At 33.6% G+C, this 57,671-nt stretch carries 58 protein-coding genes and 1 tRNA gene (1 of these 59 running past the window's edge); 32 read left to right on the top strand and 27 right to left on the bottom strand.

Annotated features, from left to right (window positions below; all coding sequences use genetic code 11):
• Positions 1-238, top strand: the 3' end of a protein-coding gene (gene meaB / locus ACFFLS_RS22930; protein WP_379683080.1) for a methylmalonyl Co-A mutase-associated GTPase MeaB. 857 nt of this gene lie to the left of the window's left edge; the window shows 238 of its 1,095 coding nt (coding positions 858-1,095); the start codon falls outside the window, past its left edge; the stop codon is at positions 236-238.
• Positions 239-388: 150 nt separating this feature from the next.
• On the opposite strand, the gene ACFFLS_RS22925 is transcribed toward meaB, so the two are convergent.
• The 3 genes from ACFFLS_RS22925 to ACFFLS_RS22915 all read right to left on the bottom strand — a co-directional run bounded on the left by ACFFLS_RS22925 (position 389) and on the right by ACFFLS_RS22915 (position 4,057).
• Entirely contained in the window at positions 389-2,320 is a 1,932-nt protein-coding gene (locus ACFFLS_RS22925; protein WP_379683081.1) for an LTA synthase family protein, read from the bottom strand.
• A 37-nt stretch (positions 2,321-2,357) separates the two neighbouring features.
• The gene (locus ACFFLS_RS22920; protein ID WP_379683082.1) at positions 2,358-2,585 is read right to left on the bottom strand and encodes a DUF8828 family protein; all 228 of its coding nucleotides are present in this window, start codon (positions 2,583-2,585) and stop codon (positions 2,358-2,360) included.
• Between the two features lie 86 nt (positions 2,586-2,671).
• Positions 2,672-4,057 (bottom strand): MATE family efflux transporter, encoded by a 1,386-nt coding sequence (locus ACFFLS_RS22915; RefSeq protein WP_379683083.1) that lies wholly within the window; start codon positions 4,055-4,057, stop codon positions 2,672-2,674.
• Between the two features lie 191 nt (positions 4,058-4,248).
• On the opposite strand from ACFFLS_RS22915, the gene ACFFLS_RS22910 reads away from it, so the two are divergent.
• Positions 4,249-4,767: a hypothetical protein gene (locus ACFFLS_RS22910; protein WP_379683084.1), complete on the top strand. Its 519-nt coding sequence runs from the start codon at positions 4,249-4,251 to the stop codon at positions 4,765-4,767.
• A gap of 137 nt (positions 4,768-4,904) precedes the next feature.
• Here the strand turns inward: ACFFLS_RS22910 and ACFFLS_RS22905 are convergent, their stop codons facing one another.
• Positions 4,905-5,783 carry a PPK2 family polyphosphate kinase gene (locus ACFFLS_RS22905; protein ID WP_379683085.1) on the bottom strand — a complete coding sequence of 293 codons (879 nt, stop codon included), beginning with the start codon at positions 5,781-5,783 and terminating at the stop codon, positions 4,905-4,907.
• A gap of 227 nt (positions 5,784-6,010) precedes the next feature.
• Between ACFFLS_RS22905 and ACFFLS_RS22900 the strand changes: the two genes are divergently transcribed.
• The 11 genes from ACFFLS_RS22900 (at position 6,011) to ACFFLS_RS22850 (ending at position 15,595) form a co-directional block, all read left to right on the top strand.
• On the top strand, positions 6,011-6,691 hold the full coding sequence (locus ACFFLS_RS22900; RefSeq protein ID WP_379683086.1) for a hypothetical protein: 681 nt from the start codon (positions 6,011-6,013) through the stop codon (positions 6,689-6,691).
• A 20-nt stretch (positions 6,692-6,711) separates the two neighbouring features.
• The gene (locus tag ACFFLS_RS22895) at positions 6,712-7,548 is read left to right on the top strand and encodes a DUF6929 family protein (protein ID WP_379683087.1); all 837 of its coding nucleotides are present in this window, start codon (positions 6,712-6,714) and stop codon (positions 7,546-7,548) included.
• 137 nt (positions 7,549-7,685) lie between these two features.
• Positions 7,686-8,363, top strand: a complete 678-nt coding sequence (locus ACFFLS_RS22890; protein ID WP_379683088.1) for a CPBP family intramembrane glutamic endopeptidase — start codon at positions 7,686-7,688, stop codon at positions 8,361-8,363.
• A gap of 153 nt (positions 8,364-8,516) precedes the next feature.
• Complete coding sequence (locus ACFFLS_RS22885; RefSeq protein WP_379683089.1) at positions 8,517-9,017, top strand: RNA polymerase sigma factor; 501 nt, start codon at positions 8,517-8,519, stop codon at positions 9,015-9,017.
• A gap of 2 nt (positions 9,018-9,019) precedes the next feature.
• Positions 9,020-9,955 (top strand): hypothetical protein, encoded by a 936-nt coding sequence (locus ACFFLS_RS22880; RefSeq protein WP_379683090.1) that lies wholly within the window; start codon positions 9,020-9,022, stop codon positions 9,953-9,955.
• 71 nt (positions 9,956-10,026) lie between these two features.
• Positions 10,027-12,156, top strand: a complete 2,130-nt coding sequence (locus tag ACFFLS_RS22875) for a vWA domain-containing protein (RefSeq protein ID WP_379683091.1) — start codon at positions 10,027-10,029, stop codon at positions 12,154-12,156.
• 40 nt (positions 12,157-12,196) lie between these two features.
• Positions 12,197-12,907 carry an SIMPL domain-containing protein gene (locus tag ACFFLS_RS22870; RefSeq protein WP_379683092.1) on the top strand — a complete coding sequence of 237 codons (711 nt, stop codon included), beginning with the start codon at positions 12,197-12,199 and terminating at the stop codon, positions 12,905-12,907.
• A 39-nt stretch (positions 12,908-12,946) separates the two neighbouring features.
• Entirely contained in the window at positions 12,947-13,534 is a 588-nt protein-coding gene (locus ACFFLS_RS22865) for an LURP-one-related/scramblase family protein (protein ID WP_379683093.1), read from the top strand.
• Between the two features lie 115 nt (positions 13,535-13,649).
• Positions 13,650-14,366, top strand: coding sequence for a 3-ketoacyl-ACP reductase (locus ACFFLS_RS22860; RefSeq protein ID WP_379683094.1), 717 nt, complete (start codon positions 13,650-13,652; stop codon positions 14,364-14,366).
• A gap of 97 nt (positions 14,367-14,463) precedes the next feature.
• Positions 14,464-14,976 carry a hypothetical protein gene (locus tag ACFFLS_RS22855; RefSeq protein WP_379683095.1) on the top strand — a complete coding sequence of 171 codons (513 nt, stop codon included), beginning with the start codon at positions 14,464-14,466 and terminating at the stop codon, positions 14,974-14,976.
• Positions 14,966-15,595, top strand: a complete 630-nt coding sequence (locus ACFFLS_RS22850; RefSeq protein WP_379683096.1) for a hypothetical protein — start codon at positions 14,966-14,968, stop codon at positions 15,593-15,595. The genes ACFFLS_RS22855 and ACFFLS_RS22850 overlap by 11 nt, the downstream gene beginning before the upstream one ends.
• A gap of 129 nt (positions 15,596-15,724) precedes the next feature.
• Here the strand turns inward: ACFFLS_RS22850 and mtaB are convergent, their stop codons facing one another.
• Positions 15,725-17,059 (bottom strand): tRNA (N(6)-L-threonylcarbamoyladenosine(37)-C(2))-methylthiotransferase MtaB, encoded by a 1,335-nt coding sequence (mtaB, locus tag ACFFLS_RS22845; protein ID WP_379683097.1) that lies wholly within the window; start codon positions 17,057-17,059, stop codon positions 15,725-15,727.
• A 480-nt stretch (positions 17,060-17,539) separates the two neighbouring features.
• On the opposite strand from mtaB, the gene ACFFLS_RS22840 reads away from it, so the two are divergent.
• Positions 17,540-18,058, top strand: a complete 519-nt coding sequence (locus tag ACFFLS_RS22840) for a hypothetical protein (RefSeq protein ID WP_379683098.1) — start codon at positions 17,540-17,542, stop codon at positions 18,056-18,058.
• 71 nt (positions 18,059-18,129) lie between these two features.
• Here the strand turns inward: ACFFLS_RS22840 and ACFFLS_RS22835 are convergent, their stop codons facing one another.
• The 13 genes from ACFFLS_RS22835 to hisS form a co-directional block, all read right to left on the bottom strand.
• Positions 18,130-18,660 (bottom strand): GNAT family N-acetyltransferase, encoded by a 531-nt coding sequence (locus ACFFLS_RS22835; RefSeq protein ID WP_379683099.1) that lies wholly within the window; start codon positions 18,658-18,660, stop codon positions 18,130-18,132.
• Positions 18,661-18,666: 6 nt separating this feature from the next.
• Positions 18,667-19,470, bottom strand: coding sequence for a Cof-type HAD-IIB family hydrolase (locus tag ACFFLS_RS22830; protein WP_379683100.1), 804 nt, complete (start codon positions 19,468-19,470; stop codon positions 18,667-18,669).
• Between the two features lie 87 nt (positions 19,471-19,557).
• Positions 19,558-19,776 carry a putative signal transducing protein gene (locus tag ACFFLS_RS22825; RefSeq protein ID WP_379683101.1) on the bottom strand — a complete coding sequence of 73 codons (219 nt, stop codon included), beginning with the start codon at positions 19,774-19,776 and terminating at the stop codon, positions 19,558-19,560.
• Between the two features lie 11 nt (positions 19,777-19,787).
• Positions 19,788-20,609, bottom strand: a complete 822-nt coding sequence (locus tag ACFFLS_RS22820) for an alpha/beta hydrolase (protein WP_379683102.1) — start codon at positions 20,607-20,609, stop codon at positions 19,788-19,790.
• Between the two features lie 67 nt (positions 20,610-20,676).
• Positions 20,677-22,113 (bottom strand): ligand-binding sensor domain-containing protein, encoded by a 1,437-nt coding sequence (locus ACFFLS_RS22815; protein ID WP_379683103.1) that lies wholly within the window; start codon positions 22,111-22,113, stop codon positions 20,677-20,679.
• A gap of 23 nt (positions 22,114-22,136) precedes the next feature.
• On the bottom strand, positions 22,137-22,802 hold the full coding sequence (locus tag ACFFLS_RS22810; protein ID WP_379683104.1) for a DEAD/DEAH box helicase: 666 nt from the start codon (positions 22,800-22,802) through the stop codon (positions 22,137-22,139).
• Between the two features lie 44 nt (positions 22,803-22,846).
• Positions 22,847-24,010: a sigma-54-dependent transcriptional regulator gene (locus tag ACFFLS_RS22805; RefSeq protein WP_379683105.1), complete on the bottom strand. Its 1,164-nt coding sequence runs from the start codon at positions 24,008-24,010 to the stop codon at positions 22,847-22,849.
• A gap of 98 nt (positions 24,011-24,108) precedes the next feature.
• Positions 24,109-25,425 carry an ABC transporter permease gene (locus ACFFLS_RS22800; RefSeq protein WP_379683106.1) on the bottom strand — a complete coding sequence of 439 codons (1,317 nt, stop codon included), beginning with the start codon at positions 25,423-25,425 and terminating at the stop codon, positions 24,109-24,111.
• A gap of 77 nt (positions 25,426-25,502) precedes the next feature.
• On the bottom strand, positions 25,503-26,432 hold the full coding sequence (locus ACFFLS_RS22795) for an ABC transporter ATP-binding protein (RefSeq protein WP_379683107.1): 930 nt from the start codon (positions 26,430-26,432) through the stop codon (positions 25,503-25,505).
• Positions 26,433-26,591: 159 nt separating this feature from the next.
• Complete coding sequence (gene dnaJ / locus ACFFLS_RS22790; RefSeq protein WP_379683108.1) at positions 26,592-27,701, bottom strand: molecular chaperone DnaJ; 1,110 nt, start codon at positions 27,699-27,701, stop codon at positions 26,592-26,594.
• A gap of 78 nt (positions 27,702-27,779) precedes the next feature.
• Complete coding sequence (locus tag ACFFLS_RS22785; protein ID WP_379683109.1) at positions 27,780-28,358, bottom strand: nucleotide exchange factor GrpE; 579 nt, start codon at positions 28,356-28,358, stop codon at positions 27,780-27,782.
• A gap of 330 nt (positions 28,359-28,688) precedes the next feature.
• A tRNA-Trp gene (locus ACFFLS_RS22780) sits at positions 28,689-28,759 on the bottom strand.
• Positions 28,760-29,017: 258 nt separating this feature from the next.
• The gene (gene hisS, locus ACFFLS_RS22775) at positions 29,018-30,445 is read right to left on the bottom strand and encodes a histidine--tRNA ligase (protein ID WP_379683110.1); all 1,428 of its coding nucleotides are present in this window, start codon (positions 30,443-30,445) and stop codon (positions 29,018-29,020) included.
• Positions 30,446-30,625: 180 nt separating this feature from the next.
• On the opposite strand from hisS, the gene ACFFLS_RS22770 reads away from it, so the two are divergent.
• Complete coding sequence (locus tag ACFFLS_RS22770; RefSeq protein ID WP_379683111.1) at positions 30,626-31,870, top strand: ABC transporter permease; 1,245 nt, start codon at positions 30,626-30,628, stop codon at positions 31,868-31,870.
• A gap of 76 nt (positions 31,871-31,946) precedes the next feature.
• Here ACFFLS_RS22770 and prmC read toward each other — a convergent pair whose 3' ends face one another.
• On the bottom strand, positions 31,947-32,804 hold the full coding sequence (prmC, locus tag ACFFLS_RS22765) for a peptide chain release factor N(5)-glutamine methyltransferase (protein WP_379683112.1): 858 nt from the start codon (positions 32,802-32,804) through the stop codon (positions 31,947-31,949).
• An 88-nt stretch (positions 32,805-32,892) separates the two neighbouring features.
• Entirely contained in the window at positions 32,893-33,378 is a 486-nt protein-coding gene (locus ACFFLS_RS22760) for a GNAT family N-acetyltransferase (RefSeq protein WP_379683113.1), read from the bottom strand.
• 131 nt (positions 33,379-33,509) lie between these two features.
• On the opposite strand from ACFFLS_RS22760, the gene ribD reads away from it, so the two are divergent.
• The 3 genes from ribD (at position 33,510) to ACFFLS_RS22745 (ending at position 35,926) form a co-directional block, all read left to right on the top strand.
• Entirely contained in the window at positions 33,510-34,559 is a 1,050-nt protein-coding gene (ribD, locus tag ACFFLS_RS22755; RefSeq protein ID WP_379683114.1) for a bifunctional diaminohydroxyphosphoribosylaminopyrimidine deaminase/5-amino-6-(5-phosphoribosylamino)uracil reductase RibD, read from the top strand.
• A complete protein-coding gene (locus tag ACFFLS_RS22750) occupies positions 34,552-35,154 on the top strand; it encodes an HAD family hydrolase (protein ID WP_379683115.1) in 603 nt (200 codons plus the stop codon). The genes ribD and ACFFLS_RS22750 overlap by 8 nt, the downstream gene beginning before the upstream one ends.
• Before the next feature lie 139 nt (positions 35,155-35,293).
• On the top strand, positions 35,294-35,926 hold the full coding sequence (locus ACFFLS_RS22745; protein WP_379683116.1) for an IMPACT family protein: 633 nt from the start codon (positions 35,294-35,296) through the stop codon (positions 35,924-35,926).
• 23 nt (positions 35,927-35,949) lie between these two features.
• Here ACFFLS_RS22745 and ACFFLS_RS22740 read toward each other — a convergent pair whose 3' ends face one another.
• Complete coding sequence (locus ACFFLS_RS22740; protein ID WP_379683117.1) at positions 35,950-36,363, bottom strand: acyl-CoA thioesterase; 414 nt, start codon at positions 36,361-36,363, stop codon at positions 35,950-35,952.
• Positions 36,364-36,550: 187 nt separating this feature from the next.
• Here ACFFLS_RS22740 and dnaA point away from each other — a divergent pair, with 187 nt between their 5' ends.
• The 11 genes from dnaA (at position 36,551) to scpA (ending at position 46,971) form a co-directional block, all read left to right on the top strand.
• Positions 36,551-37,978: a chromosomal replication initiator protein DnaA gene (dnaA, locus tag ACFFLS_RS22735; protein ID WP_091492283.1), complete on the top strand. Its 1,428-nt coding sequence runs from the start codon at positions 36,551-36,553 to the stop codon at positions 37,976-37,978.
• Between the two features lie 8 nt (positions 37,979-37,986).
• The gene (locus ACFFLS_RS22730) at positions 37,987-38,454 is read left to right on the top strand and encodes a low molecular weight protein-tyrosine-phosphatase (protein ID WP_379683118.1); all 468 of its coding nucleotides are present in this window, start codon (positions 37,987-37,989) and stop codon (positions 38,452-38,454) included.
• Between the two features lie 55 nt (positions 38,455-38,509).
• The gene (locus ACFFLS_RS22725; RefSeq protein WP_379683119.1) at positions 38,510-39,223 is read left to right on the top strand and encodes an SAM-dependent methyltransferase; all 714 of its coding nucleotides are present in this window, start codon (positions 38,510-38,512) and stop codon (positions 39,221-39,223) included.
• 21 nt (positions 39,224-39,244) lie between these two features.
• The gene (locus ACFFLS_RS22720; RefSeq protein WP_379683120.1) at positions 39,245-39,679 is read left to right on the top strand and encodes an energy transducer TonB; all 435 of its coding nucleotides are present in this window, start codon (positions 39,245-39,247) and stop codon (positions 39,677-39,679) included.
• Positions 39,680-39,714: 35 nt separating this feature from the next.
• Positions 39,715-40,842, top strand: a complete 1,128-nt coding sequence (locus ACFFLS_RS22715) for a methionine aminotransferase (RefSeq protein WP_379683121.1) — start codon at positions 39,715-39,717, stop codon at positions 40,840-40,842.
• A gap of 75 nt (positions 40,843-40,917) precedes the next feature.
• Positions 40,918-41,799 carry an SDR family oxidoreductase gene (locus ACFFLS_RS22710; protein WP_379683122.1) on the top strand — a complete coding sequence of 294 codons (882 nt, stop codon included), beginning with the start codon at positions 40,918-40,920 and terminating at the stop codon, positions 41,797-41,799.
• Between the two features lie 254 nt (positions 41,800-42,053).
• Complete coding sequence (gene udk / locus ACFFLS_RS22705) at positions 42,054-42,662, top strand: uridine kinase (RefSeq protein WP_379683123.1); 609 nt, start codon at positions 42,054-42,056, stop codon at positions 42,660-42,662.
• Between the two features lie 194 nt (positions 42,663-42,856).
• Complete coding sequence (locus ACFFLS_RS22700) at positions 42,857-43,186, top strand: FtsB family cell division protein (protein ID WP_379683124.1); 330 nt, start codon at positions 42,857-42,859, stop codon at positions 43,184-43,186.
• An 18-nt stretch (positions 43,187-43,204) separates the two neighbouring features.
• Complete coding sequence (locus ACFFLS_RS22695) at positions 43,205-44,578, top strand: methylmalonyl-CoA mutase subunit beta (protein WP_379683125.1); 1,374 nt, start codon at positions 43,205-43,207, stop codon at positions 44,576-44,578.
• Between the two features lie 7 nt (positions 44,579-44,585).
• Positions 44,586-44,777 carry a hypothetical protein gene (locus ACFFLS_RS22690; RefSeq protein ID WP_379683126.1) on the top strand — a complete coding sequence of 64 codons (192 nt, stop codon included), beginning with the start codon at positions 44,586-44,588 and terminating at the stop codon, positions 44,775-44,777.
• A gap of 55 nt (positions 44,778-44,832) precedes the next feature.
• Positions 44,833-46,971 carry a methylmalonyl-CoA mutase gene (scpA, locus tag ACFFLS_RS22685; RefSeq protein ID WP_379683127.1) on the top strand — a complete coding sequence of 713 codons (2,139 nt, stop codon included), beginning with the start codon at positions 44,833-44,835 and terminating at the stop codon, positions 46,969-46,971.
• A gap of 40 nt (positions 46,972-47,011) precedes the next feature.
• On the opposite strand, the gene ACFFLS_RS22680 is transcribed toward scpA, so the two are convergent.
• The 4 genes from ACFFLS_RS22680 to dapF all read right to left on the bottom strand — a co-directional run bounded on the left by ACFFLS_RS22680 (position 47,012) and on the right by dapF (position 50,532).
• Positions 47,012-47,650: a peptidoglycan-binding protein LysM gene (locus ACFFLS_RS22680; protein ID WP_379683128.1), complete on the bottom strand. Its 639-nt coding sequence runs from the start codon at positions 47,648-47,650 to the stop codon at positions 47,012-47,014.
• 486 nt (positions 47,651-48,136) lie between these two features.
• Positions 48,137-49,177 (bottom strand): endolytic transglycosylase MltG, encoded by a 1,041-nt coding sequence (gene mltG / locus ACFFLS_RS22675; protein ID WP_379683129.1) that lies wholly within the window; start codon positions 49,175-49,177, stop codon positions 48,137-48,139.
• Between the two features lie 10 nt (positions 49,178-49,187).
• Complete coding sequence (locus ACFFLS_RS22670) at positions 49,188-49,721, bottom strand: GNAT family N-acetyltransferase (RefSeq protein WP_379683130.1); 534 nt, start codon at positions 49,719-49,721, stop codon at positions 49,188-49,190.
• A gap of 28 nt (positions 49,722-49,749) precedes the next feature.
• A complete protein-coding gene (gene dapF / locus ACFFLS_RS22665; protein ID WP_379683131.1) occupies positions 49,750-50,532 on the bottom strand; it encodes a diaminopimelate epimerase in 783 nt (260 codons plus the stop codon).
• Positions 50,533-50,693: 161 nt separating this feature from the next.
• On the opposite strand from dapF, the gene ACFFLS_RS22660 reads away from it, so the two are divergent.
• Together ACFFLS_RS22660 and ACFFLS_RS22655 are read left to right on the top strand one after the other, a co-directional pair.
• On the top strand, positions 50,694-52,091 hold the full coding sequence (locus ACFFLS_RS22660; RefSeq protein WP_379683132.1) for a trypsin-like peptidase domain-containing protein: 1,398 nt from the start codon (positions 50,694-50,696) through the stop codon (positions 52,089-52,091).
• Between the two features lie 182 nt (positions 52,092-52,273).
• The gene (locus ACFFLS_RS22655) at positions 52,274-53,722 is read left to right on the top strand and encodes a glyceraldehyde-3-phosphate dehydrogenase (protein WP_379683133.1); all 1,449 of its coding nucleotides are present in this window, start codon (positions 52,274-52,276) and stop codon (positions 53,720-53,722) included.
• A gap of 56 nt (positions 53,723-53,778) precedes the next feature.
• Here the strand turns inward: ACFFLS_RS22655 and ACFFLS_RS22650 are convergent, their stop codons facing one another.
• Complete coding sequence (locus tag ACFFLS_RS22650; protein WP_379683134.1) at positions 53,779-54,237, bottom strand: Lrp/AsnC family transcriptional regulator; 459 nt, start codon at positions 54,235-54,237, stop codon at positions 53,779-53,781.
• 201 nt (positions 54,238-54,438) lie between these two features.
• Here ACFFLS_RS22650 and ald point away from each other — a divergent pair, with 201 nt between their 5' ends.
• A complete protein-coding gene (ald, locus tag ACFFLS_RS22645; protein ID WP_379683135.1) occupies positions 54,439-55,557 on the top strand; it encodes an alanine dehydrogenase in 1,119 nt (372 codons plus the stop codon).
• A gap of 123 nt (positions 55,558-55,680) precedes the next feature.
• On the opposite strand, the gene pafA is transcribed toward ald, so the two are convergent.
• Positions 55,681-57,297, bottom strand: coding sequence for an alkaline phosphatase PafA (pafA, locus tag ACFFLS_RS22640; protein ID WP_379683136.1), 1,617 nt, complete (start codon positions 57,295-57,297; stop codon positions 55,681-55,683).
• Positions 57,298-57,671 lie beyond the last annotated feature (374 nt).

The following is a 57,671-nucleotide window of genomic DNA, read 5'->3' as shown; positions in this document are numbered from 1 at the left end:
CATTTTAGATTATTTTGAAACAACCCAAGAAACCGGGTTTTTCCAAGAAAAAAGAAACGAACAAAATCAATTCTGGATGATGGAAACCATTAACGAGCAGTTGAAACAAAATTTCTACAGTCAGCCAGAAATCATTGCGCTTTTGGAACAAAATAAAAAAGCAGTGCAAAACAATGAGACCTCACCTTTTGCAGCTGCTTCTGAATTATTAAAATTGTATTTTAAACAAAGTCGCTAAGTTGCTAAGATACTAAGATTCTAAGATTTTTTCTCGACATTGTCAGTCCGAGCGAATTCGAGAACCTCCAATGCATTTCGACTTCCCTCAATGTGACAACCTTTTAAAAGCTCTCTAAATAAAAACTTAGAATCTTAGTATCTTAGCAACTTAGCGTCTTAATTTATATTTGCTCTGTTTATACAAATTTCCAGCCGTAACAACATGCGCCAAAGCGTCTTTTGCTAAATCTTCATTTAACTTAACTGGAATTAAGGTTGTATCATTTTTAATTTCGAATTGAAGTGGTTTCAAATTTGGTTGCATAATGACAACCTGATTTTCGACTCTAAAAGCATTGATATCGTTAAACTGCATGATGGATCTTCCTGGTACTTTTGAATCTAATTTCGCTAAATTTCTTCCTACCATCGGGGTTTCAAAAGAAACTCCTAAATAGCCTAACAAAGTCGGCGGAATATCGATCTGGCTTGCTAATCTATCGTAAACCGCTCCTTTTGGAACACCTGGCCCCATAATAAAAGCTGGAATATGGAATTTGTTTATCGGAACTAAGTTTTTCCCGTAAGTCCTTGTATTATGATCCGCGATTACGATGAAAATCGTGTTTTTGAAATAGGCTTCTTTCTTTGCCATTTCGAAGAATTTTCCAATTGAAAAATCGGCATATTTCATGGCATTATTTACAGTTGCCGCTTTTTTATCATAAGACTTAATTCGCCCTGCAGGATATTCAAAAGGTTCGTGATTAGAAGTGGAAAACATTAAAGAAAAAAATGGCTTATTACCTTTCGATTTAAAATACTCATTGGCTTTAGTAACCAAATCTTCATCAGAATAACCCCAAGTTCCTTTAAATGCATATTTCTTTCCATCCGATTCAAAATCACTTTGATCTACAATATCGCTGAAACCGTTTCCGTTAAAAAACGAAGCCATATTATCAAAGTTGGCCATTCCGCCATAAATAAAACTGGTATCATATCCTTTTTGTTTTAAGGCATCAGCCAATGTAAAAAATCCTTGTTGTGAGTTTCCTAATTTCACCACACTTTCTGAAGGCGATGGTAAAAATCCGGTAACGACAGCTTCAATACCGCGGACGCTTCGGGTTCCCGTGCAATACAAATTGGTAAATAAAGTTCCTTCTTTCGATAACTTGTCAAATTCGGGTGTCAAAGGTTTTCCGCCTAAAATTCCAACATATTCTGCACCCAAACTTTCCTGAAGAAAAATCACCAGATTATACGGTTTTTGTAAAACCGAATCTGGCTGTTGCGTATGAAGAAACGGAATATCAGAATCTGTAAAATCTTTTGGTCCAGCCATCATGTATTTTTTTACACGAGCAATCGCTTCTGCCTCATCCATCTTACCGTACATTTTTGTGTTTCCTTCATTCTTAATCGAATAAGCTGCAAAAGCAACCGTATAAAAGGAATTCAGTCCTAATGTATTGGTCAATTGATCTGTAGAAAAAACGGCGTTACTTGCATTAATCGGACGCTTTGAAGTCAAACTTGAACGAGCTCCAAAAAACAGCAAAAATGCGACAAATGGGAATAAAATCAACTTATTCTTGTAACCTGCATTTTCTGTATGAAAAAACTTTTTGCCTTTTTTGAAAGCAAAATAAATTGTAATCGCTAGAATTAGAAAAGTCACAATTATAGAAGTCAGATAACTTTTTAAAAGCATGCCAACAACTTCTTTTGGATAAATCAAATAATCTAAAAATATCTTATTCGGACGTGTGTCGTACTGTTTTACAAAATCAGGCGACGCCAATTCTACAAACAGAATTAGAAAGAGAAATAAAAAGCTGTAAATTACTAAAAACCGATTGGTAAACTTCATCCATTTTTCTGGAAGAAACGTAATGAGCAATGCTGGAAGAAACGACAAATAACACAGTAAAATCAAGTCCATTCGAAGGCCGATTGGAAAAATATACCAGAAATTTGGTGTTTCTGTTACTCTTTCTTTAAAAAGAAAAAACAAAAATAAACGGCTTAAAGTTGTAATCAATAATCCGATTATTATAAAATTGAAAATAGGTTTTAGAAAGCGTAAGTTTTTCATCAGAAGTAAATAAGAACGTAAAGAATAAATACTAAAATTACTCTTCGTAACGATTGATTTCACGATCATAGAATTCATTTGCCTGCTCAATCAGACCTTCCATTTCAGCATTTAATTCTGCTTCATCAAGATCTTCGGCCTCTTCTAAAAATTCTACCTCATCGTCTTTTAAATTGATTATAAAACGAGGATAATCAAGGTGAATGATAAAGATATCGTCTGGAAAATCGGTATTGTCTCCAAGTAAAAATTTAGGTAATTCCATAGTAATAATTTTTAGTTTTTATTTTTGATAAAAGTATTCTTTGGTTTTTCAAATCTTAAAAACCAATAGCCAATTATTTGTCAAATTTAGTTATTTGAAAGTGAATTTTTGATTAATTTATTGGTTAGGTAATTAAAGCGTAGATACAACAGAATCGCTGCAACTGTTAGTCCCGCCAAAAGTCCGACCCAAACGCCTTGAGCCTTAAGTTCGGTATGTTCACCTAAATAATAGGAAATAGGAAAACCAATCACCCAATAAGCAAAAAAAGCAATGTACATCGGAATTTTTACATCTTGTAAACCTCTAAGCGCACCAAGAACTACAACTTGAATTCCATCTGAAATTTGAAAAACGGCCGCAATCAAAAGCAATTTAGAGGCAATGGCGATAACTTCTGTATTGTCTAAAATCTGTCCGCTATTTTCCATGTTCAGAAAAATATGAGGAAGGTAGTCATGAAAAACAACAAACAAAATAGCAAAAAAAGTTTCGACTATAATAGCAAGAAGAAAAATCGAACGAGCTACAACAATCAGTTTCTTAAAATCGGTCAAACCTCTCTGATTGCTTACCCTGATCATTGAAGTAACGCTTAATCCCATTGCGAACATAAAAGTCATCGATGCCAAGCTCAACGCAATTTGGTTAGCCGCTTGACTGGTCTTTCCGATATTGCCGCATAACCAGATTGAAGCAGTAAATAAAACAACTTCAAAAAGCATTTGCATTGCCGATGGAAACCCGATACTGATTATTTTTTTTATAGTGGCGCTTTTTATTTCATCAAAACTGAAATTTTGAAAAAAATGCTGAAGATCTTTTCTTCTCGAAAGCATGATATGCATAAACATTACCAGAAATATTCTCGAAATTACGGTGCCCAATGCCGCGCCTATAATTCCCATTTTTGGAAAAAACCAGACTCCATAAATAAGCACATAATTTAACCCAACATGAAGTACGTTTGCCATTACCATGGCATACATCGAATATTTGGTCAACGACAAACCGTCTGCAAACTGTTTATAGCCTTGATACATTATTAATGGAATAAGCGAAAAAGCAACCCATCCTAAATATGGTTTTGCCAGTACTATAACCTCAGCCGGCTGATGCAGCATTTCCATTATCGGCTTTGCCATCATGATCACGCCAAAAAGAATCAGTCCTAAAATTGTGCATAAAAACAACCCGTGATGAAAGGCAGAACGGATTTTGCCATCATTTTTCTCAGCATCACCTTCGGCTACAATAGGCGTGATGGCCGTAGAAAAACCAATTCCTAAAGACATTGCAATAAAAATCATGCTGTTGCCAAGCGAAACAGCTGCCAATTCTGTGCTTCCTAATTTTCCGACCATTATATTATCGACAATTCCGATTAAGGTATGGCCGACCATTCCTAAAATTACAGGATAAGCAAGTCTTAAATTATATGAAAACTCTTTGGTGTACTGCTTTAAATTCACTTTTAATCTTATTTAGGCAGCAAAGATAATCAGAAGCTTTCAATTCTTTCAAATTATTAAAAACATAAGCAAATCTTAAGGCTATTTTGACTGAAGTCTAATATTATATAACAATTTTTAAAAATTGTATAACAAGTTCAGAAGACTGTAAATCTACTTTTACATTATTAATAATTCAAAATTTAATTGTCATGAGAAAATTACAAATTTTATGCCTAGCTGCTTTTACTTTTTTATCCGCCAACTCAACTTTCGCTCAAGACAGTGAAACAAAAAATTACGATCAAGGTTTTAGATTAGGATTCGGAATAAACGGAGGATTACCGACGGACAATGCATACGATTGGTCTCTTGGTGGAGATGTGCGTCTGCAATACGATTTATCTAAAAAAACATCTTTGACATTAACAACTGGCTTTACCAATTTATTTACTGGAAAAGATGAAAACGGAGTTGAAGTTAAAGATCTTGGATTTATTCCTGCAAAAGCTGGTTTTAAAGCTTTTATCTGGGAAGACCAATTTTACGTTTTAGGAGAAGTAGGTGCTGGTTTTGCCGTAACAAACGGATATAATGACACTACTTTTTTATGGGCGCCAGGAATTGGGTACGCCAACAAATACATTGATATCAGTGTCCGTTATGAGGACTACAACAAATTCAAAACCAATCAGGTTGCATTGCGTCTAGCGTATGGTTTTGATTTATAAAATATAGAGGTTTAATTTATTTTTTTGTTTTTGGTAAAAACCCGGCAGTCTCCACAATCTGCCGGGTTTTGTATTTTATAAATTTACTCAATTCAAAAATTATCAAATTGGCAGATTTTCTAGTTATCTAATTAAGATCACTTCTCGCCTAATTCTTTTTTGTACAACTCAATATTGACTTTGGTTTTTTCATCGAGTTCTGGCTCTTTGATATCCGTGTATTTTTTCATTTCTTCCCAAATAATTTTTGCTACAATGTATCGCGACATTTCTTTGTCATCGGCCGGAATTATGTACCAAGGCGCGTGAGGAGCCGAAGTTTTATTAATAGCTTCCTCATAATATTTCATATACTCATTCCAATAACCACGCTCTTTTAAATCTCCTGGCGAAAATTTCCAATTGTGTTTTTCCTCTTCCAGACGGCGAAGCAATCTTTCGCGCTGTTCTTCTTTGCTCAGGTGCATAAAAAACTTCAATACAATCGTACCGTTTTGCGCAATATGCTTTTCAAAATTATTGATTTGCTCAATTCTGTTTTCCCAAAATTCGGGCGTAATATCATGAACAGAATTAATTCCTGGCAGATTTTCTCCTAAAATATATTCTGGATGCACACGTGTTACCAAGACATTTTCGTAATGCGTACGGTTAAAAATCGCAAACTTTCCTTTTTCGGGCAATGCAATATAATGACGCCATAAATAATCGTGTTCAAGCTCTGCCGAACTAGGCGTTTTAAAACTGTGTACAATCACTCCACGCGGATTAAATTCTTTAAAGACTTCTCGAATCAAACTGTCTTTTCCCGAAGTATCCATTCCCTGAAGACAAATCAAAACAGCATATTTGTTATGCGCGTACATGACATCCTGCAAATCGCTCAATTTGGCCTGAACCTTATCGAGTTTTTCTTCTTTTTCATCATCATCGGCTTTTACATCTAATAAAGTTGGAATTTCTTTTAGCTTTATCTTCTCAGTAACTTTAAAATCATTCGGATCTATCGATTTCATATTTCGCATTTTTATTTATCATAAATATACTATTTTTACGTAGCATAATCCTGCTATTCATTGCAATACTTTTCAATAAACTGCTTTTTTCCAAAGCCATAACAAGAGCTTCCGTTGGTCGCTTTGTTCTGTCAGGAAAAAATGCCATTTCTTTTCAAAGCATTTTCATTGCTATCAGGGCTAGGTTTTCGTTTCACAAGAACAATTCTATGGTTTTAAAATTCATAATGACAAAAAGAATTCTAATTGTACTCATACTATTTTTAACCTTTTTAGGAAATGCACAAACTAATAATGAAATCAATATAGACGATTTAGTCATCAATTATATTAAAGAACTCCAATCTAGAAAAATAGACACAATTTGCGTGTATGAAGATTATTGCATTGGATGTGAGTTAACCTATGAATCTTCTAAATTATATGACGAAGAAACTTGCAAAGACGAATTAAAGCAACAACCTGCTTATATATTTTGGAAAGAAAAAGGCAAAACCTATCTAACTAAGATCAATACTTGTTTTGAATATCCAGGAATTATTATTTCTAAAGATAATTTTTGGGAAATTTATTTCTCAAAAATCACGACCATAAAAAAAGAGGTTGTTAAATCATTTTCTTATGAGACATTTGAAAACAATAAAAAATCAATTTCAATATTGAGGGCAACACATTCAAGCTATCAAGTATTTAAAATGATAAATAAGGGCAAATCTACTATCAAAGTATTTGATCACTTTAAATTACGGCAAACATGCGATATTTTTCCGGATAAGCTTTTGTATAATATAAGCTATCAACATAACATCAACTTAAAAAGTAAATTAATTATTGATTTACTTGAAAAAATAACTTCAGAAGCTGAAAAAAACAATAATTTTAAAAAAGTAAAGTCAAGAAAAATCTAAGACTATAAAAACAACATTTCATGGAAAAATTCACTTTAGAAATATTATTTCAAATCATCGGAATCGGTTCGGCATCAGGATTATTTTACAACAACGATGCTCTTTACGTAATTGGCGACAACAGCGGTTTTTTGTACGAATACAATATGCAGAATCAACAATTAAATCAACATGCTTTAATTGATAATCCAACACAAAATATTCCGAAAAACCTAAAACCCGATTTTGAATCCATGACTGCACATAACGATACGCTTTATGTTTTTGGATCCGGCTCAACAGAAAACCGAAATAAAATGATTGCGTTTGACCTTAAAAACAAAACGGTTTTACAAAAGAACAATCTTGTCGATTTGTATGCTTTGATGCAGAGTTTTGGAGAAATAAAACCAGAAGATTTCAATTTGGAAGGCGCCATTTTTGAGGGCGAAAACTGGTATTTGTTCAATCGAGGAAATGGCGTTTCTAATAAAAATACCATTTTTACTATTCATGCCAAAAATCTAGGTGAAGAATTTGCTTTGATTTCGGTGAATTACAAACTGCCAAAAATAAAAGGTGTTCGTTCTAGTTTTACTGATGCTATTTTAGTCGAAGATAAAATTTATTTTCTTTCGACTGCCGAAGACACAAAATCAACTTACGACGATGGTGAAATTTTAGGCAGTTTCATCGGAAGAATCGATGTTAAAACCATGAAAATTGATTTCACACAAAAAATCACTTCAACTAATAAATTCGAAGGTTTGACTTTTTATAAAAAAGAAAACAACAAAATCGAGTTTTTACTTTGCGAGGATAATGATACCGAAGTTTTGGAAACGAAGATTTATAAATTGACGTTGCCAATTAAATAAAACTTTGAGAAGCTTTGAGTTTTTTCTTTGTGAATCTTTGCTGTAAAATTATGACACAAAGATTCACAAAGATTTATTGTAGAGACGTATTGCGTCTTCTAAACGAAAAGGAAATCTGCCAAAACCTACCCAACTAAATGCTATACAATACAAACGCCACCAAAAAACCAGTTTTAATTATTGGCATAATACTTTCAATTCTTCTGCCATTCTTGGCAATGGCTTTTTCGATACTAATCAAAAAGCTTGGTATTGACAATGAAACTCAATTCTACATTTCGAGATTTGCACTTTGGATTTCGCTATTGTTACTATTTTTATATTCCATAAAAATTGAGAGACAACCTTTTTTAATTTGGGCAGAAACTAAATATTCTATTTCAGCTTACCTAAAAGCAGTATTCATTACTTTCTTAAAATTATTTATAGCTGTTTATATCACTTCTCTTCTTATCGTTTTATTGAAAATAACAGGAGAAAGCGCTGCGTTAAATAAAGCTTTGGTGCTTTTTAAAAAAAGTTACTTTTTGCTTTTCTTTACTTGCGTAACCGCAGGAATTACAGAAGAGTTAATTTTTAGAGGTTATTTGTTGCCAAGACTAGAATCTGTTTTGAAAAGCAAAAATATGGCGATTGTACTTTCTAGTATTTTGTTTGGGTTTCTTCATATTGGTTACGGAACGCTTTTAAATATTATTGGCCCAACAGTTATCGGACTTGTATTTGCAGTTCAGTACCAAAAATATAGAAACATCAAAATCCTTATTATTTGCCATTTTTTATGGGATTTATTACTGTTGACTGCAAAAACATAAAAACCAGATTCCAAATAAGCACTACAAAAGATTTTGCAAAACTTTTTTAAATTATTTTTATACTTCCTCCCAACCTTTTTATCTTTTTAGTTCTCTTTATAAATAAAGACCAAAATTGTGATAAACGAAACTATAATTTCTAACTGCAAAAAGATGAACCGTGAGGCGCAGCGTCAGGTTTATGAGCATATGGCTCCGAAATTGTATCGCGTTTGCAAACGATACCTAAAAAAAGAAGAAGAAATTGAAGAAGCGCTAGCCGACGCCTTTTTTACCATTTTTACAAAACTGGACCAACTAAAAGAAGATAAAGCTTTTGAAGCATGGGCCAGAAAAATTACGGTAAATCACTGTTTGGCTTCTATTCGAAAAAATACCAATTTTAATATGTATCTCGACGATGTAAAAGTGCTTTCACAGCCTTTTACAGACGAAATCAATACTTTAGAAGAGGAGGATTTACTCAATTTATTAAACCACATTCCCGACGGCTGTAAAACTGTTTTCAATCTTTTTGTGATAGAAGGTTTTGGACATAAAGAAATAGCCGAAATGCTGAAAATCTCGGAAGGCACCTCAAAGTCACAATTGAACGCTGCCAAAACCAAACTGAAAGAATTGGTGAACAAATTGTATTATCAAAAAGCAAAGTAGTCATGGACAATCAAGATAAATTATTCGAAAAAATAAAAGAGGCTTCAAAAAATGCCGAATTTAAAGACTTTGAGGCAATGGAAAAAGTCTGGTCGCGTGTTGAGGAAAAACTAGACAAAAAAGAAGATAAAAAAGCGATTTCGCTATGGAAGAAAATTGCCATTGCCGCCTCCTTTCTTCTTTTGATTTCTATCGGATTTCAATTTTTAAACTCTGATAAAAACACAAATTCTGAAACAGAAAAAGTAGTTTTCGACCAAAAAGAAAAAAATAAGAAACCTGCTTTTGAGCAAACAAAAGAAACACAGCCTTCTAACACCGGAATTGTTTCTAATCAAGAAGCCGATAAAATTATTAAGCAAGGAACATTAAGCAATGGTGGCTTTGCAGTTGAAGAAAATGCTCCAGCTGCAGATATGGTTCTCTCTCCTCCTGACCCTATTATAGTGGCAGACAGCATCATTACGCATTCTAATGCAAAAGGTTATTTTGAAGACGAAAACGATAAAAACAGCTCGTCTAAAGACAATGCCGCTCAAGATTATCGCTCTGCAAAAGTTGCTTATGCTGAAAAATCTTCAGCGAAAGCTACAAAAAGTAGTCCGCTAGTTATTTTAAATGGAACCGCAATGGCGCACAGCAATGAAGCAAAAAGAGACAAAATGATGCAACAAGAAATTCCGAATCTGAACCCAGAAAATGTCGAATCCCTTGTAATTCTTGATGAGCCTCTATACATAATCGACGGGATATATTATTCTGAAAATGATTTGTTTGGTGATAATCCTACCAGTCCATATGCACCTTTGAATCAGCAGGAAATTAAAACAATCACTATTTTGCAAGACCTTGAAGCTACCGAGAAATATGGCGAAAAAGGTAAAAAAGGAGTTGTAATCATTACTACAAAAACAGGGAAACCAACTCTGAAAAAATAATACTCTGCTTTGTCAAAGTTTGCAGCTTTGACAAAGCAAAATCCGAATATTAATTCTTAAAAATTATTATCATGAAAAGTCTAAAACTTATTTCATCAGCTATTGCTATGCTTATATGTTTCGTAACCATGGCACAAGAAAGAACAATTACTGGAACTGTTACAGATGAATCTAATTCACCGCTTCCTGATGTTCAGATAGCAATTAAAGGCACCAAAACAGGCACCCAAACTGATTTTGACGGAAAGTATAAAATTAAGACTCAAAAAGGAGATGCTCTTGTTTTTTCCTATGTTGGAATGAAGAGTGAAACAGTTATTGTACAAAATTCAAACGTTATTGATATTGTATTAAAAGGCTATTCTAATCAACTTAGTGAAGTCGTTGTTACAGGTTATCATACTACTAAAAAACAAATGATAACCGGTTCGGTAGCAATGGTTCGAAGTACGGCTTCTGGTGTACAAGTTCAAAATAGTGTTGGCTATCTTGCTAGTCTAGATTATAGTTTTAAAATGCCAAGAGAATCTTCTTCTCTATCTCAAAAAAATGAACCTATGTATATCATTGATGGCGTTCCTGCAAAAGCGAATCAAATGGCAAAAATTAATCCGAATGATATTGATAATGTTTCGGTTTTAAAAGATCAGTCGGCAACTTCGATTTATGGAAGCAAAGCCTCAAATGGAGTTGTTGTTATTTCTACTAAAAGCAACCTTTATAAAAATCTTTCAGAAAAGGAATTAGATCAAAAATTAAATATTCTACCAATTCCAGCTGAACCAACTCAGGAAGATTATGATACTTTTGTAGAAAATGCTTTTGAAAGTCCAAAAACAGCACCACTTTCTACTTTTTCTATCGATGTTGATAATGCTTCATATACAAATATCAGACGCTTTTTAAATAATGGCCAGCAAGTTCCAAAAGATGCCGTTCGTGTAGAAGAAATGGTTAATTTTTTCAAATACACTTATCCGCAGCCTAAAAATGAACATCCATTTTCAATTAATACAGAAGTGAGCGATTCTCCTTGGAATTCAAACAATAAAATACTAAAAATTGGTTTACAAGGAAAAAACATTCCTACTGATGATTTACCAGCTTCAAATCTTGTTTTTCTGATTGATGTTTCGGGTTCAATGAGTGATTTAAACAAACTGCCATTACTGAAACAGTCTTTTAAAATATTGGTAAACGAATTACGTCCAAAAGACAAAGTGGCAATTGTAGTTTATGCTGGCGCAGCAGGAATGGTTTTACCTCCAACTTCTGGAAAAGAAAAGAAAACAATCATTGACGCTTTAGACAAATTAGAATCTGGAGGAAGCACGGCAGGAGGTGCAGGAATTGAACTGGCTTACAAAACAGCAACGGAAAATTTCATTAAAGGTGGCAACAATCGTGTAATTCTAGCAACTGACGGAGATTTTAACGTAGGAAGTTCTTCCAACTCAGATATGGAAAAATTAATTGAAGAAAAAAGAAAAACGGGTGTTTTCCTAACTTGTTTAGGTTATGGAATGGGGAATTACAAAGACAGCAAAATGGAAATCCTTGCTGATAAAGGAAACGGAAACTACGCTTATATCGATAATATTCAGGAAGCCAATCGTTTTTTAGGAAAAGAATTTAAAGGGTCAATGTTTGCTATCGCGAAAGATGTAAAAATTCAGATTGAGTTTAATCCGAAACAAGTCCAGGCGTATCGTTTGATTGGTTACGAAAATAGAAAACTTCGCCCGGAAGATTTCAAAAATGATGCTATTGATGCTGGAGAATTAGGAAGTAATCATACTGTAACGGCTTTGTATGAAATTATTCCAGCTGGCGTAAAAAGTGATTATTTAACAGCACAGACAGATGATTTAAAATACACGAAAACAGAAACCAATTCAAACAATTACAATAATGAATTGGCAACCATAAAATTCCGTTATAAAAAACCTGATGGCGAGAAAAGCATCGAAATGGTTCAGGTAATTGAAAACAAATCAATTGCTTTGAATAAGGCGAGTGATGACATGAAATTTAGTACTGCCGTAGCGTGGTTCGGATTGAAATTAAGAGATTCAAAATTAATTGCTGACAAATCTTCTGAAGGAATTGTAAAACTGGCTAAACAAGGAAATTCAAATGATGATGAAGGTTACAAAGCCGAGTTTATTCGTTTAGTTAAAACTACTAAGCAGTATAATTAATCCAAATTTTATTACATTTGAAAACCATTTTTTTAAAACAATGAAACATCTACTTTTAGCGTTATTAGCATTCGCAGCCATAAATTCTTTTTCTCAAACGAAAAATTCTATTGACAAACCTTTTATTGAAGTTTCAGGTCAAGCCGATACATTAGTAGTGCCGAATAAAATTTGGATTAATGTATTATTGAATGAAAAAGATTCAAAAGGGAAAAAATCAGTTGAAGATTTGGAAAAAGAAATGATTTCGAAATTAACAGAAATCGGAATTGACACAAAAAAAGATCTTAGTTTTAGTGATATGTCCAGTAATTATAAATACTATCTTTTAAAACAAAATGACATTTTCAAATCTAGATCATATTCTATTTTAGTAAAAGATGCAGTGTCTGCCTCAAAAGTTTTTATTGGATTAGAAAAAATTGGAATTTCAAATGTTCGAATTGAAAAAATCGAACATACTGAAGAGAAAAAAATAAGACTTTTAATAAATGGCAAAGCAATATTGAATGCGAAACAAACTGCCGAAAGTTTCACAAAGCCCTTGAATCAAAAAGTTGGCAGTTCTATTCAGATCAGCAATTTTGAAGATATTTCACAACAACTATATGGCAGAGCTGCTGGTATTGTTGTAAATACTGGTTATGGTATAAAAAGATATGAAAGCGAAAGTACGCCCAGTGAACCTGCTATAGAATTTGAAAAAATTAAAATATCCAGTTCAGTACAAGTCCGATTTCTTATAGAATAATTTTAATAAATTCATATAAATTAATTACACGCAAAATTCATGAATCCCATTTTAAGCCAAAATCTATTTTTAGTAAAAGAACACATCGGAATGTTTAAAGCGGCAAATAACTACGACATTTACGATCCACAGACCAATCAAATTATCATGAATTGTCGTGAAAACAATTTGGGATTTTTTACCAAAATGTTCCGTTTCACAGAATATAAAAGAGCTACTCCATTTAATGTTGAAATTACAACTGCTTCGGGCGAAAAATTAATTTCTGTAAGAAGAGGCGTTGCCATATTTCGTTCAACAGTTGAAGTTTTGGACGAAAAAGATCGTTTGGTTGGAACTTTCAAACAAAAATTCTTTTCTATCGGAGGAAAATTCGAAATCTTGGATAAAAATGAAAGACCTGTTGCTACTTTACAAGGAAAGTGGACAGGTTGGGAATTTAAATTCTCCCATGAGAACAAACAATTAGCACAGGTAAGTAAAAAATGGGCGGGATTAGGAAAAGAGTTTTTTACGAGTGCCGACAATTATGTATTGCAAATCGAAGAAAATGTACCTGCTGATAGTCCGTTGAGACAATTAATTTTAGGAGCTGTCATGTGTATTGACATGGTTCTGAAAGAATAACGAAAAGTTGTTAAACTTAGATTAAGAAAATATTTGAAAGCATCATTTTTGTCTGTAAAAGCTTATTTTTGCACAACTCAAAATGATGCTTTCTGCATTTCTAAAAACTACAATCATGACAAACTTAAAAAATAAAAACGCACTGATTACAGGTGCTGGTAAAGGAATTGGTAAAGCTGTGGCAATTGCATTGGCAAAAGAAGGCGTAAACTTAATCTTGGTTTCAAGAACCCAAACTGATATTGAGCAACTGGCTGACGAAGCATCGAATCTTGGCGTAAAAGCACTTGCTCTTGCGGCGGATGTTTCTGATATTAATTCTATAAACAAAGCAGTCGAAAAAGCTTTAGCCGAATTTAAAAGCATTGACATTCTAATCAACAGTGCCGGAATTGCTTCTTTTGGAAAATTCCTTGAATTGGAACCAGAAGCTTGGGAAAGAATTATTCAGGTGAACTTAATGGGAACGTATTATACAACACGCGCTGTTATCCCAAACATGATTGAAAGACAAACTGGAGATATTATCAATATTTCGTCTACTGCTGGATTAAACGGAAATGCGCTTACAAGTGCGTACAGCGCTTCAAAATTTGCTGTTTTAGGATTAACAGATTCTTTGATGCAAGAAATGAGAAAACACAATATTCGTGTTTCAGCCTTGACTCCTAGCACGGTTGCAACTGACATGGCAAAAGACCTAAACCTGACAGACGGAAACCCAGACAAAGTAATGCAGGCTGAAGATATGGCAGAATTAATTGTTTCTCAGCTAAAACTGAACCGAAGAGTGTTCGTTAAAAATAGCAGTATTTGGTCTACTAATCCTTAAAAAATTAAATTCCAATTTTTTTAAATTCCAAATTCCAATTTATTGGACAGTTGGAATTTGGAATTTGGAATTTTGGTATTGAATTTTAATACATATTATGATGGAACAATATTTAAGACAATTAATTGAAATAGAATTTCAGGACAAAAAACAAACTTATACAGGATTTCTAATTGATTATTCTGATGACTGGATTTTACTTCGAAACAATCCTGTAGATTATATTTTGGATGGTTTTGTTATTCTAAGAAATAAAAATATTGAAGCAATCCACCGAGACGAAGGGCACATTTTTACCGAAAAAGTTATTCGTTTAAAAGGCATAAACATAAACTCCGAAGATATTATCCCAATTCAGGATTTGAGCTCAATTCTACAATTTCTCGATCGCAAGTACGATATTTTTCAGCTTGCTAAAAAATCTTCCAAAGCAGTTTATTTAGGAAGATTGATTTCGCTAAGTGAAGATGAACTTCTCATAGATTTCCTTGAAACTAGAGGTAATTTTGGAGGAGAATTAGGTTTTAATCCTGAAAAAATTAGAGTAATTGAGTTTGATACTGACTATATTAATTCTTTGAAACTGGTTATTCCTGAAAATGAAAAATAAAAACATGCTCAAACCTGTTATTTTATCAGCATTGTTGCTTTTGGTTTCCTGCTCCAAAAAAAGTAAAACCGAAGATAATCCAGAGATTTTAAAAAAGGATTCCGCTATTATAGAAACCCAAATTTCGCTTACGCAACCAAAACAAACAAGCAATCTTTTGGTTGGCGAAAGAATTGAAGGTGATTTTGATGGTAATGGTAAAAATGAATTTGCTTTTGTTACAAAAACAAAAGAAGGGACAGGAAACCCAATAGAAGATGGAACTCCTGACGAATATACGATTTCTTTTAGTGATGCATCGTTAAAATCAATCATTATTGGTTGCTGCGAAGTTCAGCTGATTAATGAAGGGGATTTAAACCAAGATGGAAAAGATGAATTTTCAGTTTTTCAGGCGCCAATGAATGGATGCACTTATTCTCTGACAACTTACTCTTTACAAAACTCAGATTGGAAACAAGTTATAGAGCCTTTTTTAATTCCAACAGGTTGTGATGGTTTTTCATTTGAAGACTTGCAAAACAGAATTTTTATAGAAAATAATATTGTTTATAAATTAGAAACCGATATTAACGATGAAAGTTTAAAATTAGTCAAGAAAAAAATTAATTTAAAATAATCCTATAATCAAGAAACAAAAGGACAATTGAGAAATAGTGACAAAAAAAGCCCTTGCTTAAAAGGGCTTTCTTATGCTATTAACTCTGTCCAAATTTTAAACTGTAACAAAGTCTCTTAAATATCTTTTTTAAACTTCTGCAAGCTTATTCAAAAACTCCATACGAACACTTCCGTCTTCGTCGATTTTAGTCAAATTGATTTCCTGCAAAGTATTCACCAATTCTGGATTCCATGGTGTTTTTACCTTTACATAGTTTTCTGTAAATCCGTGAATGTAACCTTCTTTGTTTTCTGCTTCAAACAAAACCGTTCTGTTGGTTCCCAATTGACTTTCGTAGAAAGCACGGCGTTTTTTAACTGATAAACCACGAAGCATTTTACTGCGTTTTGCTCTTACATTTGAAGGAACAACTCCTTCCATGCCAACAGCTTCCGTATTGTCTCTTTCTGAATAAGTAAAAACATGCAGGTAAGAAATATCCAAATCATTTAAAAAATGATACGTTTCTAAAAAGTGCTCATCTGTTTCTCCGGGAAAACCGACAATAACATCAACACCAATACAAGCATGAGGCATTACTTCTCTAATTTTGCTTACACGATCGGTATAAACTTCACGAAGATAACGGCGTTTCATTAATTTCAAAATATCGTTGCTTCCCGACTGTAGCGGAATATGAAAATGCGGTACAAAAGTGCGGCTTTTAGAAACAAACTCTATTGTTTCGTTTTTCAGCAAATTCGGTTCGATTGACGAAATTCTTAAACGCTCGATTCCTTCAACTTTATCAAGAGCCTGAACCAAATCCAAGAAAGTATGTTCGTGTTTTTTGTTTCCGAACTCCCCTTTTCCGTAATCACCGATATTAACACCAGTAAGAACAATTTCGCGAATATTCTGCGCAGAGATTTCTTTGGCATTTTTCAGCACATTCTCAAGAGCATCACTTCGCGAAATTCCACGTGCAAGCGGAATGGTACAGTAAGTACATTTGTAATCGCAACCGTCTTGTACTTTTAAGAAAGCACGCGTACGATCACCGATAGAATAACTGCCGACATAAAAGTCAGCTTCGGCAATCTCGCATGAGTGTACTTCACCCATATCGTTTTTGCTCAAATCATTTATATAATCTGTGATTTTAAATTTTTCTGTAGCTCCCAAAACCAAATCTACACCATCAACAGAGGCCAATTCTTCGGGTTTAAGCTGCGCATAACAGCCAACAGCGGCAACAAAAGCTTTATCATTCAGCTTCATTGCTTTTTTTACAACTTGTTTAAACTGTTTATCGGCATTTTCTGTTACAGAGCAGGTGTTTATCACATAGATATCTGCAACATCTTCAAAATCGACGCGGTCAAAACCTTCGTCGTTAAAGCTTCGGGCGATTGTAGATGTTTCTGAAAAATTCAGCTTACAGCCCAGCGTATAAAAGGCAACTTTTTTTCTATTTTCCATAATTCTCTTAAATTGATGAAATCGTTGTCAAAAAATTTAAGGCTGCAAATTTACAAACAATATTCATCAAAAGAAAGTCAATAATTGACTTCTGATCAATAATTTGATCAATAAAGATTTTAAGGAATCAAAAAAAGAGTGTATTTTTAGGAACAAATTCAGAACTAAATTATTTTCTTAAAAGGATTTCAAGAATTCGATAAGAATAAAATGACAAAATAATCGATTAACAGCAAATTTAATCGATTAAATACATTTTTATTCGATTTAAATTCAAAAAATCTTACATTTACTTTTAAATAATTTTTAGATACAGATAAATCCGAAGATTAAAATTTCAGTAAGTTGATTAATTAAATGATAATTCCGACATAACAATTTTGAATTTTAATCGTTATGTTGTTGTTTTGTGTTACAAAATGAAATGGGAAAGCCGAAAACCAAAGAGAGTAGGCAACAATTATAATACAATACCACTTTATGAAAGCATTTTTACCCACGATCTGCTTGATGTTCTTAACCTATTTTAGTGCGCAAGCGCAAACTAATGTTCCAGCTACAAACCCATTTCCCTCTATCAGTACATTAACTACTTGGGCAAGTTTAAACTCACAGCAGCAATTTGACGTTGCAATTCGTGCTGTTAGATTTAAATTTGAAGTAAAAGAACCAGGTGCAGAATCTACTGCATACACCTACATTCGTAAAGTAACTGTTAATGAAGTAAATTATACGGATAGAATTGTGTACAGAATTATGAACAACAATTCGGCAAGTATCATTTCATTAGTAACAGCTTCTACAGACCTTGTAAGCTTGTACACTCCTCAGTTGGCAACTTTCAAAAACAACAATTGTAAAACTGAAATGTCTAAAGACAAAAATACAACTTGTAGCTGTTACGAAAGCGCAGCTTTTGCTATCGATCTTTGCGACGAACGCGTAAAATTAACAATGGGTGACGGAAATAAATATTTTGTTTCTGTAGCTAAAAAATAATATCATTTACTCTGACTTGTTTCCAAATCTTTACTGACTTATTAAGTATGTAAAGATTTGGAAAACATTTCTTAGTCATTTTCTGGTCTTTTGAGTTCGTACCAGACTTCTAATTCTTCATCATATTCGAAAGAATTTACAAAGCGAAATCCAAGTTTCTCAAGAATTTTTCTTGATTTCTCATTTCCTGCATCTGCGTATGCATATAAAGTTTTTGCTTTTAATTCATTAAAAGCATGCTCTACAAACGCCTTTCCTGCTTCTAAAGCATATCCTTTTCCCCAATGTTTTTCGATAAAACGATATCCTAATTCGTAAAACTCTTTATGGTTATTGATTTCGTAGGTAATATATTTTATTCCCGACCAGCCAATAAACTCGTTTGTTTCTTTTAGAACAACAGCCCATCGGCCAGTTCCAAAATCAACATATTGCTTTTGAATATTCTCAATCATATCAACACTTTCTTGAATATTCTTTACAGGATTGTTTCCAAGAAAAAGATGCACATTCGGATTCGAATCCAATTCGAACATGCCATCTGCATCAGAAAACTCTAATTCTCGTAAAAGCAAACGTTCTGTTTCAATTGGATTTCTCATCTTTCTTTAGTTTAAAATATATTTTTGAACAACTTCTGCAACGCCATCATCATTATTTGAAGATACGATTAAATCTGCTTTATCACGCAATTCAGGTGTCACATTATCTACCCAAACGCCTAAACCCGCATACTCAATCATTGTTAAATCATTTCCTGCATTTCCAACAGCAATAATTTCACTTTGATGAATCCCTAATTTATCTGCCAAAAATTTCAAGCTTGCAGCTTTATCAATTCCTTGCTGAGCCGCTTCTAAGAAAAATGGTTTTGACATTGAAATACTCAAATGAGGCATTGCTGCTAACAAATCACTTTCAACTGTTTTAAGATATTCTGGTTTTTCCAGCAAAATACATTTTACTGCTGGCCTGTCTACATAACTTTTAAAGTCTGAAACTTTATGATGCACCATTCCAGTGATTTCTTTTTCAACTTCTATATATTCAGAATCGGTCTGACTGATAATTTCATCATCTAAATAGGTTATAATATCCGTTTTCATTTTAACACTGTAGTCGTATAACGCATGAATTTGCTCAACTGTAAGCTTTTGTTCAAACAAAACCAAATCGTCTTTTGCACGGCTGATAACAGCTCCGTTAAACGAAATAATATAAGAGTCGTTTTTGTCTAATTCCAATTCTTTTGCATAAGCCGTCATTGCCGAAGTCGGACGACCTGAAGCTAAAACAACGTAAACGCCTTTTTCTTGAGCTTCTAATAATACTTTTTTATTTAAATCAGAAATTTTGTGGTCATCTGTCAACAAGGTATCATCCATGTCGAGCACAATCATTTTGTATTGCATATTTTTTTAGTTCACAGTAATCAGTATCTAGCATTTAGGCGCAGTTTGCATACAGCATGAAACTTGTGACTAAATGCTTAAAACTATTTAAAGACTCATTCTAAACTCTTCAATAACAGCATTTGCTTTTGCAAAATCAGTTTCCTGAATAAAAACTTCAACAGCCAAATCTGTTCCACCAAAACCTCCTAAACGAGCCGATTGAATATTGTCTTTCTTAACCGTTTCTACACCAGCCTTCTCTAATCTTTCCTGTATAGCAATGGCTAATACTTCACTTCCCGAAAATACTTTCATTAATCCCATAATATTCTATTTTATTCTAATATTCTTTTTAATTGTTCTTGAAAATCTTCATTTTCATTTACGCCAATATGTTCTTGATTTTTCAGCGGATAGAAATAGGCGTTTTCATTAGATTTTAATAATTCCTTTAATCTTACCGAATTCTCAATTGGAATTAACTGATCCTTAGTTCCATGAAAAATATAAATTGGACTTTTTACTTTAGGAAGATTTAGGTTGGTCTCTAAACTAAACTTCTTCATAAAGTCAGGAAAAAATGGTACTCTAGAACTCGATAATTCTAGAAAATTATAATATGGAGCTTGAAGAATCAAAGTTTTCGGATCATTTTCTGAAGCCAATTTGGCCGCAAAACCGGAACCAATTGAATATCCCGCAATTATAATTTTATTCTCAGGATATTTCTCCATTACTTTTTTATATACAATCTCAATATCCTTACTTAGCTGTTCTTCATCTTCGATTTCGCCTTCACTTTTTCCAAAACTTCTGTAATCTAAAATGAAAATATCATATCCTAAATCGGTGTAGTTTTTCGCAATACTGCCCCAAGTTTCGAGTGTTCCTGCATTTCCATGAAGGTAAAAAACAAGCCCTTTTGATTTTTCAGCTTTAAACAACAATCCATTCAGAATGGTTCCGTCAAATGATGGAATATTCATTTCTTCAAATGGCTGCTGATAATCAAATTTATAATTTCTTGGCAGTTTTGAATTATGAAAAACCAAACCGACTTGATTAAAATAAACATAAGAAATAATTAAAAGATAAATAATCACGAAAAAGCACAAAAGCACTATAACTAAAAATTTAAACGTTTTTAAAATCTCCATATTCTACTTTTGTTTCTTTTCAAAGCCTTTGTTTTTTTTCTAGTCTAAACAAGAATACGATTATAATTTATTCCGTTTTTATTACTCCAGCATAAGTCGCTATCCAGACTGCACCATCTTTATCCTTTGTTATTCTAGTCGCATGAATACTTGGCAGATTAGAATTTTCATTAGTATAAACTTCCCATTTTTTTGTATTCAAATCGTATTTCAAAACACCAACTGCATTGATAGTCAACCACAAAGAATCATTGTCTTCATCTAAATAAAAATCATTCACAGTATTTTCGCTAAACATTTTGGAATCAGAATGACTAATTCTGGTCCATTTTCCAAAAACATCTAACTTATAAATTCCTGCGTCACTAGATTTCTCTTTTTCTAGATAAAACCATAAGTTCCCTTTTTTGTCTTCATACATTTTTGATATAAATGCCTTTGACAACGGAGAATTCTTTTCGTCTAACAATTTGGTGCTTCCATTCTCAATTACAACATTTCCTTCCAAAGTTCCGATCCAAATTTTATCCTTTCTATCAACATACACTCCAGAAATTTTATCGCTCGGAAGATTCGAATTTTGTTTGTCAATTTTTGTCCAACTTTTTCCATCAAATTTTGCAACTCCTTTCCACGAAGTAAACCAAACATTATTTGAGTGATCAACAAATAATTGTCTTGCCCAACTAATAGGAGAATTTATCGAATCATATTTCGTCCAGTTTTCATTATCATATTTATAAGCATCCCAGCCTATCAAAAACCATTTATTATTGTTTTTATCTACTTCCATATCCCTGACAGACTGCGTTTTGTTTTTGTCATAAGGAGTCGGAGAAATAATTGTGTTTTTTGAATTAAAATGATGCCATTTATTATTCTGAATTTTTACTATTCCATTATCTGTTCCGATCCAGATATTGTTATCCAAATCGTTAGCAACTGCCCTTGTCATGTCCCAAGGCAATTCAGAATTTTGTTGCGTAAAAACAATCCAGTTCTTTGAAAGTTCATTTTTATCACTTCCTTTTATTGCTGGCGTCCCAATAGATTTCATGTTTTTTTGATTTTTGAAATCAAATATTCTTCTTCTCATAGAAAAATCTTCTCCTTCAAATTCAAAAATAAAGCACACCGAACTATTTTGTGGCTTGTTTTTAGAAATAGCAGGTGTCCAGACAGATACATTATTAAATACTTTTGGAAGATTTAATTTTTTTGATGAAATATTCGTTTTATTTATCGAACTCAACAAACAGGATTTACCATTTTCATCAATTAAAAACTGTACTTCGATCGTACCTTTTAATTCGCTTAATTTTTTCTTGTCAAAATTTTCTTTTAATTCATCTAAAAGACTTTTGGGCGGATTTGCTTTAGTATCACCACAATCAACACAAAAATTTGACAAATGACAGCCATCATATTTCTCAGGATACAGATTTTGAGAATGCATTGCACCGCTAAAAAAAATGGCCAAAGCGACCAAAAGTATTTTTCTCATTGCTCTAAATATGGATTCGTTTTTTATTCCTCTTCCTCGATATCATTCTCCTCTTCGTCAAGCTCGTCCTCACCTTCTTCATCCATATCAAATAAATAAGGCTCTACTAGCATTTTGTCGGCAAGAATTTCAATGCGCTCTGTAAGACTTTCAGCAAAAATAATACGCTGTGTTTTGGCAATACTGTTTGAAATTCGCATAATTTTAGGCTCATGACGTAATTTCAGAATTGAGTCTGAATCATCCAAAATAAACATTTTTAAACGATTAACATTATAACCCGCTGTACTGAACATGTCATTCAGTTTCGTCGGTGTTCCGATTAAAACATCAATTCCAGTTGAAACATAATTTTTATCGTAATCCATATCTCCTTTGTCGTGTACGCCATACACTTCGAGATTGGTGTATTTTCCATATTTCTCAAAAAGAGCTTCCATTGCCAAAACTTTTTCTTTGTCTTCAACAACAATTAAAGCTCTTGGCGATTCTTCATTTTTTCCTGCCAATTGCTGAATAACATTCAATACAATAGTCGTTGTTTTCCCACTCCCACTAGGCGAAATAATTACGCAGTCGGCACCACTTTTTATAGTCGAAAAAGTTTCCAACTGTAAGGCATTTGCTTCTGTAAGCCCATTTTCAATTAAGCCGTCTTGTAATTTCTCGTTTATTTTTTTTAGTTTCATCCTCAATTTTAGATTTTTGATTTTAGAATTTAGATTCTAAATCATTATTTGCTTGCGAACAGTTTTACATCAGTTTCAGAAATTTCGCTTCCTCCCAAAATAATAAGTCTTTCGACCACATTTCGAAGTTCACGAATATTCCCTGTCCAGTCGTATTCCTGTAATAATTTTATGGCTGAAGTCGAAAAAGCCTTAACAGCATTTCCTTGCTCTGAAGCAATTTTCTCTGCAAAATGTGTTATTAAAGCCGGAATATCGTCACGTCTTTCGTTTAATGGCGGTACTTTTATCAAAATAACTGCCAACCTGTGATACAAATCTTCTCGGAAACGGCCTTCGGCAATTTCTGTTTTTAAATCTTTATTGGTAGCCGCTACTACGCGAACATCAACTTTTATATCTTTATCTGCACCAACTCTTGTAATCATGCTTTCTTGCAGCGCACGTAACACTTTGGCTTGAGCCGAAAGACTCATGTCTCCAATTTCGTCCAAGAAAATAGTTCCTTTATCTGCTGCTTCAAACTTACCAGCTCGATCTTTTACTGCCGATGTAAAAGCTCCTTTTACATGTCCGAATAATTCGCTTTCGATCAATTCACTTGGAATCGCAGCACAGTTTACTTCAATTAAAGGAAAATTTGCTCTTTCGCTTTTTTCATGTAGTTGATGTGCTACCAATTCTTTTCCAGTTCCGTTTGGTCCAGTAATTAAAACTCTCGCTTCTGTTTGAGCAACTTTATCAATCATCATTTTGATATGATTGATTGATTCGCTCTCGCCAATCATTTCGTAGTTTTTACTGACTTTTTTCTTTAGAATTTTATTTTCAACAACTAATTGTTTTTTATCTAAAGCATTTCGAACCGTATTTAACAATCGATTTAAATCTGGTGGTTTTGAGATATAATCGAAAGCCCCCAAACGCATGGTATGAATAGCCGTTTCCATATCTCCATGCCCAGAAATCATAACCATCGGAATTTCGGGCTTTATTTTTTTAACTTCTTCCAAAACCTCAACTCCGTCCATTTTTGGCATTTTGATATCGCACAAAACCAAATCGTAATCGTTGTTTTTTATTTTTTCAAGTCCGCTCACTCCATCTTCCGCTTCATCTACCTGATACGAATCATTTTCTTCAGATAAAATTTTTACCAAAACTCTTCTGATTGCTGCTTCGTCTTCTACAATTAGTATTTTACTCATTTCTTTTTAAAGATACTAAGATGCTAAGATGCTAAGGTTCTGAGTTTTTTTGCTAAAAATCTTAGCATCTCAGAAACTTAGAATCTTAGAATCTTAAGTTAATATTTTAGCCACTTATACAATTCCTTCCATGTTGGTTTTTTGCCGTACATTAAAATACCGACACGGTAAATTTTTGCGGCGAACCAAACGACAAGAAAAAAGGTTGCAAACAATAATGATACCGAAATTGTAATTTGCCACCACGGCACGCCAAACGGAATACGCATAAGCATAACAATCGGCGAGGTTAACGGAATCATCGAAAATACAACGGCCACAGTTCCGTGTGGATCATTGACAACCGTAAAAAATCCGATGTAGACACTTAAGATCAGTGGTGTTAAAATTGGCAACAAAAACTGTTGCGAATCAGTTTGATTGTCTACTGCCGCACCAATAGAAGCATAAAATGAACTATATAGGAAATAACCTCCGATAAAATAAACTATAAATCCAATTATAATACTTGCAATAGGAAGATTCCATACTTCTGCAATATACATTTGCATAGAACCAGATAACTGATGCTGTGCAGACTCCATCACTTCTGGAGAGATTCTGGCTGAAGGTCCAACATTTACTCCAAAAAATGCCGAAGCAGCAAACATAAGGCCTAAGCCTATAATTGCCCAAATCATAAATTGTAAAATCCCTGCCAAAGTCGTTCCGATAATTTTACCAATCATTAACTGAAATGGTTTTACAGACGAAATAATAATTTCGATAATACGGTTTGTTTTTTCTTCGATAACACTTCGCATTACCATATTTCCGTAAATAATAATAAACATCATGATGAGATAACCGAAAGCTCCACCAATGAAAATTTTTATTTCGTTAAGGCCTTTCAGACTTTCTTCTCCCGAAGCTTTTGCCAAATGAATATTTACTGTAGCCTTTGCTTTTTTAATCGCAACTGTATCTAATTTTGCTTTCTCAAAATTGATTTTGGTTATTTTAGAAGATATAATGTCTTGCGTATTTTCAATAAAAGAAATACTCGGACTATTATTTGAAATAAATTGGATTTTTGACTCTAATTCTTTCTCTGAATTTGTTATCGGAATAACAAGTAATCCAGCAAAATTTTCTTTTACAATACTGTCTTTCAAAGCATTTACGCTTACTTCAGATAAATTCAGATATTTATATTCGCCATGTTTTTTATTCTCTTTTAAAAAATCACTAGCAAACAAACCTGTTTCGTCATGTATTGCGATACGTTTGGTTTCTGCTTTCATCGAACTCAAGTATCCAATAAAAACGGCCACAGCAACAAACAGCAGCGGACTTAAAAAAGTCATTACAACAAAAGACTTGTTGCGGACTTTTGCAATAAATTCTCTTTTTATAATTAACGAGATGATGCTCATATAATAATTTTAGATTTTAGATTGTTGATTCTAGATTCTCATTTTAGATTTTAGTTCTTCACTCTGAAATCTGAAATCTACACTTTATTTTCAGTTACTGTCTGAATAAAAATATCATTTATGCTTGGAATTTTCTCTACAAAATGTGTCACTTGCCCACGTTGCGTCAAAATATTCAATAATTCGTTTGGAGCTGCATTTCCGATTTCGATATTTAGTTTTAACTCATCATTCAGTGATTTAAAATTTGCTGTTGAGACCATAAATCGCTGCGTGATATCGTACATCAAACCTTCGACATTATGAGTCAAGATTCCGACTTCAAAACTATTTGTTCTAAACTGACGCTTTATATCTCCCACTTTTCCCTCCAATAATTTATTAGATTTATGAATTAAAGAAATATGATCGCAAAGTTCTTCTACACTTTCCATTCGGTGTGTAGAGAATATTATTGTAGCCCCCTGTTCTTTCAAGGCCAAAATCTCATCTTTTATTATATTCGCATTCACTGGATCAAAACCTGAAAATGGCTCATCCAAAATCAAAAGTTTTGGTTTATGAAGCACACAAACGACAAACTGGATTTTCTGTGCCATTCCTTTAGAAAGTTCCTGAATTTTCTTGTTCCACCAGCCTTGAATTCCTAGACGGTCAAACCAGTAATCTAACTGTTTCTTGGCTTCGGCTTTAGACAAACCCTTCATCTGTGCAAGATACAAGCATTGTTCGCCCACTTTCATTGAGCTGTACAATCCTCTTTCTTCTGGCAGATAACCGATAGTCTGCACATGTTTTGGCTGTAATTTTTCGCCATTCAGAATTACTTCGCCTCGATCCGGCAATGTAATTTGGTTGATGATTCGTATTAGTGAAGTTTTTCCGGCTCCATTTGGCCCTAAAAGCCCGTAAATACTTCCTTTCGGAACATTTAATGAAACTTCGTTAAGCGCTACATAACTGCCATATTGTTTTACGACTTTATGTACTTCGAGTAAGTTGCTCATGCTGTTTTCTAGATTTTCTATGTCAAAATGACTTTTGCGTTTAGGCGTTGTAAAAATAAAGAATTCGTAGTTATTCTTGCTATGAATAAGCAAAAACCCATTCTAATTTTTTCTTAGAATGGGTTTTGAAATTTATTTAAACATTTTCGAAAAGATTATTTAAGAAAACATATCTTTTACTTTTTCAAAAAATGATTTTTCAGATTTTTCCGGATTTGGAGCAAAATGATCATCATTTAAAGCATTTTCGAAAAATTGTTTTTGCTCTTTATTTAATGTTTTTGGAGTCCATACGTTTACGTGAACAAGCAAATCTCCGTTTCCGTAACCATTTAAACTTGGAATTCCTTTTCCTTTTAATCTTAAGATTTTTCCAGACTGAATTCCTTCTTCCAATTTGATACGAACTTTTCCGTTGATTGCTTCAATATCTTTTGAAGCTCCTAAAACAGCTTCAGGGAAACTGATGTATAAATCGTAATGAACGTTTTCTCCTTCACGTTTCAGTGATTCGTGCTCAACCTCCTCAATAGCAACAATTAAATCACCAGGAATACTATTTCCTGGCGCATCGTTACCTTTGTTAGAAACTTTTAGCTGCATTCCGTCAACAACACCAGCAGGAATTTTGATTGATACTGTTTCATCTTCCTGAACCATTCCTTGAGCATCTGCCTCAGAAGGTTTTTTATCTAAAATCTGACCAGAACCTCCACAAGTAGGACAAGTTGATGCAGACTGCATTCTACCTAAAATAGTATTGGTTACGCGCATAACCTGCCCCTGTCCGTTACAAGTTGTACAGGTTTTATACGTTACGCCTTTGGCTTGAACTTTACGTTTTACTTTTACTTTTTTCTCAACTCCATTTGCAATTTCTTCCAAAGTAAGTTTTACTTTGATACGAAGATTGCTTCCTTTGGCACGGCGAGGGCCTCCGCCTCCGCCCCCGAAACCGCCAAATCCGCCACCAAAAATATCACCAAACTGGCTGAAAATATCATCCATATTCATACCGCCGTGACCACCACCAAATCCACCAGAACCATCAAATGCTTGATGACCGTACTGATCGTATTTTGCTTTTTTCTGCGGATCACTTAAAACTTCGTAAGCTTCTGCCGCTAATTTGAAGTTTTCTTCTGCCTCTTTGTCGCCTGGATTTTTATCAGGGTGGTATTTTAAAGCACTTTTTCTGTATGCTTTTTTAATTTCGGCAGCATCAGCATTTTTTGAAATGCCTAGTATTTCGTAAAAATCTTTTTTCATAATTTAGGTTAAATTCCAATACTTAAAAAATTCCAAATTCCAATTTAAAAAACTGTCCTACAGAATTTTAGCTGCATTTTAGTTTCCAACAACAACTTTAGGGAAACGAATAATTTTGTCTCCTAATTTGTATCCTTTTTCAATAACATCAACAATCTTACCTTTTAGTTTGTCAGATGGAGCTGGTATTTGAGTAATTGCCTCAGCAACATCAGCGTTGAAAGCATCTCCTGCCTGTATTTCAACTTGCTCTAAACCTTTAGAAACTAAAGTGCTTTTCAATTTTTCATGAATTAATTCAACACCTTTTTTCAGATTTTCATCTTCAGACTTGTTGATTTCTACTGTCGCTCTGTCAAAATCATCTAAAACTGGCAACATAGCCAATAAAACTTCTTGATTTGCAGTTTTAAACAAATCGATACGCTCTTTTGAAGTTCTTTTTTTGTAATTTTCAAATTCAGCAAATAATCTCAAAAACTTATCTTTTTCTTTAGCCAAGTCTTGAGTCAGTTGCTCTTCAACACTTAATTCTTCAACAATTAATTGCTCCCCATTAGCGTTAGTCTCTATTGTTGCATCATCTAATTCCTGATCGAATTCTGTATTTTCCGTAGTCATATTGCTTTTATTTTTAAAAATATTTTTAAACTTCATTTTTTTATTCTTTCTGTTGTATCGCAAAAGTGCTGCCAAATGTAATAAAATGTCAAATTGTCACTTTATTAAGAATGAGCAAATTAAAATTTATTTTCAAGACTGAAAAATTTAGTATAATTTTAAGACTATTACGTTTTAGTTTGCTGTAAATTTGAGACGAAAACAACAACTAAATTATTATCATCTAAAATTGAATTTAAGGGTTAGCCTCGGGCTATTACAATAATTATTAATTCAAGTTGACCTTATATTAAAAAAAGCTTCGCCTATAAAGACGAAGCTTTTTTTTATTTGAGCTTTTGATGACAGAGCTGTCATTTATTTTTGCACGGGCGGAGGGATTCGAACCCCCATCAACGGTTTTGGAGACCGCTATTCTACCCTTGAACTACGCCCGTAACTTGAGGTCGGCAAATTAAGAGTTTTTTTTCTTCTCTGGCAACTATTTCAACAAGAGATTTTAAAAGAAATCTCTTTAAACACAAGCTATACGAAGCAAAAACCTTTATTTCAAACAATTAACCTATTTTTTTATTTCACGCAGATTTTAAAAAGGATTTCAGCAGATGCGCACAGATTTTTTAAATTAGAAATCAAATTAAATCTGCTCACATCTGTAAAATCTGCGTGAAATAAAAAAAATTAAAATCTGTTTATTAAAGCAAAGCATTCTTCAATCCGTCAAAATCAACAGAAATCTGCTCTCCTGAAACTAAATTTTTAAGTGCAAATGTATTCGACGCAATTTCTTGATCTCCTGCAATTACTGCAAACGGAATCAAACGTTTGTCTGCGTATTGAAATTGTTTTCCAACTTTTACATTATCAGGGTACAATTCAACTTTTATATTTTCTTGTCTTAATTTCTGAATCGCTTTTGAAGCATACAACGCTTCTTTATCTCCAAAATTTAAGAATATCGCTTTCGAAGTCTCCGCAATTGTTTCGGGAAACAATTGTAGTTTTTCTAAAACTAGATAGATCCTATCTAATCCAAAAGAAATTCCGACACCACTCATGTTTTTCAAACCGAAAATACCCGTCAAATCGTCGTATCTTCCGCCACCGCCAATAGACCCAATTGAAACAGTTTTTGGCGCAGCAACTTCAAAAATAGCTCCTGTATAATAATTTAGACCACGTGCCAAAGTTACATCAAGATCTAAAGTCGCAGTAGATAATCCTAAGTCTGCAACATTGTCACAAATAAATTTCAACTCTTCTACGCCTTTCATTCCTTCTTCAGAAGAAGTCAATAATTCTGAAAGCTGGCTAATTTTATCCGCAAAAGCTCCACTAGAACCAAAAAGTGGCTGTACTTTTACTAACGCTTCTTCAGAAATTCCTTTTTCAATCATTTCTTTTTTAACGCCGTCTTCTCCAATTTTGTCCAATTTATCCAGCGCAACTGTAAAATCGATTAATTTATCTGAAGCGCCAATTACCTCAGCAATTCCAGACAAAATTTTTCTGTTGTTGATTTTTATTGTTACACCTTCTAGGCCTAAAGAAGTGAAAACTGCATCGTAAAGCTGCACCAACTCAACTTCCTGCCATAACGATTTTGAACCTACAACATCGGCATCACATTGATAAAACTCTCTATAACGTCCATTTTGTGGATTGTCTGCTCTCCAAACCGGCTGAATCTGGTATCTTTTAAAAGGAAAAACAATATCATTTTGGTGCTGTACAACGTATCTTGCAAAAGGAACTGTCAAATCGTAACGCAAGGCTTTTTCTGAAATTTTCCCTGTAAATTTATTCAGTTCAATTCTTTGATTGATATCGATAGTTTCTGCAGAATTGACTTGCAGCGCTTCTATAGATTCCGGCAATTCAATTTTTTCTTTTTTATCGTAGAAAAAATTGCCAGAGTTAAGAATTTTAAAAATCAGACGATCTCCTTCTTCTCCATATTTTCCCATCAAAGTATCTGAATTTTCAAACGAAGGGGTTTCTATCGGCTGAAAACCAAATTTTTCAAAATTAGCTTTTATGGTTTGCATGATATATTGACGTTTTGACACGTCAGCTGGTGAAAAATCTCTTGTTCCCTTTGGTACACTTGGTTTTGAAGCCATCTTCTTTATTTTAGATTGTTGATTTTAGATTTTGGATTCTTTGAAACCTTATCTCTAAACTCTTTAATATTATTTTCTTTTAACTTTAAATCGCCTGCAAATATCTTACTTTTTAAAATAAATAATAACACTTCGAAAACAAACTTGTAACAAAAACCGTATTTTCGTGACAAATTGGTCATGATGCTAAAATTATTTAAAGAAAATATCCGAATTGCTTTTGGTTCTATCAAAACACAAATTCTGCGAACCATTCTTACTGTATTAATTATTGCTATCGGAATTACCGCTTTGGTTGGAATTTTGACTGTCGTTACGGCTCTTGAAAACACCGTTTCGACCAATTTTGCATCGATGGGAGCTAACACTTTCAACATCAACCAATACGAAAACACAGTTCGTAACCGAGGTGGAAACGAAAGAGAAGTCATCAATCCAATTATTTCATATCCCGAAGCTGTTGCTTTTAAAAACAAATACAAATATCCATTTACAGAAACTTCACTGTCTTTTACAGCAACTTCAAAAGCTGAAGTGAAATATCTAGACACTAAAACCGACCCAGAAATCAAGATTGTCGGAGTTGATGAGCATTTTATAAACAACTCAGGTTTGGAGACTACGCTGGGAAGATCATTTAATCAATTTGACATAGAAAACAATACCTACTCTTGTGTAGTCGGTTCTGATTTTGAAAAAGGATTGCTAAAAGATGTAAATCCGATTGATAAAATTATTTCAATTCGAGGCGCTCGCTTTAAAGTGATTGGGGTTTTAAAAGAAAAAGGATCAACATTTGGAAACAGTCAAGATTTGCGTGTCTTAATTCCGATTCAGGTGGCGCGATCTTTATTTACAGCTCCAAACATCAATTATACTGTAAGTGTTATGGTTTCTAAAAAAGAACTTTTAGACCAAGCAATTGACAACGCTACAAGTACAATGAGAAAGGTTCGAAAATTAAGCCCTGTTCGTGACAACAATTTTGGCATTGGCCGAAGCGACGATTTAATCAACAGAATTTTAGGAATTACGCAATATTTAGATTGGGCGGCCGCGGTGATTAGTATTATTACCATTTTAGGCTCTTCGATTGCCTTAATGAATATTATGATTGTCTCTGTTACTGAGCGTACACGCGAAATTGGAGTTAGAAAAGCCTTAGGAGCGAAAAGATCAACAGTTGCTTTTCAGTTTTTTATTGAGACATTGTTGATTGGACAAATAGGCGGACTTGTTGGTATTTTCTTGGGAATACTGATAGGTTTCGGAATCGCAACCGCAATGAAATTTACCTTTGTTATTCCTTGGCTTGCTATCTTAATTGCTTTTGGAACCAGTTTTATGGTTGCTATTGTTTCTGGTTTGTATCCAGCAATTAAAGCTTCAAAGCTAGATCCTATTGAAGCCTTGCGATACGAGTAGTGGTAAACAATTAGATTGTGTTTTGTTTTCAAATTTGAACAAACGCACTGAATACTAAAAACCGAGCACTGAATATTTATTTAAAACTTGCAGAAATCATGCGATTGTTGTCGTAAATATCTTTTCGGAGTTCAATATTTTTAAAGTTCATTTTTTCTAGCAACTCAACTGTTTCTTTTCCTAAATATTGATTGATTTCAAAAAACAATTGTCCGTTTTTTAAAAGATTTTTCTGTGCCAGCGAAGCAATTTTTCTATAGAAAATCAATGCGTCGTTATCTTCTACAAAAAGCGCTAAATGTGGCTCATAATCCAAAACATTTTTCCTGATTTCCTCTTTTTCTAAATTGCGGATATAAGGCGGATTTGAAACAATAATGTCATAATCGTATTTCATGATTTCGAGATCCAAAATATTTTTGAACATAAAAGTAACGTCTACTTTATTGTTCAAAGCATTTCTCTTTGCCGTTTCGAGCGCTTTTTTCGAAACATCGATTGCGTAAACATCAGCGTTGGGCAAATTTTTAGCAAGCGAAATCGCAATACAGCCACTTCCTGTACCAATGTCAAGAATTTTTAATTTTTTGGTTTTATCAATTGGAGCATTTTCCGTAATAATCCATTCTACTAATTCCTCAGTTTCTGGACGCGGAATCAAAACGTGTTCATTTACCTCAAAATCGAGACCATAAAAACTCGTTTTGCCAAGTAAGTACTGAATTGGCACTTCGTTCTTTAATTGTTTCAAAAGCGAATTCCAGACTGTAAAATCTTCATCCGAAAAAAACAATTCGTGATTTAAGGCAAGATCTATCTGTCTAAGTCTATGTTTGTTCTCAAGTATTAAATAAAAAAAACTTTCGGCTTCATAAGCATCGTACAAAGGAGCCAGTTCTTTTATAAATTGAGTGCGGTATTGTTTAATTTTCATTTTAAGCTTTTGAACATTAATTATCAATATTCACTGATTTTTTTCATTACTGATAAGTATCCAGAAATAATTTTTGTTACAAATCGTTCTACAATATTTTCAGCATCCAGACAGGGCAAGAACTATGCCCAGTATTTCCCATTGGCGCATCTAAATATTCAAAACCTGACTTTTTATATAATTTCTGAGCTGCATGCATAAAAGGCATCGTTTCGATATAACATTTTTCAAAACCAAATTCTTTGGCCTTATTCAAGCATTTTTCCATCATTTGGGCGCCAATTCCTAATCCGCGAGTTTCGGGCAAAAAGTACATTTTTTGCAATTCACAAATTTCAGAATCACCATTTTCCAAAGGTGCAATTCCGGCACAACCGACAACTTTTCCCTTGTTTTCAACAACAAAATAGGCAGATTTGGATTTGTTGTATTCTTCAAACATTAAATCTAGATAAGGATCTTCATAAGCTGTACCCACTTTCGGAATCTCCATTTCGTCAAAAACTGACCTTATCAATTGGGCAACAGCCTGATTATCTTTCTTTTCTATTTTCCTGATAGTACAGTTTTCCATTTTTCTTTTTTCGTCTCTATCTATACAAAAATAAAAATACTTTTCGGTTAGTTTCATAACATTTAAGAATGTTTTACAACTTATGCTATATCATTAGACAAAAATTTTAAATTATAACTTATTTTTGCATCGTGAATAAAAATGAAAAATACATAAAACGTTGTATAGAGCTGGCCAAAAATGGTTTAGGAACTACTTATCCGAACCCTATGGTTGGCAGCGTTATTGTTTATGAAGACCGAATTATTGGAGAAGGTTGGCACAAAAAAGCCGGAGAACCGCATGCGGAAGTCAATGCCGTAAATTCTGTTAAAGACAAATCACTGCTGAAAAAAGCCACTATCTATGTGAGTTTAGAACCTTGCAGTCATTTTGGCAAAACACCCCCTTGCTGTGATTTGATTATAGCCAATGAAATCCCGAATGTAGTTGTCGGAACGGTTGATCCTAATGAAAAAGTAGCCGGAAAAGGCATTTTAAAATTAATCGAAGTCGGAGCAAACGTTACAGTTGGCGTTTTAGAAGAAGAATGCAACGAACTAAACAAACGTTTTTTTACTTTTCATCAACAAAAGAGACCTTATATTATTTTAAAATGGGCAGAAAGCCAAGATGGATTTTTATCTCCTGAAAAAGCTTCAGATCAAGAACGAAAACCAATTTGGATTACCAACCCGTTTTCAAGACAGTTGGTTCATAAATGGAGAACAGAAGAACAGGCAATTTTAGTCGGAACCCAAACCGTTGTTGATGACAATCCTAAATTGAACGCGAGAGATTGGAGCGGCAACAATCCTGTAAGAGTGGTTATAGACCAAAATAATAGAATTGCCCAAAACAGTTTTGTTTTTGATAATTCCGTTAAAACCATTGTTTTTGTGGGTGAGAATATAAAATCATCAACTGACAACACTCAATTTGAAATAATCGATTTTAGTAAAAACATTATTCCGCAAATTTTGGATGTTTTATATCAAAATCAGATTCAATCGATAATAATTGAAGGCGGAAGACTGGCTTTACAATCATTTATAGATGATAATCTTTGGGATGAAGCACGGATTTTTATCGGAAAAACAAGTTTTGAAAAAGGAACAAAAGCGCCAATTATTTCAAAAAAGAACAGTCTAAAAACCACTATTTTAAGCGACGAACTAATACAAATTAGAAATCATGATTGATACCATAATTTTTGACTTTGGAGATATTTTCATCAATTTAGACAAACAAGCCACCGCTTCTGGTTTGCAAAAATTAGGAATGAAAGAATGGAACGATGCATTTGATCAATTGAATTTTTCGTTTGAGGTTGGAGCTATTTCTCCAGAAGATTTCATTGCTGGATTTCAGAAACAATTGCCAAACGCTTCAAAAGAGGAAATTTTAAAAGCATGGAATGCTGTATTGGCAGACTTTCCTTTTTATCGTCTGGAGTTTCTTCAGGAATTATCAAAAAAATATCGTCTGTTCTTATTAAGTAATACCGACTCTATTCACATCAATATTTTCGAACAAAAAAGCGGTGTTTCTTTCTATAAAGATTTTTATGCTTGTTTTGAGAAAGTATACTTTTCATTTGAAATGGGATTAAGAAAACCTGACCCTAAAATTTATCAAACTCTTTTAGACAATCATAATCTAATTCCAGAAAACACTTTGTTTGTAGACGATAAAAAAGAAAATACAGACAGCGCCGCCACTTTAGGAATTAAAGTTTGGAATCTGCAAGTTGGAAAAGAAGATGTTGTAGATTTATTCGACAAAGGATTATTATAAAGCATTTTAATTCTTTTAAAAAATATTCAGCCACAGATTAAAAGGATTTTTACAGTTTTTTTTATGTTAATAAAAGAAAAATCCTTTTAATCCTTTTAATCCTTTTAATCTGTGGCTAAAAAAAAATAAACCTTTACAATTGGAAATCAACGACACTTATCAAACTATTGCAACCGCATCTGAAGAAATACTTTTTAAGGAAAAAGGTAGTAAGTTCTTTGGCTATGCATTTTCGATAGATCATGAAGACGAAGTCAAACCCATTATAGAAGAGCTAAAAAAACAGCATCCGCATGCAGTACATTATTGCTATGCGTATCAATTGGGAGTCGGGAATAAAATTTCTTATCGCGCCAATGATGATGGAGAGCCAAGCAATACGGCAGGAGCACCAATTTACGGTCAGATACAATCTTTTGGATTAACGAACGTTCTAGTTGTAGTTGTTCGTATTTTTGGAGGCGTAAAATTAGGTGTCGGTGGTTTGATTGCTGCTTATCGCACAACAGCGCAACAGACTTTAGAAGTTTGTGAAATTGTAGAAAAAACCATAGATGTCGAGTTTTTAATTTCTTTTGATTACAAAAACATGAATAAAGTAATGAGAGTAATCAAAGAAAAGAAACTGGAAATTACCTCTCAAGAAATGGAAATGAATGAAGATTCTGGACTGCCAATAGGTAAAATTGTGACAAAAACGCGAAAAAAAAATGCCGAAGCAGTCTTCAGCATTTTTGATTTAATGTTCGAAATCGATATTAAAATTATCTAAATTAACACAAAAACAGTCTTGTTTTAACAGTTTTCATCAAGTGATTTGAATATATCTAAAATGTATTCTGGAGGAGCAGTTGGACGACCTGTTTTTAACGCAACAAATACCAAAATAAATGTCGCAGTTGTTAATAACTCATCAGCTTCATTATAGATTGCGCAGTCAAATTCAATCTTAACAGAAGAGTGACTTTTGAAAGTCGTATGAATTGTTAAAAGTTCATCATATCGAGCTGATTTTTTGTAATTGATATTCATGTTCACAATTGGAAGACCAATACCGCTTTCTTCCATGCTTTTATACGAAACCCCTTTATTTCTAAGCCATTCGACGCGTCCGATTTCAAAATAAGGCACATAATTTCCGTGATAAACGACTCCCATTTGGTCGGTTTCTGAGTAACGAACTCGTACTTGAGTCTGATGATTTTTCATTTATAAAATATTAAAAAAATTCGAATTTAAAAAGCCCTATTACAACTTTTTTTTATAAAATTAGATATCAAAATATTTTTTTTTACAGAAATTTGTTCACATATTTGTTATCCCGAAATAAGGAATAAAATCGCTCCTTTTTTATTAGGAGAATCTTTATCAATAATATAAAAATTTATTTGAATCTATGACTAAAACTGCTCAATCGGTATGGGAAAACTGTTTGTCCTTTATAAAGGATAATATTCAAGACCAAGCATATAAAACTTGGTTCGAACCAATCAAATCAGTTGAGCTAACCGATAACGCATTATACATTCAAGTTCCAAGTAAATTTTTCTATGAATGGCTCGAAGAGCACTATGTAAAATTATTGAAAGTTGCGCTTACCAAAGAACTGGGAAAAAACGCAAAGTTACTCTATAAAATTAAAATGGAGAACACTTATGGAAATAAACAGCCGTTTACCGAGCAGCTGCCAAGTTCCAACAGAGTTCCGATGAAACCACAAGAGGTTGACGCTCCATTTAAAAACTTAAATCCTGAATTAAAAAATCCATTCGTAATTCCTGGAATTAGAAATTTAAAAATTGAGTCTCAGTTAAATCCGAACTACAGTTTTGATAATTTCTTAGAAGGAGATTCAAATCGTTTGGCTCGGTCTGCGGGTATGGCTGTTGCCAACAAACCTGGAGGAACTTCATTTAATCCGTTATTGATTTTTGGAGGAGTTGGTTTAGGAAAAACACACTTAGCACATGCTATAGGTGTAGAAGTAAAAGATAAGTATCCAGAAAAAACGGTTTTATATATTTCTGCTGAGATTTTCACTCAACAATATATTGATTCGGTAAAAAAGAACAATCGTAATGATTTCATTCACTTTTACCAATTAATTGACGTTTTAATTATTGACGACGTTCAATTTTTATCTGGAAAATCTGGAACTCAGGATGTATTTTTCCACATCTTTAATTATTTACATCAAAACGGAAAACAAGTAATCTTGACTTCAGACAAAGCTCCTGTTGACATGCAGGATATCGAACAAAGATTATTGTCTCGTTTTAAATGGGGATTGTCTGCAGAATTGCATCAGCCAGATTACGAAACTCGTATTTCAATCTTAAAAAATATTTTGTATCGTGATGGTGTTGAAATGCCAGAAGATATTTTAGAATATGTAGCTCGTAACATTAAAAGTAATGTTAGAGAACTTGAAGGTGCTATTATTTCGTTAATTGCTCAGTCTTCTTTCAACAAAAAAGAAGTTACGATTGAATTAGCAAAAAGTGTTGTAGAGAAATTTGTTAAAAACGTAAAGAGAGAAATCTCTATCGATTATATCCAAAAAATTGTTTCGGATTACTTCCAATTAGACATCGAAACGCTTCAATCTAAAACCAGAAAGAGGCATGTTGTTCAGGCTAGACAATTAGCTATGTTTTTTGCTAAAAAATTCACCAAAGCTTCTTTAGCCAATATTGGTTCACAAATTGGAGACCGCGATCACGCAACTGTTCTTCATGCTTGCAAAACAGTAGACAATTTAGTTTCTACAGACAAACAATTCAAAAAATTTGTCGAAGACATCAATAAAAAACTAACGCTTTAAGACGCGCCATGCCTGTAAAAATCTTAATGGTTTGTTTGGGAAATATTTGCAGATCTCCTTTAGCAGAAGGGATTTTAGCTTCTAAATTGCCTCAAGATAAATTCTTTGTAGATTCTGCTGGAACAGGTTCTTGGCATGTTGGGCATTGTCCTGACAAAAGATCTATAGATGTTGCTCGAAAAAACGGCATCAATATCAGTGCACAAAAAGGCAGACAAATCCAAACATCCGATTTTGAGGAATTCGATTATATTTATGTAATGGACAATTCGAATTTTCGCGATGTAATTCACCTAGCAAAAACTCCTGAACATAAAAACAAAATTCGTCTGATTCTGAACGATTTATTTCCAGATGAAAATGTCGATGTTCCTGATCCCTATTATGGTTCTACAAATGGCTTTGACAACGTTTACCAAATGCTGGACGAAGTAACTGATTTAATCGCAGATCAGTTGCTAAGAAAACACTCTTAATTCAATTATTTCTGAAACAGAGATAGTTGAATTTTTTAATTTTAAAACAAAACACATGAAACTTCTCGGCAAATTATACCTTATTCCAACCACAATGGGCGAAAGCGACCCGATGGATGTTTTACCGCAAACCGTTAGAAGAACGATAGAAGTTATTGACCATTATATTGTCGAAAATGACAAAACTGCCAGAAAATCAATCAAAGCGGTTTATCCTGAAAAAAAACAGTCTGAATTAGTTCTATTTACTTTAAACAAAAGAACAGAAACTCACGAACATTTAGAATTCATAAAACCTTTATTAGAAGGGAAAAATATGGGGTTAATGAGCGAAGCCGGTTGCCCGGGCGTAGCCGATCCAGGTGCAGTCATTGTAAAACTGGCTCACGAAAAAGGAATTCAGGTTGTGCCATTGGTTGGACCTTCTTCTATTCTATTAGCGATGATGGCTTCTGGAATGAACGGCCAAAGCTTTACTTTTAATGGTTATTTGCCGATTGATAAAGACGAGAAAAAATCGGCATTGAGGCATTTTGAAAGATTATCTCAGGATAAAAACCAATCGCAGATTTTTATCGAAACGCCGTACAGAAATAATAAATTGATCGAAGATCTTGTCCAAATTTTAAATCCGTCAACACATTTGTGTATTGCTGCTGATATTACGTTACCAACAGAATTCATCAAAACAATGAAAATTTCAGATTGGAAGAAATTGAAAATTGATATTGACAAACGTCCTGCGATTTTTATTATTCATAAAATGTAAATTGATCTTAAAATCCTACCTATGAAAAAGGTTTTAATTTTAATTCTATTCTTTGCCATGCAAAAAATATTTTCGCAAAAAGAAAATATGAAAATCTGCAAAAATCCAAAAGATCAAATTGCGGCTATTTCAATTGATGAAAACAAAATTTACAATCCTTTAGATGTAGAATTAAAACCAGAATTCCCTGGAGGCATAGTTAAGTTTCATCAATTTATCGATGACAGCTATAAAAAATCAAATAAGAAGCCAACCATTCAGGGAAAGCTGTTTGCTACTTTTATTATTGAAAAAGATGGATCATTAAGCGACATAAAAGTTCTCCGAGATATTGGTTTTGGTACTGGAGAGGAACTAGTAAGAGTTCTGAAATTATCTCCTAAATGGAAACCTGGAAAACTAAACCATAAAGAAGTCAGAACTTTATATTCATTAGTATTTCCTGTGCAACAATAAGATTACAATTTAGCTTCCTCACTTATCCTATAACTATGAGTAAACTCCCAAACGTAACCACAAGCATATTCACGGTAATGTCCAAAATGGCTGCCGAATACAATGCGATAAATCTTTCACAGGGATTTCCAAATTTTCCTGTTGATAAAAGATTGACAGATATTTTGGCAAGATTGTCTACAGAAAACGTACACCAATATACACCAATGGCAGGATATCCTCCATTGATGAACAAAATTGCAAAGCTGACTCAAGATTCTTATAACAGAACCATCAATCCTGAAACAGAACTTTTAATTACAGCCGGCGCAACGCAGGGAATTTTCACCACTATATTAGCCTTGGTAAAAGAAAATGATGACGTGATTATTCTCGATCCAAGTTATGATTCGTATGAATCTCCTGTTCTACTTTGCCGAGCAAAACCCGTTCGAGTAGCTTTAAACGATGATTATACACCAAATTGGGAAAGAATTGAAAAAGCATGCTCTGCAAATACCAGAATGATGATTATCAATAATCCTCATAATCCGACGGGAAAAATTTTAACCGAAAATGATTTTATTCAGTTAAAAAATCTTCTTGAAAAATATCCTGACATTATCGTTTTATCCGATGAAGTTTATGAATACATCACTTTTGAAGAAAAACATATTTCAGCAAATACCAAAGATTTTCTTTTAAACCGTTGCGTCATAGTTTCTTCTTTCGGAAAATCTTTTCATATCACAGGCTGGAAAATTGGTTATACCATTGCTCCGGAATATTTAATGAAAGAAATCAAAAAAGTACATCAGTTTTTAGTTTTCAGTGTAAATAGTATTTCTCAGTTTGCTATCAATGAATATTTGGATGTTGTAGACGTAAATCTGCTTGGGAAATTCTACCAGGAAAAAAGAGATTATTTCCAAAAACTGCTTCAAAACAGTCGATTCGAATTAAAACCTTGCGAAGGAACGTATTTTCAAGTCGCTTCTTATGCAGGAATTTCAGATGAAGACGATGTGACTTTCTGCAAAAACTTAATCATAAATCACGGCGTTGCTGCAATTCCGATTTCAACCTTTTATTCCGACCATAAAGATCAAAAATTAATACGTTTTTGTTTTGCCAAAGATGACTTGACATTAGAGTCGGCAACAAAAAAACTATGCAAATTATAAAATTTATTGAAATTTTATAACATTATTATGCATGCATCCTATTTTATTTGACTAATATTGTAAAAAAGAAAAAGTATGAGCTACACAGACAAAATGTTACGTGACGATGCTTTAAAAGGCAAAGTTATTGTCGTTACAGGCGGCGGAAGTGGTTTAGGAAAAGCCATGACCAAATATTTTCTTGAATTGGGAGCGCAAGTAGCCATCACTTCCCGCGATTTAGATAAGCTGAAAACTACAGCTACTGAATTAGAAAGTGAAACTGGCGGTAAATGTCTTCCGTTACAATGTGATGTACGTCATTACGATGAAGTTGAAAACATGCTTCAAGAAACATTAAAAGTTTTCGGAAAAGTTGATGTTCTTTTGAATAATGCTGCAGGAAATTTCATTTCGCCAACCGAAAGATTGTCTGCAAATGCTTTTGATACTGTAATAGATATCGTTTTAAAAGGTTCTAAAAACTGTACACTAGCTTTTGGAAAACATTGGATTGACACTAAACAAACATCGGCTACGATTTTAAATATAGTAACAACTTATGCTTGGACAGGATCGGCTTATGTGGTTCCTAGTGCAACAGCAAAAGCTGGGGTTCTGGCCATGACCAGAAGTCTTGCAGTTGAATGGGCAAAATACGGGATTCGTTCTAATGCCATTGCTCCGGGACCATTTCCAACAAAAGGTGCTTGGGACAGATTATTGCCTGGAGACTTAGCGGAGAAATTTGACATGGCAAAAAAAGTACCGTTAAAACGTGTTGGAGATCATCAGGAATTGGCCAATTTGGCTGCATATCTGGTTTCAGATTTTTCATCTTACATCAATGGGGACGTAATTACAATTGATGGTGGCGAATGGCTGAAAGGCGCTGGACAATTCAATCTATTAGAAGCAATTCCAGAAGAACTTTGGGATCAGCTTGAAATGATGATAAAAGCAAAAAAGAACAAATAATTACAAGTGCTTACTAAATTCAGAATATTTTTTTTAAAACTATACTGATTGCACGAAATCCCGAAGGTTTACTTTCGGGATTTTTTTATATTTTTCACCATATAAGTAATATAAGTTCAGTTAAGTAACATTTTGTTTAAATATCTTATAACTTAAATTTACTTACATTACTTATATGGTTAAATTTTATTACATGTTTAGCAATTGAGTTAAATTATTATTTTTGCGTAACAAATAATCAAACAAAAAAATTTATGCTCATTATTGGAATTGCAGGAGGAACAGGAAGTGGAAAAACAACAGTAGTACACCAAATCATGAATGAATTACCAGACACAGAAGTGGGCGTAATTTCTCAGGATTCTTATTACAAAGAAACTACCAATTTATCTTTTGACGAAAGAGCATTAATCAATTTTGATCACCCACGTGCAATCGATTTTGAATTGTTAGTAAACCATTTAAAAGCTCTTAAAGCCGGAGAAACAATCGACCAGCCTGTTTATTCGTTTATTCAGCACAACAGAACTGATGATACCGTTTCGACTCATCCAAGAAAAGTAATGATTGTGGAAGGAATTTTAATTTTAACAAATCCGGAATTACGTGATATGTTCGATATTAAAATTTTCGTTCACGCCGATTCTGACGAAAGATTAATTCGTCGTTTGAAAAGAGATATTTCAGAACGCGGTCGTGATATAAATGAAGTTTTAAACCGTTATCAAACGACCTTAAAACCTATGCATGAGCAATTTATAGAGCCATCAAAAGCTTTTGCAGACATCATTATTCCGAATGACAAGTACAACACAGTAGCAATTGATGTAGTTCGTGCCGTAATTAATCAGCGAATTTCATAATTTTTATCGTAAATTTAAACCATAGAAATTAGGAACTATTTCCCGCTATTCGTTTCAAACGAAGTTGACTGAACTCCGCTTGAAATAAAAATTAAGTGAAGTAATCTTTTGTGCCGAACCCCGGCACAAAAGGATTTCCACTACTATAGGGGCTAGAAAAGACCAATCATATTCAAAAGAAATATCCGTTTAAAATGAAATTTAAAAATCCATACAAAGACAAAAAATGGTTCAAATACCTAGGCAACAAATACGTTTGGGTTTTGCTGTTTTTTGTAGTTTGGATGCTATTTTTAGACAATTACTCTTATTTTGATCATCGTTTTTTAGACGAACAGAAAAACGAACTTAACAACAATAAGACCTATTATCAGGAAGAAATAAAAAAAGATCAGGAACAAATCCAACAACTGAAAAATCCTGAACAAATTGAGAAATATGCACGCGAAAAATACTTTATGAAAAAAGACAGCGAAGATATTTATATCATTCAATTTGAAGGAGATACTATTCAAGAAGAATAATTCACGAAAAAACAACTAATGGCCACTAACCTATTCGACGATTTTAATCCAATTTCATCCAAACAATGGAAACAAAAAATTCAGTTTGAATTGGATGGAGCCGACTATAATAAAACCGTAATTTGGAATTCTCCCGAAGATATTCAGGTAAAGCCATTTTATCATATCGATGAATTCACTAAAGAGGCAAATGTAAAAACGCAAGCTTCTGATTTTAAAATCTGCCAGAATATCTTTGTCCATGACATCGAGAAATCGGCTCGAAGAGCAATCAACACACTAGAAAGAGGTGCAGAAAGCTTGCGTTTTACCATTCAAAACGAAAATATAGACATTGCGAAACTATTGGAAAATCTTCCTTTAGAAAACAAAATCGTTTACTTCAATTTAAGCTTTCTCTCAATCGATTTCGTTAAAAAATTAGATAGCATTTCGATTCAGAAAAAAGCTCAATTTTATTGTAATTTTGATTCAATCGGACAATTAGCAAGAGAAGGCAATTGGTTTACAACTTCAGAAAAAAACAATTTCGAAACTTTAGATTTACTCTTTAAAAACAGTACAAATCTAAACCTGTTAAGCGTCGATTTAGGTTTATATCAAAATTCAGGAGCCAATATTACGCAACAAATCGGGTATAGTCTTGCGCACGCAAATGAATATCTGAATCGTTTTTCGGGCCTAACCAAATCTATAGTTTTTCAAATTTCAATTGGAACAAATTATTTCTTTGAAATTGCCAAACTTCGCGCACTTAGAATGCTTTTTGATTTAATTTCTACAGAATACAATTCAGAAATCAAGTGTCATTTTTTAGTCACTCCGACAAAACGCAATAAAACCATTTACGATTACAATGTCAATATGCTTCGAACCACAACCGAATGTATGTCGGCAATATTAGGCGGCGCAGATGCGATTGCCAATCTGCCTTACGATTCGTTATACCATAAAGACAACGAGTTTGGTGATCGAATTGCCCGAAACCAACTTTTAATCTTAAAACACGAAAGTTACTTTGACAAAGTAAATAATCCGGCAGACGGCAGTTACTATATTGAAAGTTTAACCATACAATTAGCCGAAAAAAGTTTGGCTTTGTTTAAAGATATAGAAGCCGATGGAGGTTTCCTGAAACTTTTAAACGATGGTACTATCAAAAAGAAAATTCAGGAAAGTGCCAATAAAGAACAGGAGTTGTTTGATTCGAAAAAAGAGATTTTGGTAGGGACAAATAAATACCCAAACAAAGAAGACCGAATGAAACAAGATTTAGAATTATTTCCTTTTGTAAAAATCAAACCCAGAAAAACATTAATTACACCAATTATAGAAAAAAGATTGGCAGAGAAAATGGAGCAAGAACGTTTAGAATCTGAAGAAAATAATTAAACATATAATGAAAACACTTAAAATTATTGCAAGAATTATTTTGTTGATTTTAATTTTATTATCTCTTTTTATGTGGTTAATCATAGGTGCATCAAGTCATAATATAAAAACAGAGGATAGAGTTCTACCATTATTTTTTGCTCTAGCATTTGCAATTTTTCTTTACTTAACTAAATATTTGAAACGAAAAGAAAATTAAGAAGCAAAAAGAAATTGAAAGCAAATTGAACCTATTTTAAGAAATAATTTTAAAATTGAGAAAAGACCTTAAACATATAAAGTTAAATGTAAAAAGTGAAACGTCAGATAAACTGACGCATAACTCAGAACGTGTAACTCAAAACTTCACGACAGCCGAAGGAATCGAAATCAAAAAAAACTATTCAGAGAAAGATATCGAAGAGTTGGAATTTCTTGATTTTGGAGCTGGTTTTGCGCCAAATTTGCGTGGCCCATACGCCACTATGTATGTAAGACGTCCATGGACGATTCGTCAGTATGCCGGATTTTCGACTGCAGAAGAAAGTAATGCCTTCTATAAAAGAAACTTAGCTGCAGGTCAAAAAGGGCTTTCTATTGCATTTGATCTTCCAACACACCGCGGTTATGATTCAGATCACGAAAGAGTGGTTGGTGATGTCGGAAAAGCCGGTGTTGCAATAGATTCTGTTGAGGACATGAAAATTCTCTTCGATCAGATTCCACTTGATGAAATGTCGGTTTCTATGACCATGAATGGTGCAGTACTGCCCATTATGGCTTTTTATATTGTAGCTGCCGAAGAACAAGGAGTTTCTCCAGAAAAATTGGCGGGAACCATTCAAAACGATATTTTGAAAGAGTTTATGGTTAGAAACACTTATATCTATCCGCCAGCTCCTTCAATGAAAATAATCGCCGACATCTTTGAGTTTTCAAGCAAAAAAATGCCAAAATTCAATTCTATTTCTATTTCCGGCTATCACATGCAGGAAGCTGGAGCAACGGCAGATATTGAATTAGCGTATACTTTAGCAGATGGTTTAGAATATATTAGAACTGGATTGTCAACAGGAATGACAATTGATGAATTTGCTCCTCGCCTTTCATTCTTTTGGGCAATTGGAATGAATCATTTTATGGAGATTGCGAAAATGAGAGCCGCAAGAATGATTTGGGCTAAATTATTACAACAGTTTAATCCAAAAAGTGATAAGTCTCTGGCACTAAGAACGCATTGTCAAACCAGCGGATGGAGTTTGACAGAACAGGATCCTTTTAATAATGTCGCTCGAACTTGTATTGAAGCAACTGCGGCGGCTTTCGGTGGCACACAATCTCTTCATACCAATGCTTTGGACGAGGCTATTGCGCTTCCGACAGATTTTTCGGCACGAATCGCCCGAAATACGCAAATTTTTCTTCAGGAAGAAACCAAAATAACCAAAACTGTCGATCCATGGGCTGGAAGTTATTATGTAGAAAGCTTAACGAATGAAATCGTAGAAAAAACCTGGAAATTAATTGAAGAAGTCGAAGAATTAGGCGGTATGACCAAAGCGATTGAAGCCGGAATTCCGAAACTTAGAATTGAAGAAGCCGCCGCCAGAAAACAAGCACGCATAGACAGCGGACAAGATATTATTGTCGGAGTAAATAAATTTCGATTAGAAAAAGAAGATCCTTTGCATATACTTGATGTCGATAATCAATTGGTTCGCAGACAGCAAATCGAGCGTCTAAACGGCATTAAAAGCAAAAGAAATTCTGAAAAGGTAAGCAGTTCACTAGATAAATTAATTCATTGTGCAAAAACGGGAGAAGGCAACTTACTAGAAATTGCCATCGAAGCAGCGAGAAACAGAGCGACTTTGGGTGAAATAAGCAATGCTCTTGAAAGTGTTTTCGGCCGATTTAAAGCGCAAATTAAATCTTTTAGCGGTGTGTATAGTGCAGCAATAAAAAATGACGAGTATTTTGAAAAAGCAAAGCAATTAGCTGATTTTTTTGCTAAACAAGAAGGAAGACGTCCTAGAATTATGATTGCCAAAATGGGACAAGATGGCCACGATAGAGGCGCCAAAGTTGTTGCAACTGGTTATGCCGATGTTGGTTTTGATGTTGATATAGGACCGCTTTTTCAAACTCCGGCAGAAGCAGCAAAACAAGCCGTAGAAAACGATGTCCATATTCTTGGAGTTTCTTCTTTGGCGGCAGGCCATAAAACATTAGTGCCACAAGTCATCGAAGAATTAAAAAAACATGGCCGTGAAGATATTATGGTAATTGTTGGCGGTGTAATTCCGTCTCAGGACTATCAATTTCTTTTTGATTCTGGAGCCGCGGCAGTTTTTGGGCCTGGAACCAAAATTAGTGAAGCCGCAATTAAAATATTGGAAGCATTAATTGATTAAAAAAAGAAAATCCCGCTCTCGGGATTTTCTTTTTTGCTTTTTAGTCGTTTACCGTTGCGTTATTGTCTGCTTCTATAAAAGACAAATCATAACCTGCAAAATCTCGTAAATAGCTCTTTAATGACGTTCCGAAAGCATCTCGAAAATGCTTGTTTCCTTTGTTTTTAAAGAAGTTCTTGACAGAACCTGCACCTCCTAAATGAGCTGCTGCTAAAATTCCGGATTCGGTGATTTCTACACCGCTGATAATTTTGCCTTCATACCTTTCGATTTCATTGCGTAAAATCCATTTGTTTTTGGCTAATAAAGCCATGAAAGCTTTTTCTTGTAAAGCCGGGTCTTTTAAAAAGGCTTTATCGTCTTTAATTCCGATTGCTCTTAAAGCTTTAGAACCAAATTGATACTTCCCCATGTAACCCAAAGAATTTACTAATCTGTATTTTCCTTGAGATTCTTTAAAAGCCACTGCTTCTTTAAAACCTATAAGATGATTTCCTGTATATGGGACATTGGTGTTAGGATAATCGTCCTTTTCTTTTGATGGAAAAATGTATTCTGATCCATCTGTTTTTTCAGTAAGAAACCATGGTTTGGTTTCGTGATCTGAGGGAATAAATCCCAAACTTAAAAATGTAATAATAACGACTAAACTCGCATAAAAATACCATTTCTTTATCATAAATTGTTTTTCTTCAAGACGCTGTCACCCTATTGAAATTTCTACGCTGCAAAGATAAGACATTTTAAAAATATACTTAAAATCAACGATTTAGCATTTTTAAAGCAAAATCAAAAATCGCTTTCATCCCAGTTATAGTAATGGATTACGAAAGATTTAGAGTACATTTTTTTGGTCTGAAAAATTGGAAATTTCACTCAAAAAAAATCTCATTTTATATAAATTTTAAGGAAATTTTATTAAAAAGAAAGAATTAACCTACATAAAAATATCTCGTTTTAATGCAGATTTTGAAATTTGCTTTTTGAATTCTATAAAATTTACCATTAAAAAATGTTTATTTTTTCATTAAGCTAAATCAAAAATTAGACATAATAATAATTTGATAATTTTTCAATTTTCTGACCATTTTTATATTTTTAGAAAGACAAAAAAAAACCGAAGTAAATTTACTTCGGCTCATATTTCTTTTTTAGACAACTACAATTATCTTGTTACACCTTGTTTTGCAATCCAGTCAGAATATTTTTTAGCATTAATGGTATGTTCTGCATAGGTAGAAGCAAATTCATGGTATCCAAAACGCTCTATACTGGCACAAAAATAAATATAATCATGCTTTTCTGGATTTAAAACCGCTTCAACTGCAGTGATATCAGGCATTGCAACAGGTCCTGGAGGAAGTCCTGTATGCACATAAGTATTATATGGAGATTTTATCAGCAAGTCATTATAAAATACTTTTTTAATAACCTGATCAAAATTATTATCTCTTAATTTTAAAGAATAAATAACTGTAGGGTCTGCTTGTAAAGGCATTTCTAAACGTAGACGATTTAAGTAAACACCTGCAATTCTAGGTCTTTCGTCTTTTTTAACTGATTCTTTATGAACAATAGAAGCCAAAATTGTAGCTTCAACTGGAGTTAACCCTTGCGCCTTAGCCTTTGCAATTCGTTCTTCTGTCCAGAAATTATGGTATTCCTTAATCATTTTATCACGAAACTTTTCTGCTGAAGTGTTCCAATAAACTTCATAAGTATTGGGAATAAACATAGCAAAGACATTCTCTTCATTAAATCCGTTTTCTTTTAAAAAGGCTGGATCTTTAAAGGCTTTTAGTAATGATATACTATCTGCCTCAATTTCACCGCCAACCCTTCCAGCAAAATTCTCCAAACGTTCTTGATTGTTAAAAGAAAGTTTTACAGGAACATTAGAACGCATTGCACGTACCAAATCGATATTATTCATGTCTTTCTTTAAAAGAAAACGTCCAGATTTTACATTTTCAGGATAGCTTCTCTTTTCAGCAACCAACTCAAAATTATCAAAATTCTTTACATACGGTTCTAATATTTTCTTTACATCAGTATAAGTAGCGCCTGTTGGTACATATACATAAAGTTCTTTTTCTTCAAATTTGGTGTTTGCTCCAAATATTCTGCTGATTAAAATAAATCCATAAATCAATAACACAGAAATTATGGCTACGGCACTTATTGTGATAATTTTTTTTAGACTCAAAGCTTAAAGTTTAAATTTGTTTATTAATCAATTGAAAAATTGCCTCATCTTGATAGTGGTTCTCAAGCAAAATCCAATCTTTTTTTATTCCGATATTCTCAAAACCAAATTTAGTAAAAAGAGCTATACTTGCTTCATTATTTGTACTAATATTTGCATAAAGCTGATGAAGATTCAAATTGAAAAAAGAATATTTTATTAAAAGCTCTAATGCCTCAGAACCAATATTTTGGCGCCTATTCTCTTTCTTCTGAATCACAATCCCGATTCCTGCCCTATTATTTTTAGGATCAAAATCAAATAAATCTATCAAACCAACAGCTGGAAAATCTTCATCCTGACAGATTGCCAGACGCAATTGCTTGGCCTCGTAAATATCTTGCTGTGCATTTTCAAGATACTGACGAATCAAATAACGGCTATAAGGTGTATTGGTATTGCTGACTTCCCAAATGCTCTGATCATTTTCCATTTCATATACAAACTCCAAATCCTGAGGTTCGAGTGCACGCAGATAAATATTTTCGCCTTTGAGTGTTATCATATTTATTTTTAGATGTAAAAGGTAGGTTTTAGATTTCTATTGTTCCTTTAAAAACAAATTTTGCTGGTCCAGTTAGAAAAACATTCTTGTATTGATCATCTAGTTTATCAAATGAAACAACAAGTTTTCCGCCTTCAACATTTAAATTAATTGAAGTTTTGTCTGTTTCTCCAATTGCATTCATCGCAATAGCGACAGCTGTAGCTCCAGTTCCGCAAGCGAGAGTCTCATCTTCTACTCCTCTTTCGTAGGTTCTTAGCGAAAAAGTACCATCATCCACTTTTTTTACGAAATTGACATTACTTCCCTTTTCGCCATACAATTCTCCATAACGAATGGTGGCGCCATTTTCTTTCACATTATAATTTTCAAGATCTTCCACAATCTGAACGTGGTGAGGAGAACCTGTGTTTAAAAAAGTATAAGAATCTTTTTTCTGTATTTCATCAACATCAATCATTTGCAGAGAAACAATCGAATCGTTGTCAACAGATGCATGATGCAGACCGTCTGTCGCTATAAATGTCGTTTTGTCATCAATTACTCCCAATTGATTTGCGAAGGCAACCAAACAACGTCCACCATTTCCGCACATCGAACTTTGATTTCCGTCTGAATTGTAATATACCATTCTAAAATCTGTTTCGGTATCATTTTCAAGCAAGATTAATCCATCCGCTCCAATTCCGAAACGTCTGTCACACAAGTGTTCAATAAGTTTAACATCGTCTTTCGGAAAGAAATTTGATCGGTTGTCAATCATTACAAAATCGTTTCCAGTGCCTTGGTATTTATAAAATTCTATTTGCATTTTTTAGTTGTTAGAAGTACAAAAGTACGAACTAATAATTAATGAAATGTTAATCATTGTTAAAGAGCGTTAAACCATTTTTTCGAATAATTTTTTGGTATAATTTTACGTTAGAAATGTTAAAAACATACACCTAAAAAAACTTAAAACATAATTGTAATATGAAAAGATTTTCAACCTTATTTTTAGTTTCACTACTTAGTGGCGCTACTACTCTTGGTGCTTACAAATTGCTATTTGAAAGTAATTCTTTATTCGGAAAAGGAAATTCTGTTGTTACTCTAGCCCCAAATTCTTTTGGGAAGAATGTTGGTTTGGGAGCCGAAACAGTTGATTTTACTGAAGCAGCCGACAAAACTGTTCATACCGTTGTTCACGTTAAAAATGTATCAAGAAGAACCGTAAGCAATCCGATGCTTGAATTTTTCTATGGTTACGGAGGGCAACAGCAACAAGAACAAGTAGGAACTGGTTCTGGCGTAATTATCTCTGAAGACGGCTATATCGTGACTAACAATCATGTAATAAAAGATGCGACTGAAATTGAAATTACATTAAACAATAAAAAATCGTACAAAGCAAAATTAATCGGCACCGATTCTAAAATGGACATTGCCCTTTTAAAAATTAATGCTGACGAAAAACTTCCTTATACGGCTTTTGCCAATTCTGACAATGTAAAAGTCGGCGAATGGGTTTTAGCAGTTGGTAATCCATACAATTTAACTTCGACAGTTACGGCTGGAATTGTTTCTGCGAAAGCCAGAAATTTAGATCAAAGTGGTATTCAATCATTCATTCAAACTGACGCTGCTGTAAACCCAGGAAATAGTGGTGGAGCGTTAGTGAATGCAAGAGGGGAATTAATCGGTATCAATACTATGATTTCTTCGATGACCGGATCTTATGTTGGATATTCATTTGCTGTACCGTCTAATATCGCTCGAAAAATTATCGAAGATATTATGGAATATGGTAATGTACAAAGAGGGATTTTGGGAGTTGAAGGAGGCGAACTGAACAGCACAGCTTCTAAAGAATTAGGAATTTCTCAGACTCAAGGCTTTTATATCAACCGAGTTTCTAAAAATTCTGGAGCCGAAAAAGCAGGTTTGGCTAAAGGAGATATTATCGTAAAATTAGATGAACAAAACATTTCAACTTACGCAGATTTATCTGGCTATATCAATACGAAACGTCCAAACGATGTTGTAAAAGTAACATATATTAAAGACGGAAAAACCAAAACTGTTCCTGTAACTCTAAGCAAAAATGAATTTTACAGCGCCGAATTTAAAGGAATCGAATTGGAAAATATTGATGCCGCAGATAAGAAAAAATTCAGAATAGATTATGGTGTGAAAATTAAAAATATCACCAACGAAAATTTAATGCAGTACCAAAACGAATTACAAGGAAATATTATTCTTAGCATTGATAATATAAAAGCCACAAATGTTGAAACTGTTTCAAAATTGTTGAGCAAAAAAGATGAAGGCCAAAGTGTTCGAATCGAAATGATCAACAGAAACGGAGAGATTTTTAGAATTATCATATAACTTCAGTTTAGTTACTTGGTTCTTAAAACCGAAGACGCAACTTAAAGCTTAAAAGCCATCTTAAGAAATTTAAGATGGCTTTTTCATTTTCAAAAATAAATGCTAAAATAGTTTACGAAATCGATTGAAATAGATACTTTTGCCGAAAATTTTAAAATAGTGAGCATTTTATTTTTTTAATTATGAGCAAAAAATCTTTATACCAAAAAGAGGTATCATTACAAATCGACCGTCGTAAAGCGGGAGTCGAATTAATCAAAGTCATAAGCGATTTATGGTATGACAAATCAATCGAAATGGTTTTATTCAAAAATCAGTTATTGGATAAAAATGTAAGTGACATAATCAATCTGCATCAATATGCTGGTGAGTTTGTCGGCAAGCCAATCACCATTTTTGATTCGGTCGAAATCGCAAAAGTAGTTTTGTCTCTAGATCTGCCGCCGGCCAAAATCGATCTCGGAAAACTTACTTATGAATATTGTTTAGAAGAAGAAAAATATCCAGACGCAAGATATTTTGTAATGGATAAATTGAAAAATGCAAAATCATCCAAAGAAATACAACCAAAGGATGTGGTTCTATATGGTTTTGGAAGAATTGGACGCTTATTGGCAAGAGAGTTAATGTCTAAGACCGGAAAAGGAAATCAATTGCGATTAAGAGCAATTGTTACCCGTGATAAAAATGATGCTACAAGTTTAGAGAAACGAGCTTCTCTGCTTCGATATGACTCAATTCACGGTGATTTCCAAGGTTCTGTATTCGCAGATTCAAAGAACAATGCCCTCATTATAAACGGGACCACAGTTCATATGATAACGGCAAATTCTCCTGAAGAAATTGATTATACGGCCTACGAAATCAATGATGCTTTGGTAATTGACAATACAGGTGCATTTACTACCGAAGAAGCCTTAAAAAGACATTTAGTTTCTAAAGGTACCAGCAAAGTTTTATTGACTGCACCTGGAAAAGGAGTTCCAAACATTGTTTATGGAGTAAATCATAAGGAATACAATCCGGATCAAACAGCTATTTTTTCTGCTGCATCTTGTACTACAAATGCCATCACACCAGTTTTAAAAGCCATCGAAGATTCTATTGGAGTTGTAAAAGGTCATTTAGAAACTATTCATGCTTATACAAACGACCAAAACCTGGTTGATAATATGCATCGCAAATACCGACGCGGAAGAGCTGCAGCCTTAAACATGGTTATTACTGAAACGGGAGCTGGAAGCGCAGTTGCAAAAGCGTTGCCATCATTAGAAGGAAAACTTACTTCAAATGCCATTAGAGTTCCTGTTCCAAATGGATCTTTAGTTGTTTTAAATTTAGAAATTAAAAAAGCAACAACAATTGCCGGCATCAATAAAATAATGAAAAAATATGCTCTCGAAGGAGAACTAGTTGAGCAAATCAAATATTCATTAAATAACGAATTGGTTTCTTCGGATATAGTTGGAACTTCGGCACCTTCAATTTATGACAGCAATGCCACAATTGTTTCAAAAGACGGAAAAAATATTGTGCTTTATATTTGGTACGATAACGAATACGGATACAGTCATCAAGTTATCCGATTGGCAAAATACATTGCCAAAGTGAGAAGATTCACTTACTATTAATTATAAAACCTTTTAAATTCAAAAAAGCCATCTGAAATTCCCAGATGGCTTTTTAATTATATAGGGAGCACAGTTGTACTTTTAACCTCCGAAATCACAAAAACTGTATTAATTAAGGATACTTCTGGCAAAACAGATAATTTCTTTTGATGAAAATGATGGTAACTTTCCATATCTGGAATTATAATTTTAAGCATATAATCAAAGTTTCCCGAAACATAATTACATTCAACAACTTCTGGCATTTCCAAAATCGCCAAATTAAAGCCTTCAGAAGTATCGTAAGTTTGCTTTGTTAACGTTACTTGACAGTAAACAGTTAAATTATTACCTAATTTTTTCTTGTCTAAAAGGGTTACATATTTTTCGATAATGCCATCTTTTTCAAGACGTTTTACCCGATCATGAACAGGAGTTAAAGACAAATTTATTTTGTTAGCAATGTCCTTTAAAGTATAATGAGCATCCTGCTGCAAAAGACGTAAGATTTTTTTGTCAATTTCATCTAAAACCATAACGAAAACGTTTTATTAAAAATACTCTTCATTAGTCATTTTTTCTTTTTGAAGAATAAAATGCGATTACAAACAGAATATTTTTCTGTAAAAGTAAAAAATAAAATAATATTTTCTTATTTATTCTCCATTAAACCATAATTTATTCTCTATCTGTAGATTTGTAAAACAATTTCAATAAAAAACAAAAAATATAACAAAATGATAATAGGTGTTCCAAAAGAAATAAAAAATAATGAAAACCGCGTTGCTTTGACTCCTGCAGGTGTTTCTGAAATGAAAAAACACGGACATACAGTTTATGTTCAATCAACTGCTGGTTTAGGAAGCGGTTTTGCTGACGAAGAATATACTCAAGCTGGCGCAGTAGTTTTACCAACTATAGAAGAAGTTTATGCTATCGCAGAAATGATTATTAAAGTAAAAGAACCAATTGCTTCTGAGTATCCATTAATCAAAAAAGATCAATTATTATTTACTTACTTCCACTTTGCTTCTTCAGAAGAACTAACTCATGCAATGTTAGAAAAAGGAGCTGTATGTTTGGCTTACGAAACTGTAGAAAAAACAGACCGCAGCTTACCGCTTTTAGTTCCAATGTCTGAGGTTGCAGGTCGTATGGCAATTCAACAAGGAGCAAAATACCTTGAAAAACCATTAAAAGGAAGAGGAATTCTTCTTGGAGGTGTTCCAGGTGTTCCACCAGCAAAAGTTTTGGTTTTAGGTGGAGGAATTGTAGGGACTCAAGCTGCAAAAATGGCTGCAGGTTTAGGAGCTCAAGTAACTATTATGGATTTAAGTTTGCCACGTTTACGTCAATTAGATGACATTATGCCAGCAAACGTAAATACAGAAATGTCAAACCACTACAATATCACAAGAGCAATTAAAGATGCTGATTTAGTTGTTGGCGCAGTATTAATTCCAGGAGCAAAAGCGCCTCATTTAATTACTCGTGACATGCTTAAACTAATGCGCCCGGGAGCTGTTGTAGTTGACGTTGCTGTTGACCAAGGAGGATGTATCGAAACTTGTACTCCAACAACTCACGAAAATCCAACTTTTATTATAGACGATATTGTTCACTATTGTGTAGCTAATATGCCAGGAGCTGTTCCTTACACTTCGACTTTAGCTTTAACAAACGCGACATTACCATATGCTGTACAATTAGCAAACAAAGGATGGCAAAAAGCTTGTGCAGAAAATGAAGAATTGAAAAAAGGATTAAACGTAGCTAACGGAAAAATCCTTTATAAAGGAGTTGCCGAAGCTTGGAATCTTCCTTACAATGAAGAAATAGTATTAGCAAACGCATAGGCTGATACTAATAAGTGCTTACAAACACTAAACTTAAAAGGGCTTTTCAAACGAAAAGCCTTTTTTTTATGCATAAAAAAACCTGCCATAAAAGACAGGTTTTATATAATGATGAAATTCTACTTAATTTTCATTTAATATCTCAGCCATTACTTTAGCCTCGGTTCCGTTCGGAAAAGTAACTTTAATTTTCTGAGCGATAGTAGGTGCAATTTCAGTTATTGCTTTTTTATCAAAAGATTCGCCTTTCTTTATATGCCATCCAAAAAATATTGCAGGAACATGCGTATCATAAGTATAGGCAGTACCATGCGAAGTTCCAGTAGTAGAATACTGAATATCTCCGGGCTTATCAATAATTACAATATCCCCGTTTTGAGTAACATCATAGCCTTTAGCCACAAAATTTAAATAATAATCATTACCAGAATTAGCCAAAATTTCTTCTTCTGTATACGCTTTTTTAATATGAGGTTGCGCAATTAGATATTCCTTAAAAACCTGTTTAACTTTTGCTAACTCTAATCCTTTTTCTTTAATTAAAGGTTTATTGAAAAATATATTAAAGTTTGAATAATTTAAAAGCAAATCTATACCGAAAGTTTTTACAGAAAAGTCCTGAAGTCCTTTTCGAACATCTTTAGAAGGATAATTGTCTACATTATACTTTCTATCCTTTAAATAAATAACATTTTCAGCTCCAGCATGATCTGCAGTTAAAAACAACAAATAATTCCCCTTACCAACTGTTTTGTCTAGATAAGCTAAAAAATCTGCGATTGTTTGATCTAATCTCAAATAAGTATCCTGCAATTCCATAGAACGCGGCCCTAATAAATGGCCAACGTAATCTGTAGAAGAAAAACTAACCGTTAAGAAATCTGTGACATTATCTTTTCCAAGCTCTTCTTTTTCAATTGCTCGTTTAGCAAATTCTGCTAATAAATCATTTCCAAAAGGAGTTGAACGTATTATACCTGCATCGTTCTTCTCATACATTTTTTTTAAATCATAAGGAAAAACAGGCGCAGTACTTCCAAAAAGTTTTCCTTCATACTGATTATTGTCAGGAAGACTTTCATTATAAGTCGAAGCAGACTTATACAAATCCCAGCCTTTTTCGATATAATTCATATAATGTTTTTCACTATTGAATTGAGATACCCATTCTGGCAATTTGTCTCCATAAAAAGTACTCGAAATAAAATCTCCGGTCTTACTGTACCAAAAAGCCCAGTTTGCAAAATGGCCTGCTGGCAAAATAGCTCCACGGTCCTTTAAGCTCATTCCGATAACTTTTCCGTTAAAATTGGTTGCCATTCTAACTTCATCGGTAATAGTAGTACTTAAAAGATTCTTTGGAGACATTGCGCCTTCCTCTGCTGTACCATTTCCAACAGTAACTACAGAAGCATCATCTGTACAATACATTTCTTTTCCTAAAGCACGGCTGAACCATTCGTTACCCACAATTCCATGGGTAGCGGGAGTCGTTCCGGTGTAAACAGAAGCATGCCCAGGAGCAGTATACGTAGGAACATAATTATAATGCATATTCTGAAAAGTAAATCCATTATTCATTAATCTCTTGAATCCGTTTGGCGAAAAATCATCAGAGAAACGATATAAATATTCCATTTTCATTTGATCGACAACTATACCTACAACTAATTTGGGACGTTGTTGTGCACTTAGATTTGTAATAACAAAAAGCGCAAACAGTAAAATACTTTTCTTCATGTTTAATAAATAATTTAAACACAAAAATACTCATTCAAATTTTAAAATTCTAAATTATTGACATCCAAGACAGTCAATTGACCATAATTTAACAAAAATAGAAAGTTGCATTGCTTGAAAGGAAATCTATCAGGAATCAGAACAGAATAAGAAGAATCATGGCGTTTCCCCAGCGGGCCGGGCAATCCGCTATCTTACCGATCGACAAAAACTGCGGCTGAAAAAGCCTTGTTTTTGTGCCGATTCGGATTCTCATCTTTAAGAAACCATGAGGCAAAAAAAAATCCTCATCAAGTCAATGATGAGGATTCCTAAAGAAAGGCGACGACATACTCTCCCACAATGATGCAGTACCATCTGCGCAGGCGGGCTTA

Origin of the sequence: Flavobacterium procerum, from assembly GCF_042431625.1 — a bacterium.
In the GTDB taxonomy this organism is placed as follows: domain Bacteria; phylum Bacteroidota; class Bacteroidia; order Flavobacteriales; family Flavobacteriaceae; genus Flavobacterium; species Flavobacterium procerum.
The sequence above is the reverse complement of the archived record's forward strand: the minus strand, read 5'-3'. Positions and strand labels throughout refer to the sequence as shown.

Excerpts from the sequence above, each read along its gene's own strand:
- ACFFLS_RS22925 (WP_379683081.1), bottom strand. The coding sequence starts at position 2,320 with ATGAAAAACTTACGCTTTCTAAAACCTATTTTCAATTTTATAATAATC.
- ACFFLS_RS22920 (WP_379683082.1), bottom strand. The coding sequence starts at position 2,585 with ATGGAATTACCTAAATTTTTACTTGGAGACAATACCGATTTTCCAGAC.
- ACFFLS_RS22910 (WP_379683084.1), top strand. The coding sequence starts at position 4,249 with ATGAGAAAATTACAAATTTTATGCCTAGCTGCTTTTACTTTTTTATCC.
- ACFFLS_RS22905 (WP_379683085.1), bottom strand. The coding sequence starts at position 5,783 with ATGAAATCGATAGATCCGAATGATTTTAAAGTTACTGAGAAGATAAAG.
- ACFFLS_RS22900 (WP_379683086.1), top strand. The coding sequence starts at position 6,011 with ATGACAAAAAGAATTCTAATTGTACTCATACTATTTTTAACCTTTTTA.
- ACFFLS_RS22895 (WP_379683087.1), top strand. The coding sequence starts at position 6,712 with ATGGAAAAATTCACTTTAGAAATATTATTTCAAATCATCGGAATCGGT.
- ACFFLS_RS22890 (WP_379683088.1), top strand. The coding sequence starts at position 7,686 with ATGCTATACAATACAAACGCCACCAAAAAACCAGTTTTAATTATTGGC.
- ACFFLS_RS22885 (WP_379683089.1), top strand. The coding sequence starts at position 8,517 with ATGAACCGTGAGGCGCAGCGTCAGGTTTATGAGCATATGGCTCCGAAA.
- ACFFLS_RS22880 (WP_379683090.1), top strand. The coding sequence starts at position 9,020 with ATGGACAATCAAGATAAATTATTCGAAAAAATAAAAGAGGCTTCAAAA.
- ACFFLS_RS22875 (WP_379683091.1), top strand. The coding sequence starts at position 10,027 with ATGAAAAGTCTAAAACTTATTTCATCAGCTATTGCTATGCTTATATGT.
- ACFFLS_RS22870 (WP_379683092.1), top strand. The coding sequence starts at position 12,197 with ATGAAACATCTACTTTTAGCGTTATTAGCATTCGCAGCCATAAATTCT.
- ACFFLS_RS22865 (WP_379683093.1), top strand. The coding sequence starts at position 12,947 with ATGAATCCCATTTTAAGCCAAAATCTATTTTTAGTAAAAGAACACATC.
- ACFFLS_RS22860 (WP_379683094.1), top strand. The coding sequence starts at position 13,650 with ATGACAAACTTAAAAAATAAAAACGCACTGATTACAGGTGCTGGTAAA.
- ACFFLS_RS22855 (WP_379683095.1), top strand. The coding sequence starts at position 14,464 with ATGATGGAACAATATTTAAGACAATTAATTGAAATAGAATTTCAGGAC.
- ACFFLS_RS22850 (WP_379683096.1), top strand. The coding sequence starts at position 14,966 with ATGAAAAATAAAAACATGCTCAAACCTGTTATTTTATCAGCATTGTTG.
- mtaB (WP_379683097.1), bottom strand. The coding sequence starts at position 17,059 with ATGGAAAATAGAAAAAAAGTTGCCTTTTATACGCTGGGCTGTAAGCTG.
- ACFFLS_RS22840 (WP_379683098.1), top strand. The coding sequence starts at position 17,540 with ATGAAAGCATTTTTACCCACGATCTGCTTGATGTTCTTAACCTATTTT.
- ACFFLS_RS22835 (WP_379683099.1), bottom strand. The coding sequence starts at position 18,660 with ATGAGAAATCCAATTGAAACAGAACGTTTGCTTTTACGAGAATTAGAG.
- ACFFLS_RS22830 (WP_379683100.1), bottom strand. The coding sequence starts at position 19,470 with ATGCAATACAAAATGATTGTGCTCGACATGGATGATACCTTGTTGACA.
- ACFFLS_RS22825 (WP_379683101.1), bottom strand. The coding sequence starts at position 19,776 with ATGGGATTAATGAAAGTATTTTCGGGAAGTGAAGTATTAGCCATTGCT.
- ACFFLS_RS22820 (WP_379683102.1), bottom strand. The coding sequence starts at position 20,609 with ATGGAGATTTTAAAAACGTTTAAATTTTTAGTTATAGTGCTTTTGTGC.
- ACFFLS_RS22815 (WP_379683103.1), bottom strand. The coding sequence starts at position 22,113 with ATGAGAAAAATACTTTTGGTCGCTTTGGCCATTTTTTTTAGCGGTGCA.
- ACFFLS_RS22810 (WP_379683104.1), bottom strand. The coding sequence starts at position 22,802 with ATGAAACTAAAAAAAATAAACGAGAAATTACAAGACGGCTTAATTGAA.
- ACFFLS_RS22805 (WP_379683105.1), bottom strand. The coding sequence starts at position 24,010 with ATGAGTAAAATACTAATTGTAGAAGACGAAGCAGCAATCAGAAGAGTT.
- ACFFLS_RS22800 (WP_379683106.1), bottom strand. The coding sequence starts at position 25,425 with ATGAGCATCATCTCGTTAATTATAAAAAGAGAATTTATTGCAAAAGTC.
- ACFFLS_RS22795 (WP_379683107.1), bottom strand. The coding sequence starts at position 26,432 with ATGAGCAACTTACTCGAAGTACATAAAGTCGTAAAACAATATGGCAGT.
- dnaJ (WP_379683108.1), bottom strand. The coding sequence starts at position 27,701 with ATGAAAAAAGATTTTTACGAAATACTAGGCATTTCAAAAAATGCTGAT.
- ACFFLS_RS22785 (WP_379683109.1), bottom strand. The coding sequence starts at position 28,358 with ATGAAGTTTAAAAATATTTTTAAAAATAAAAGCAATATGACTACGGAA.
- hisS (WP_379683110.1), bottom strand. The coding sequence starts at position 30,445 with ATGGCTTCAAAACCAAGTGTACCAAAGGGAACAAGAGATTTTTCACCA.
- ACFFLS_RS22770 (WP_379683111.1), top strand. The coding sequence starts at position 30,626 with ATGATGCTAAAATTATTTAAAGAAAATATCCGAATTGCTTTTGGTTCT.
- prmC (WP_379683112.1), bottom strand. The coding sequence starts at position 32,804 with ATGAAAATTAAACAATACCGCACTCAATTTATAAAAGAACTGGCTCCT.
- ACFFLS_RS22760 (WP_379683113.1), bottom strand. The coding sequence starts at position 33,378 with ATGGAAAACTGTACTATCAGGAAAATAGAAAAGAAAGATAATCAGGCT.
- ACFFLS_RS22750 (WP_379683115.1), top strand. The coding sequence starts at position 34,552 with ATGATTGATACCATAATTTTTGACTTTGGAGATATTTTCATCAATTTA.
- ACFFLS_RS22740 (WP_379683117.1), bottom strand. The coding sequence starts at position 36,363 with ATGAAAAATCATCAGACTCAAGTACGAGTTCGTTACTCAGAAACCGAC.
- dnaA (WP_091492283.1), top strand. The coding sequence starts at position 36,551 with ATGACTAAAACTGCTCAATCGGTATGGGAAAACTGTTTGTCCTTTATA.
- ACFFLS_RS22730 (WP_379683118.1), top strand. The coding sequence starts at position 37,987 with ATGCCTGTAAAAATCTTAATGGTTTGTTTGGGAAATATTTGCAGATCT.
- ACFFLS_RS22725 (WP_379683119.1), top strand. The coding sequence starts at position 38,510 with ATGAAACTTCTCGGCAAATTATACCTTATTCCAACCACAATGGGCGAA.
- ACFFLS_RS22720 (WP_379683120.1), top strand. The coding sequence starts at position 39,245 with ATGAAAAAGGTTTTAATTTTAATTCTATTCTTTGCCATGCAAAAAATA.
- ACFFLS_RS22715 (WP_379683121.1), top strand. The coding sequence starts at position 39,715 with ATGAGTAAACTCCCAAACGTAACCACAAGCATATTCACGGTAATGTCC.
- ACFFLS_RS22710 (WP_379683122.1), top strand. The coding sequence starts at position 40,918 with ATGAGCTACACAGACAAAATGTTACGTGACGATGCTTTAAAAGGCAAA.
- udk (WP_379683123.1), top strand. The coding sequence starts at position 42,054 with ATGCTCATTATTGGAATTGCAGGAGGAACAGGAAGTGGAAAAACAACA.
- ACFFLS_RS22700 (WP_379683124.1), top strand. The coding sequence starts at position 42,857 with ATGAAATTTAAAAATCCATACAAAGACAAAAAATGGTTCAAATACCTA.
- ACFFLS_RS22695 (WP_379683125.1), top strand. The coding sequence starts at position 43,205 with ATGGCCACTAACCTATTCGACGATTTTAATCCAATTTCATCCAAACAA.
- ACFFLS_RS22690 (WP_379683126.1), top strand. The coding sequence starts at position 44,586 with ATGAAAACACTTAAAATTATTGCAAGAATTATTTTGTTGATTTTAATT.
- ACFFLS_RS22680 (WP_379683128.1), bottom strand. The coding sequence starts at position 47,650 with ATGATAAAGAAATGGTATTTTTATGCGAGTTTAGTCGTTATTATTACA.
- ACFFLS_RS22670 (WP_379683130.1), bottom strand. The coding sequence starts at position 49,721 with ATGATAACACTCAAAGGCGAAAATATTTATCTGCGTGCACTCGAACCT.
- dapF (WP_379683131.1), bottom strand. The coding sequence starts at position 50,532 with ATGCAAATAGAATTTTATAAATACCAAGGCACTGGAAACGATTTTGTA.
- ACFFLS_RS22660 (WP_379683132.1), top strand. The coding sequence starts at position 50,694 with ATGAAAAGATTTTCAACCTTATTTTTAGTTTCACTACTTAGTGGCGCT.
- ACFFLS_RS22655 (WP_379683133.1), top strand. The coding sequence starts at position 52,274 with ATGAGCAAAAAATCTTTATACCAAAAAGAGGTATCATTACAAATCGAC.
- ACFFLS_RS22650 (WP_379683134.1), bottom strand. The coding sequence starts at position 54,237 with ATGGTTTTAGATGAAATTGACAAAAAAATCTTACGTCTTTTGCAGCAG.
- ald (WP_379683135.1), top strand. The coding sequence starts at position 54,439 with ATGATAATAGGTGTTCCAAAAGAAATAAAAAATAATGAAAACCGCGTT.
- pafA (WP_379683136.1), bottom strand. The coding sequence starts at position 57,297 with ATGAAGAAAAGTATTTTACTGTTTGCGCTTTTTGTTATTACAAATCTA.